This is a genomic window from Bradyrhizobium sp. A11 (genome assembly GCF_042077125.1).
Lineage (GTDB): Bacteria > Pseudomonadota > Alphaproteobacteria > Rhizobiales > Xanthobacteraceae > Bradyrhizobium > Bradyrhizobium japonicum_B.
This window is the reverse complement of sequence record NZ_CP149509.1, coordinates 3,805,464-3,862,137: the sequence shown is the minus strand read 5'-3', so window position 1 is coordinate 3,862,137 and position 56,674 is coordinate 3,805,464. Positions and strand designations below refer to the sequence as shown.

General features: G+C 65.5%; 55 protein-coding genes (2 of these 55 only partly in view). 34 read left to right on the top strand and 21 right to left on the bottom strand.

Annotated features, from left to right (window positions below; genetic code table 11):
* A protein-coding gene (locus WI560_RS18005) for a LacI family DNA-binding transcriptional regulator (RefSeq protein WP_375304256.1) crosses the window boundary here: on the top strand, positions 1–476 show its 3' portion. Its footprint begins 574 nt before the window's first position; only the last 476 of its 1,050 coding nucleotides appear in the window; the start codon falls outside the window, past its left edge; the stop codon is at positions 474–476.
* Between the two features lie 270 nt (positions 477–746).
* On the opposite strand, the gene WI560_RS18000 is transcribed toward WI560_RS18005, so the two are convergent.
* A complete protein-coding gene (locus tag WI560_RS18000) occupies positions 747–1,118 on the bottom strand; it encodes a tRNA-binding protein (RefSeq protein WP_028136888.1) in 372 nt (123 codons plus the stop codon).
* A 104-nt stretch (positions 1,119–1,222) separates the two neighbouring features.
* On the opposite strand from WI560_RS18000, the gene WI560_RS17995 reads away from it, so the two are divergent.
* Complete coding sequence (locus tag WI560_RS17995; RefSeq protein ID WP_375304255.1) at positions 1,223–1,582, top strand: ArsC family reductase; 360 nt, start codon at positions 1,223–1,225, stop codon at positions 1,580–1,582.
* 40 nt (positions 1,583–1,622) lie between these two features.
* On the opposite strand, the gene WI560_RS17990 is transcribed toward WI560_RS17995, so the two are convergent.
* Positions 1,623–2,288 (bottom strand): hypothetical protein, encoded by a 666-nt coding sequence (locus tag WI560_RS17990; protein ID WP_375304254.1) that lies wholly within the window; start codon positions 2,286–2,288, stop codon positions 1,623–1,625.
* Between the two features lie 340 nt (positions 2,289–2,628).
* Between WI560_RS17990 and WI560_RS17985 the strand changes: the two genes are divergently transcribed.
* The 7 genes from WI560_RS17985 (at position 2,629) to WI560_RS17955 (ending at position 9,111) form a co-directional block, all read left to right on the top strand.
* A complete protein-coding gene (locus WI560_RS17985; RefSeq protein WP_028136885.1) occupies positions 2,629–3,384 on the top strand; it encodes an ABC transporter ATP-binding protein in 756 nt (251 codons plus the stop codon).
* Complete coding sequence (locus WI560_RS17980) at positions 3,377–4,123, top strand: ABC transporter ATP-binding protein (protein WP_028136884.1); 747 nt, start codon at positions 3,377–3,379, stop codon at positions 4,121–4,123. The genes WI560_RS17985 and WI560_RS17980 overlap by 8 nt, the downstream gene beginning before the upstream one ends.
* Before the next feature lie 55 nt (positions 4,124–4,178).
* Positions 4,179–5,399 (top strand): ABC transporter substrate-binding protein, encoded by a 1,221-nt coding sequence (locus tag WI560_RS17975; RefSeq protein WP_028136883.1) that lies wholly within the window; start codon positions 4,179–4,181, stop codon positions 5,397–5,399.
* 65 nt (positions 5,400–5,464) lie between these two features.
* Positions 5,465–6,328: a branched-chain amino acid ABC transporter permease gene (locus WI560_RS17970; protein ID WP_008551982.1), complete on the top strand. Its 864-nt coding sequence runs from the start codon at positions 5,465–5,467 to the stop codon at positions 6,326–6,328.
* Between the two features lies 1 nt (position 6,329).
* Entirely contained in the window at positions 6,330–7,298 is a 969-nt protein-coding gene (locus WI560_RS17965) for a branched-chain amino acid ABC transporter permease (protein WP_257180424.1), read from the top strand.
* 156 nt (positions 7,299–7,454) lie between these two features.
* Positions 7,455–8,099 (top strand): DUF47 domain-containing protein, encoded by a 645-nt coding sequence (locus WI560_RS17960; RefSeq protein WP_028136881.1) that lies wholly within the window; start codon positions 7,455–7,457, stop codon positions 8,097–8,099.
* Between the two features lie 4 nt (positions 8,100–8,103).
* A complete protein-coding gene (locus tag WI560_RS17955) occupies positions 8,104–9,111 on the top strand; it encodes an anion permease (protein WP_375304253.1) in 1,008 nt (335 codons plus the stop codon).
* Here WI560_RS17955 and sugE read toward each other — a convergent pair.
* The gene (sugE, locus tag WI560_RS17950; RefSeq protein WP_257180423.1) at positions 9,104–9,418 is read right to left on the bottom strand and encodes a quaternary ammonium compound efflux SMR transporter SugE; all 315 of its coding nucleotides are present in this window, start codon (positions 9,416–9,418) and stop codon (positions 9,104–9,106) included. The two genes, WI560_RS17955 and sugE, sit on opposite strands and share 8 nt — an antisense overlap.
* Positions 9,419–9,573: 155 nt before the next feature.
* On the opposite strand from sugE, the gene WI560_RS17945 reads away from it, so the two are divergent.
* The 8 genes from WI560_RS17945 to WI560_RS17910 all read left to right on the top strand — a co-directional run bounded on the left by WI560_RS17945 (position 9,574) and on the right by WI560_RS17910 (position 18,601).
* Positions 9,574–11,196, top strand: coding sequence for a peptide chain release factor 3 (locus tag WI560_RS17945; protein WP_375304252.1), 1,623 nt, complete (start codon positions 9,574–9,576; stop codon positions 11,194–11,196).
* Between the two features lie 239 nt (positions 11,197–11,435).
* A complete protein-coding gene (locus WI560_RS17940) occupies positions 11,436–12,011 on the top strand; it encodes a hypothetical protein (protein ID WP_375304251.1) in 576 nt (191 codons plus the stop codon).
* A 223-nt stretch (positions 12,012–12,234) separates the two neighbouring features.
* Positions 12,235–12,819 carry an NnrU family protein gene (locus WI560_RS17935; RefSeq protein ID WP_375304250.1) on the top strand — a complete coding sequence of 195 codons (585 nt, stop codon included), beginning with the start codon at positions 12,235–12,237 and terminating at the stop codon, positions 12,817–12,819.
* 76 nt (positions 12,820–12,895) lie between these two features.
* On the top strand, positions 12,896–14,488 hold the full coding sequence (locus tag WI560_RS17930) for a class I adenylate-forming enzyme family protein (protein ID WP_375304249.1): 1,593 nt from the start codon (positions 12,896–12,898) through the stop codon (positions 14,486–14,488).
* 168 nt (positions 14,489–14,656) lie between these two features.
* On the top strand, positions 14,657–15,310 hold the full coding sequence (locus WI560_RS17925; protein WP_028136874.1) for a tetratricopeptide repeat protein: 654 nt from the start codon (positions 14,657–14,659) through the stop codon (positions 15,308–15,310).
* A 58-nt stretch (positions 15,311–15,368) separates the two neighbouring features.
* Positions 15,369–15,917: a hypothetical protein gene (locus WI560_RS17920; protein WP_375304248.1), complete on the top strand. Its 549-nt coding sequence runs from the start codon at positions 15,369–15,371 to the stop codon at positions 15,915–15,917.
* A gap of 48 nt (positions 15,918–15,965) precedes the next feature.
* On the top strand, positions 15,966–17,348 hold the full coding sequence (gene der, locus WI560_RS17915) for a ribosome biogenesis GTPase Der (protein ID WP_375304247.1): 1,383 nt from the start codon (positions 15,966–15,968) through the stop codon (positions 17,346–17,348).
* The gene (locus tag WI560_RS17910) at positions 17,345–18,601 is read left to right on the top strand and encodes a TCR/Tet family MFS transporter (protein ID WP_375304246.1); all 1,257 of its coding nucleotides are present in this window, start codon (positions 17,345–17,347) and stop codon (positions 18,599–18,601) included. Before der ends, WI560_RS17910 begins: the two co-directional genes overlap by 4 nt.
* Before the next feature lie 162 nt (positions 18,602–18,763).
* On the opposite strand, the gene WI560_RS17905 is transcribed toward WI560_RS17910, so the two are convergent.
* The 5 genes from WI560_RS17905 to radA form a co-directional block, all read right to left on the bottom strand.
* Positions 18,764–19,990, bottom strand: a complete 1,227-nt coding sequence (locus WI560_RS17905) for an ABC transporter substrate-binding protein (protein ID WP_375304245.1) — start codon at positions 19,988–19,990, stop codon at positions 18,764–18,766.
* 269 nt (positions 19,991–20,259) lie between these two features.
* Positions 20,260–21,000 carry an SDR family NAD(P)-dependent oxidoreductase gene (locus WI560_RS17900; RefSeq protein ID WP_375304244.1) on the bottom strand — a complete coding sequence of 247 codons (741 nt, stop codon included), beginning with the start codon at positions 20,998–21,000 and terminating at the stop codon, positions 20,260–20,262.
* Positions 21,001–21,140: 140 nt separating this feature from the next.
* A complete protein-coding gene (gene purF, locus WI560_RS17895; RefSeq protein ID WP_028136868.1) occupies positions 21,141–22,664 on the bottom strand; it encodes an amidophosphoribosyltransferase in 1,524 nt (507 codons plus the stop codon).
* 27 nt (positions 22,665–22,691) lie between these two features.
* Complete coding sequence (locus WI560_RS17890) at positions 22,692–23,321, bottom strand: CvpA family protein (protein WP_028136867.1); 630 nt, start codon at positions 23,319–23,321, stop codon at positions 22,692–22,694.
* A 167-nt stretch (positions 23,322–23,488) separates the two neighbouring features.
* Positions 23,489–24,934, bottom strand: a complete 1,446-nt coding sequence (radA, locus tag WI560_RS17885; RefSeq protein WP_257194305.1) for a DNA repair protein RadA — start codon at positions 24,932–24,934, stop codon at positions 23,489–23,491.
* Positions 24,935–25,127: 193 nt separating this feature from the next.
* On the opposite strand from radA, the gene WI560_RS17880 reads away from it, so the two are divergent.
* Positions 25,128–26,276 (top strand): ABC transporter substrate-binding protein, encoded by a 1,149-nt coding sequence (locus WI560_RS17880; RefSeq protein WP_375304243.1) that lies wholly within the window; start codon positions 25,128–25,130, stop codon positions 26,274–26,276.
* A 17-nt stretch (positions 26,277–26,293) separates the two neighbouring features.
* Positions 26,294–28,345: a putative bifunctional diguanylate cyclase/phosphodiesterase gene (locus WI560_RS17875; protein WP_375304242.1), complete on the top strand. Its 2,052-nt coding sequence runs from the start codon at positions 26,294–26,296 to the stop codon at positions 28,343–28,345.
* A 10-nt stretch (positions 28,346–28,355) separates the two neighbouring features.
* On the opposite strand, the gene WI560_RS17870 is transcribed toward WI560_RS17875, so the two are convergent.
* The 3 genes from WI560_RS17870 to WI560_RS17860 form a co-directional block, all read right to left on the bottom strand.
* Complete coding sequence (locus tag WI560_RS17870; protein WP_375304241.1) at positions 28,356–29,081, bottom strand: sulfite exporter TauE/SafE family protein; 726 nt, start codon at positions 29,079–29,081, stop codon at positions 28,356–28,358.
* Positions 29,082–29,276: 195 nt separating this feature from the next.
* Positions 29,277–31,514, bottom strand: coding sequence for a glycogen debranching protein GlgX (glgX, locus tag WI560_RS17865; protein ID WP_375304240.1), 2,238 nt, complete (start codon positions 31,512–31,514; stop codon positions 29,277–29,279).
* Positions 31,515–31,538: 24 nt separating this feature from the next.
* Positions 31,539–31,820, bottom strand: coding sequence for a hypothetical protein (locus tag WI560_RS17860; protein ID WP_375304239.1), 282 nt, complete (start codon positions 31,818–31,820; stop codon positions 31,539–31,541).
* A 249-nt stretch (positions 31,821–32,069) separates the two neighbouring features.
* Between WI560_RS17860 and treZ the strand changes: the two genes are divergently transcribed.
* The gene (gene treZ / locus WI560_RS17855) at positions 32,070–33,896 is read left to right on the top strand and encodes a malto-oligosyltrehalose trehalohydrolase (RefSeq protein WP_375304238.1); all 1,827 of its coding nucleotides are present in this window, start codon (positions 32,070–32,072) and stop codon (positions 33,894–33,896) included.
* An 87-nt stretch (positions 33,897–33,983) separates the two neighbouring features.
* A complete protein-coding gene (locus WI560_RS17850) occupies positions 33,984–34,760 on the top strand; it encodes a potassium channel family protein (RefSeq protein WP_375304237.1) in 777 nt (258 codons plus the stop codon).
* Between the two features lie 126 nt (positions 34,761–34,886).
* Here the strand turns inward: WI560_RS17850 and WI560_RS17845 are convergent, their stop codons facing one another.
* On the bottom strand, positions 34,887–35,657 hold the full coding sequence (locus WI560_RS17845; protein WP_375304236.1) for an exodeoxyribonuclease III: 771 nt from the start codon (positions 35,655–35,657) through the stop codon (positions 34,887–34,889).
* Positions 35,658–35,697: 40 nt separating this feature from the next.
* Between WI560_RS17845 and WI560_RS17840 the strand changes: the two genes are divergently transcribed.
* Positions 35,698–35,919 carry a cysteine rich repeat-containing protein gene (locus WI560_RS17840; RefSeq protein ID WP_028136857.1) on the top strand — a complete coding sequence of 74 codons (222 nt, stop codon included), beginning with the start codon at positions 35,698–35,700 and terminating at the stop codon, positions 35,917–35,919.
* A 131-nt stretch (positions 35,920–36,050) separates the two neighbouring features.
* Here the strand turns inward: WI560_RS17840 and alr are convergent, their stop codons facing one another.
* From alr to WI560_RS17825, 3 genes are all read right to left on the bottom strand, one after another.
* A complete protein-coding gene (gene alr / locus WI560_RS17835) occupies positions 36,051–37,322 on the bottom strand; it encodes an alanine racemase (RefSeq protein WP_375308865.1) in 1,272 nt (423 codons plus the stop codon).
* A 51-nt stretch (positions 37,323–37,373) separates the two neighbouring features.
* Positions 37,374–38,879: a replicative DNA helicase gene (locus WI560_RS17830; RefSeq protein ID WP_028136855.1), complete on the bottom strand. Its 1,506-nt coding sequence runs from the start codon at positions 38,877–38,879 to the stop codon at positions 37,374–37,376.
* 792 nt (positions 38,880–39,671) lie between these two features.
* Positions 39,672–40,922: a class I SAM-dependent methyltransferase gene (locus WI560_RS17825; protein ID WP_375304235.1), complete on the bottom strand. Its 1,251-nt coding sequence runs from the start codon at positions 40,920–40,922 to the stop codon at positions 39,672–39,674.
* 279 nt (positions 40,923–41,201) lie between these two features.
* On the opposite strand from WI560_RS17825, the gene WI560_RS17820 reads away from it, so the two are divergent.
* From WI560_RS17820 to WI560_RS17810, 3 genes are all read left to right on the top strand, one after another.
* Complete coding sequence (locus WI560_RS17820; protein WP_375304234.1) at positions 41,202–42,131, top strand: hypothetical protein; 930 nt, start codon at positions 41,202–41,204, stop codon at positions 42,129–42,131.
* A gap of 109 nt (positions 42,132–42,240) precedes the next feature.
* Positions 42,241–42,837, top strand: a complete 597-nt coding sequence (locus tag WI560_RS17815; protein ID WP_375304233.1) for a TetR/AcrR family transcriptional regulator — start codon at positions 42,241–42,243, stop codon at positions 42,835–42,837.
* A gap of 11 nt (positions 42,838–42,848) precedes the next feature.
* Complete coding sequence (locus tag WI560_RS17810; protein WP_375304232.1) at positions 42,849–43,316, top strand: PaaI family thioesterase; 468 nt, start codon at positions 42,849–42,851, stop codon at positions 43,314–43,316.
* A gap of 130 nt (positions 43,317–43,446) precedes the next feature.
* Here the strand turns inward: WI560_RS17810 and rplI are convergent, their stop codons facing one another.
* From rplI to rpsF, 4 genes are all read right to left on the bottom strand, one after another.
* Positions 43,447–44,046 carry a 50S ribosomal protein L9 gene (gene rplI / locus WI560_RS17805; protein ID WP_028136849.1) on the bottom strand — a complete coding sequence of 200 codons (600 nt, stop codon included), beginning with the start codon at positions 44,044–44,046 and terminating at the stop codon, positions 43,447–43,449.
* A 52-nt stretch (positions 44,047–44,098) separates the two neighbouring features.
* Positions 44,099–45,079: a hypothetical protein gene (locus WI560_RS17800; RefSeq protein ID WP_375304231.1), complete on the bottom strand. Its 981-nt coding sequence runs from the start codon at positions 45,077–45,079 to the stop codon at positions 44,099–44,101.
* 132 nt (positions 45,080–45,211) lie between these two features.
* On the bottom strand, positions 45,212–45,451 hold the full coding sequence (gene rpsR / locus WI560_RS17795; protein WP_007592020.1) for a 30S ribosomal protein S18: 240 nt from the start codon (positions 45,449–45,451) through the stop codon (positions 45,212–45,214).
* Between the two features lie 5 nt (positions 45,452–45,456).
* A complete protein-coding gene (rpsF, locus tag WI560_RS17790) occupies positions 45,457–45,957 on the bottom strand; it encodes a 30S ribosomal protein S6 (protein ID WP_028136847.1) in 501 nt (166 codons plus the stop codon).
* Positions 45,958–46,294: 337 nt separating this feature from the next.
* On the opposite strand from rpsF, the gene WI560_RS17785 reads away from it, so the two are divergent.
* From WI560_RS17785 to gmk, 9 genes are all read left to right on the top strand, one after another.
* Positions 46,295–46,999, top strand: a complete 705-nt coding sequence (locus tag WI560_RS17785) for a TetR/AcrR family transcriptional regulator C-terminal domain-containing protein (protein ID WP_375304230.1) — start codon at positions 46,295–46,297, stop codon at positions 46,997–46,999.
* 3 nt (positions 47,000–47,002) lie between these two features.
* Positions 47,003–48,028: a fatty acid desaturase family protein gene (locus tag WI560_RS17780; protein WP_375304229.1), complete on the top strand. Its 1,026-nt coding sequence runs from the start codon at positions 47,003–47,005 to the stop codon at positions 48,026–48,028.
* A gap of 187 nt (positions 48,029–48,215) precedes the next feature.
* Positions 48,216–49,175 carry an ACP S-malonyltransferase gene (gene fabD / locus WI560_RS17775; protein ID WP_257180391.1) on the top strand — a complete coding sequence of 320 codons (960 nt, stop codon included), beginning with the start codon at positions 48,216–48,218 and terminating at the stop codon, positions 49,173–49,175.
* 14 nt (positions 49,176–49,189) lie between these two features.
* Positions 49,190–49,927, top strand: a complete 738-nt coding sequence (gene fabG / locus WI560_RS17770) for a 3-oxoacyl-[acyl-carrier-protein] reductase (RefSeq protein WP_028136843.1) — start codon at positions 49,190–49,192, stop codon at positions 49,925–49,927.
* A 314-nt stretch (positions 49,928–50,241) separates the two neighbouring features.
* A complete protein-coding gene (locus tag WI560_RS17765; protein WP_008551805.1) occupies positions 50,242–50,481 on the top strand; it encodes an acyl carrier protein in 240 nt (79 codons plus the stop codon).
* Between the two features lie 107 nt (positions 50,482–50,588).
* Positions 50,589–51,854: a beta-ketoacyl-ACP synthase II gene (gene fabF, locus WI560_RS17760; RefSeq protein WP_028136842.1), complete on the top strand. Its 1,266-nt coding sequence runs from the start codon at positions 50,589–50,591 to the stop codon at positions 51,852–51,854.
* A 123-nt stretch (positions 51,855–51,977) separates the two neighbouring features.
* Entirely contained in the window at positions 51,978–53,264 is a 1,287-nt protein-coding gene (mltG, locus tag WI560_RS17755) for an endolytic transglycosylase MltG (RefSeq protein WP_375304228.1), read from the top strand.
* 114 nt (positions 53,265–53,378) lie between these two features.
* Entirely contained in the window at positions 53,379–54,266 is an 888-nt protein-coding gene (locus tag WI560_RS17750; protein WP_257180387.1) for a YicC/YloC family endoribonuclease, read from the top strand.
* A 3-nt stretch (positions 54,267–54,269) separates the two neighbouring features.
* A complete protein-coding gene (gene gmk, locus WI560_RS17745; protein ID WP_257180386.1) occupies positions 54,270–54,929 on the top strand; it encodes a guanylate kinase in 660 nt (219 codons plus the stop codon).
* On the opposite strand, the gene WI560_RS17740 is transcribed toward gmk, so the two are convergent.
* Entirely contained in the window at positions 54,862–56,103 is a 1,242-nt protein-coding gene (locus WI560_RS17740; protein WP_375304227.1) for a hypothetical protein, read from the bottom strand. The two genes, gmk and WI560_RS17740, sit on opposite strands and share 68 nt — an antisense overlap.
* A gap of 129 nt (positions 56,104–56,232) precedes the next feature.
* Positions 56,233–56,674, bottom strand: the 3' portion of a protein-coding gene (locus WI560_RS17735) for a hypothetical protein (protein ID WP_375304226.1). It continues 53 nt past the right edge of the window; the window shows 442 of its 495 coding nt (coding positions 54–495); its start codon lies off the right edge, out of view; the stop codon is at positions 56,233–56,235.

The following is a 56,674-nucleotide window of genomic DNA, read 5'->3' as shown; positions in this document are numbered from 1 at the left end:
CCGGCCGCGAGGGGGCGGTCGCCGTGATCGCCGGATCGTTGTCGCTGCGCGATCACACCGAGCGGCAGTTCGGTTTTCACCAGATCCTCTCCAGCGAGTATCCGAACCTGCGCATGCTACCGGTCATCGAGGGCCGCGACGACAGCGCACGCACGCGAGAGCTCACCACCGCGCTGCTGGCGCGCCATGCCGATCTCCGCGGCATATATTGCTGCGGCGCCGGAAATCGTGGCATCGCCGATGCGCTCGAAGCCTCCGGTCGCGCGCGCGAGGTGGTCTGGATCACCCACGAGCTGACCCAGTACACACGGCGTTTCCTGGTGCGCGGCACGCTCGATGCCATCATCAACCAGGATCCCGGCCACGAGGCGCGGTCTGCGGCGCGGGTCCTGCTCGCGCATTGTTCGGGTGAGCCGATCAGCCCCGATCAGGAGCGCATCCGCATCGACATTTTTCTGCGGGACAATCTGCCGTAACGTTGCGCAGCGGTCGCAAGGCTAGCTCAGCGCCTTGTAGCTCGCTTTCTTGCAGCACGAACCTCTGGGAGATCGCGATCAGCATGCGCGCGATCGCGTCCGCATCGAGGTCGCGCCGGATGAGGCCATCATGCTGGCCGCGTTCGACTGCGCCACGAGCAAAGCGCGCGGTGTCTAGATACCTTCGACGGCGTCGGCGGGGACGCGGCGGTTGCGCAGGGCTTCGGCAGTGCGCCGGCGGCAGCGACGCGGTAGCCCCGGACCGCGTGGCTAGAACAGCCGTCCGCCGTTCGGCACCGGCTGGCTCGGCTGCACCAGCACGACCTTGCCGTCGGCGTCGGGGAAGCCGAGCGTCAGCACCTCCGAGATGACAGGTCCGATCTGGCGTGGCGGGAAATTGACGACGGCCGCGACCTGTTGTCCTACCAACGTCTCGATCGGATGGTTTTCGGTGATCTGGGCCGAGCTCTTGCGCACGCCGATGGCGGGCCCGAAGTCGATCCATAGCCGAAACGCCGGCTTGCGCGCCTCGGGAAACGGCTTGGCGTCGACGATGGTGCCGACGCGGATATCGACAGCGAGGAAGCTGTTGAAGTCGATGGTCGGCGTGGCGGCGGCTGCGGGATCGTGGGTGACGTGCATGGGATGTCCGTTCGGCAAGGTGGCGTCGTTCGCAATATTGTCGCGCGGAGCAGAGTTTCGTACAACGCCGCGTCCATCACGATGCGTCATGCGCGAGGAACGTCTTGCCCAACATCATCTACGGCATCAAGAACTGCGACACCATGAAGAAGGCGCGCGCCTGGCTCGACAGCCATGGCGTGCCTTACGCGTTCCATGACTACAAGGCGGCGGGCGTGGAGAAGGACAAGCTCAAGCAGTGGAGCGACAAGGTTGGCTGGGAGACACTGCTCAATCGCGCCGGGACGACGTTCAAGAAACTTCCCGAGTCCGACAAGGAAGGCCTCTCCGAGAAGAAGGCGCTGGCCTTGATGCTAGCGCAACCATCGATGATCAAGCGGCCGGTGCTGGAAATCGGCGGCAAGCTGCTGGTCGGCTTCAAGCCGGACATCTATGCCAGGGAAGTCGGCGCCAAGTCGCGCTGACGCCAAAGCGCGACGAGAATGTCATCGCGCGTTCCGCGTCTTAGTTCAGCTCGATGATCTCGTTGGCGACGCCGGGATCCGGCTGGTCCGCGAACTCGACCAATTCGGCCGTCGCGATGCGGCCGGGCGCACGATGGAAGAGCTCACGATCGATCAAGGCGCGCAGTTTCGGACGCGGCAGCGCGTCATTTCCGCGCATCAGATTCTTGATCTCGAAGCCGCCGTCCTCGCAGAAGGTCTTGACCGATGCGATGACGTGACAGACCTTGCCGTCGGTCTGGAAAGGCAGCAGCAGCCGTTCATAGGCGACGATGCGCCCGTAGATGTCGTCGACGTCGGCAACGGAGTAGACCGGCAGCCCGCGCGCCACGCATTCGAGATAGATCGGCATCACGAGCGGCGCGAGTCGTGGCCCGAGATACTCCTCGAGCAGAACGCCCTTGCCGGTATGTCCATAGGCGCGCGAGATGCGCGTGTTTTCGCTCTGGATGATCAGGCGCGGGACCGGCGTCGACGTATCCACCGTATAATAGATGAGATCGGACAGCTCCTCCTCGAGCCGCGCGGGCTGATACTCCCAGACCGCCGGCGCGATCTGCTCGCGCGCATAGAGTCGCAGCCACGTGTTCAGGAGATCACGCTGCCTGATCGACTTGACGACGGAAGGAGCGGCGCTGGCGAAATCCAAGACAATATTCCAGACCATCAAAAACCCGCGCACGATCCCATGTGCGGGAAAATTATTGATGAAGGCTGGCGCACGGAACGAAAGACCGTTAACGACGACTTGACGACCGGTGTCTTGCGAACCGGGAGGCCGGGCAGGCACGACATCACACACCTCCGACTAAGGGAGCATTTGTATCCCAGCCGGAGACCTGATCTGCTCAGCTTTCCGCCTTGCCTAACCCCCGTCACCTCCGGCATATTCCGCGCCCGGAGGCGGCGTTCCGGATGGGCTATCAAGGACAGGCTCCAAGGCCACCGGAAAGCCGAAGCAACAAGGATAGCCACGCAGCTAGCGCGCGTGGCAGGGGGAAATCTGTTTGGCCGATGAGTTCATTCTCGAAACGGAAGGCTTGACCAAGGAGTTCGCGGGCTTCTTCGCCGTCCGCGACGTTGCGCTCAAGGTTCGCCGTGGGAGCATTCACGCGTTGATCGGCCCGAATGGGGCCGGCAAGACGACCTGCTTCAATCTTCTGACCAAGTTCCTCAAACCGTCTGCCGGAAAAATCCTGTACAAGGGGCAGGACATCACCGCGATGGCGCCGGCCGACGTGGCCCGCCTGGGGCTTGTTCGTTCGTTCCAGATCTCGGCGGTATTTCCGCATCTCACCGCGCAGGAGAACGTCCGTGTCGCGCTTCAGCGCCAGCACGGCTCTTCGTTCGATTTCTGGCGCTCCAAATCGGTCCTCAACCGCTTCAACGACCGCGCCCGCGAGCTCCTCAACGATGTCGGTCTCAGCGAGTTTGCCAACACGCCCGCGGTCGAGATGCCCTATGGCCGCAAGCGTGCACTCGAAATTGCAACCACGCTCGCGCTCGACCCGGAGATGATGCTGCTGGACGAGCCGATGGCCGGCATGGGCCACGAGGACATCGACAAGATCGCGGCGCTGATCAAGCGCATCTCCGCGAAATATACCATCCTGATGGTCGAGCATAATTTGAGCGTCGTGGCCAACCTCTCCGACATCATCACCGTGCTGACGCGCGGGCAGGTGCTCGCGCAAGGTCATTACAGCGAGCTCACCAAGGACGAGCGCGTCAAGGAAGCATACTTGGGAGCCGGGCATGCCTGACACTGCGATGGCCGAGGCTCCGGCCAAGGTTGCGACCGGCGGAAACATCCTTCAAGTCCGCAACCTCGAAGCCTGGTACGGCGAGTCCCACATCCTGCACGGGATCAACTTCGACGTGAACGCGGGCGAGGTCGTCACCCTGCTCGGGCGCAACGGCGCCGGCAAGACGACCACGCTGAAATCGATCATGGGCATCATCGGCAAGCGTACCGGCTCGGTGAAGTTCAACAACCAGGAGATCATCCGCGCGAGCTCCGACAAGATCGCGCGCATGGGCATCGCGTTCTGCCCGGAAGAGCGGGGCATATTCGCCAGTCTCGACGTGCGCGAGAACTTGATGCTGCCGCCGGTGGTCCGTGAAGGCGGATTGCCGCTCGAACAGATATTCGAGCTGTTTCCGAACCTGAAGGAGCGGCTCAACAGCCAGGGCACCAAGCTGTCCGGCGGCGAGCAGCAGATGCTCGCGATCGCGCGCATCCTGCGCACCGGCGCGAGCTTCCTGATGCTGGACGAGCCGACCGAAGGCCTTGCGCCCGTCATCATCCAGCAGATCGGCCACACCATTGCGCGGCTCAAGAAGGAGGGCTTCACGATCCTCCTGGTCGAGCAGAATTTCCGCTTCGCCTCCACCGTCGCCGACCGCTACTACGTGGTCGAGCATGGCAAGATCATTGACGGATTTTCCAATGCCGAGCTTGCCGCCAACATGGACAAGCTCCACACCTATCTCGGCGTGTAGCTGTGCAGGCCGGACCATCGAGAGTAATCATCAAAGCCATACTGGGGAGCGGATCATGAAGCACGGCATTTCGGCAATGTTGCTCGGCACAGCCCTGGCCTTCGGTTCGGCAGGTGCCGCGGTCGCGCAGGACAAGAACATCAAGATCGGCGTGCTGACCGACAATTCGGGACTCTATGCCGACCTCGGCGGCCCCGGCTCGACCGTCGCCGCGCAGATGGCGATCGAGGATTCCGGTCTCGCGGCCAAGGGCTGGAAGCTCGACCTGATCTCCGCGGACCATCAGAACAAGCCCGACATCGGCTCTACGATCGCCCGGCAATGGATCGACGTCGAGAAGGTCGACATCTTCATGGATGTCCTGAACTCCGGCGTTGCGCTGGCGGTCAACAATGTCGTCAAGGAGAAGAATTCCATCCTGATCGACACCGGCGCAGCGACGTCGGATCTCACCAACGCGCAGTGCTCGCCGAACACGGTCCACTGGGTCTATGACACCTACATGCTGGCCAACAGCACGGGGCAGGCGCTGGTGAAGTCGGGCGGCGACACCTGGTACTTCCTGACCGCGGACTATGCCTTCGGCCATGCCCTCGAGCGCGACACTGCCGCGGTCGTGTTGAAATCGGGCGGCAAGGTGATCGGCAACGTCAAGCATCCCCTCAATACCGCCGACTTCTCGTCGTTCCTGCTTCAAGCGCAAGCTTCCAAGGCCAAGATCATCGGCATGGCGAATGCCGGCGGCGACACCACCAACACGATCAAGCAGGCGGCGGAGTTCGGCATCGTCTCGGGCGGCCAGAAACTTGCGGGCCTGCTGCTTTTCATCACCGACGTACACGCGCTCGGCCTGAAGGTGGCGCAGGGCCTGAACTTCACCGAGACCTTCTATTGGGACATGAACGACGGGACGCGCGCGTTCTCCAAGCGCTTCTCCGAGCGCATGAAGAACAAGGCGATGCCTTCGATGGTGCAGGCCGGCGTCTATTCGGGCCTGCTGCACTATTTCAAGGCGCTGGAGGCCATGGGTGGCAATCCGCATGACGGCGCCAAGGTCGTCGCCAAGATGAAGGAAATGCCGACGGACGACGCGCTGTTCGGCAAGGGCACGATCCGCGCCGATGGCCGCAAGCTGCATCCGGCCTATCTCTTCGAGGTGAAGAAGCCCGAGGAGTCCAAGGGACCCTGGGACTATTACAAGCTGATCGGCACGACCCCCGGCGAGCAGGCCTTCCGGCCGCTGTCGGAAAGCGCCTGTCCCCTGGTGAAGAAGTGAGTTGGCCGCGCCCGCGGGCGCGGCAGAATGAATTGGCATAACGCGACCGGGTACGAGATTGATCGATGCAGGCTCTTTACGCTCAGCTACTGGTGGGACTGATCAACGGCTCGTTCTACGCGCTGCTCAGTCTCGGGCTTGCCGTGATCTTCGGCATGCTCAACATCATCAATTTCGCCCATGGCGCGCTCTACATGATGGGCGCCTTCGTCGCCTATTTCCTGCTGAATCTCGGCGGCATCAATTATTGGTGGGCGCTGCTGCTTGCGCCCATCATCGTCGGCATCTTCGGCATGATCCTCGAGCGGACCATGCTGCAATGGCTGACCGGGCTCGATCATCTCTACGGCCTGCTCCTGACCTTCGGCATCGCGCTGATCGTGCAGGGCGTGTTCCAGAACTATTTCGGCTCGTCCGGCCTGCCTTACGCCATTCCGGACCAGCTCAAGGGCGGCATGAATCTCGGCTTCATGTTCCTGCCGATCTACCGTGGCTGGGTGGTCGTGTTCTCGCTGGTCGTGTGCCTTGCGACCTGGTTCCTGATCGAGAAGACCCAGCTCGGCGCATATTTGCGCGCCGCCACTGAAAATCCGACTCTGGTGCGCGCCTTCGGCATCAACGTGCCGCGCATGATCACGCTCACTTACGGTCTCGGCGTGGGCCTTGCCGCGCTCGCCGGCGTGCTCTCGGCGCCGATCAACCAGGTGCGGCCGCTGATGGGCGCCGACCTCATCATCGTCGTGTTCGCGGTGGTCGTGATCGGCGGCATGGGATCGATCATGGGCTCCATCATCACCGGCTTCGCGCTCGGGGTGATCGAGGGTCTGACCAAATATTTCTACCCCGAGGCCTCCAACACCGTCGTGTTCGTGCTGATGGTGCTGGTGCTCTTGGTGAAGCCAACGGGATTGACGGGAAGGGCGGCCTGATATGACAACCCTGACGGACGACACGCTGCCGGTGACCCCTCGCGCGATGCGCGACGAGATGATCGTTTTCGTGGTGATGGCGCTGCTGCTCGCGACGGTGCCGTTCACGGGCGTCTACCCGTTCTTCGTCATGCAGGCGCTGTGCTTTGCGCTGCTGGCCTGTGCCTTCAACCTCTTGATCGGCTATGGCGGCCTGCTGTCGTTCGGCCACGCGATGTTCCTGGGCACCGCCGGCTATTGCAGCGCGCATGCGCTGAAAGTGTGGGCCTTGCCGCCCGAACTCGGCATCCTCGTCGGCATCGCCGCGGCTTTCGTGCTCTCGCTCATCACCGGCTACATCTCGATCCGCCGCCAGGGCATCTACTTCTCGATGATCACGCTGGCGCTGTCGCAGCTCTTGTACTTCATCTACCTCCAGGCCCCGTTCACCCACGGTGAGGACGGCATCCAGGGCATCCCGCAGGGACACATGTTCGGCATCTTCGATCTGTCGAAGCCGACGGTGCTGTATTACGTCGTGCTGGCCGGGTTCCTCGCCGGCTTCCTCCTGATCTTCCGCATCATCAACTCGCCGTTCGGCGAGGTGCTGAAGGCGATCCGCGAGAACGAGCCGCGGGCGATCTCGCTCGGCTACCGGACCGACCAGTACAAGTTCCTGGCCTTCGTGCTTTCAGGCACGCTGGCCGGTTTTGCCGGCGCGCTGAAAGTGTTCGTGGCGCAGAACGCCTCGCTCACCGACGTCCATTGGTCGATGTCCGGCGAGGTCGTGCTGATGACGCTGGTCGGCGGCCTCGGCACCATCTTCGGCCCCGTGGTCGGCGCCTTCGTCATCATCGCCATGCAGCAATATCTGGCGGGTTTCGGCCAGTGGGTGACGGTGATCCAGGGCGCGATCTTCGTGGTCTGTGTGCTCACCTTCCGCCGCGGCGTCGTCGGTGAAATCGCGCATTACTTCCGGAGATCGCTCTAAGTAGTTGATTTAAGGTCAATTTACTTGTCGCGTGAAAGCGGTGGATGATCCGGCTCGGCGGGCGTGAGATGACACGCGCGCGGCGCGAAAATGGTCTATGACAGTTTGATGACGGCCCCTCGGGCCGGGCCATTTTCCAACCGGTAGCCTATCCCCATGATGCGATGGTTTCGTGCTTTCCTGCCCAAGGAAGAACGGTTCTTCGACCTGTTCGACCGACATGCCCAGACGGTGATCCAGGGCTCGATCGCGCTCCAGGGCATGCTCAACGGGGGCGAGGAGACACCGGTCTATTGCCAGCGCGTCAACCAGTTCGAGAACGACGCCGACAACATCACCCGCGAGGTGCTGACGGCGGTGCGCCGCACCTTCATCACCCCGTTCGACCGCGGCGACATCAAGAACCTGATCACCTCGCTGGACGACGCCATCGACCAGATGCAGCAGACCGCCAAGGCGGTGATGCTGTTCGAGGTCCGCACTTTCGAGCCGCCGATGCGTGAGATCGGCGGGCTTCTGATCGAATGCGCCAATCTGGTCGGCCGTGCACTGCCGCTGATGCAATCGATCGGCCCGAACGTGGCCATGCTCACCGCGATCACGGAAGAGCTGGGCAAGCTGGAGGGGCGCGTCGACGATCTCCACGACATCGGGCTGAAGGAGCTGTTCCTCAAGCACCGCGACGGCAATGCGATGGACTTCATCGTCGGCGTCGAGATCTACGACCACCTGGAGAAGGTGGCCGATCGTTTCGACGACGTCGCGAACGAGATCAACAGCATCGTCATCGAGCAGGTCTAGGGCCGTGGATGCCGCGTTGGGTCTTCCCATCCTGGTCGGCTTGATCGCCGTCGCGCTGCTGTTCGACTTCCTGAACGGCCTGCACGACGCCGCCAATTCGATCGCGACCATCGTCTCCACCCGCGTGCTGCGGCCGCAATATGCGGTGTTCTGGGCCGCGTTCTTCAATTTCATTGCCTTCATGGTCTTCGGCCTGCACGTCGCCCAGACCATCGGCACCGGCATCATCGATCCCGCGATCGTCGACGCCCAGGTGATCTTCGCCGCGCTGGTCGGCGCCATCGTCTGGAACCTGGTGACCTGGGCGCTCGGCATCCCGTCCTCGTCCTCGCACGCGCTGATCGGCGGGCTCGTCGGCGGCGGCATGGCCAAGGCCGGGATCTCGGCTGCGGTGTGGAGCGGATTGTCCAAGACGGTGCTGGCGATCGTGCTGTCGCCGCTGGTCGGCTTCCTGCTCGCGATGATGCTGGTGGCGATCGTGTCCTGGGCCTCGGTGCGCTCGACGCCATTCGCGGTCGATCGCGCCTTCCGCATCCTTCAGTTCGCCTCCGCCTCGCTTTATTCGCTCGGCCATGGCGGCAACGACGCGCAGAAGACCATGGGCATCATCGCCGTGCTGCTGTATTCGCAGGGCCATCTCGGCAGCGACTTCTCGGTGCCGTTCTGGGTGGTGCTGTCGTGCCAGGCGGCGATGGCGCTGGGCACCTTGATGGGCGGCTGGCGCATCGTCCGCACCATGGGCCTGCGCATCACCAAGCTGACGCCGATGCAGGGCTTCTGCGCCGAGACCGGAGGCGCGGCGACCCTGTTCATGGCGACCTTCCTCGGAGTCCCCGTCTCGACCACGCACACCATCACCGGCGCCATCGTCGGCGTCGGCGCGGCCCGCCGCGTCTCGGCGGTGCGCTGGAACGTGGCGAGCTCGATCGTCTATGCTTGGGTGATCACGATTCCGGCGTCGGGCATCGTCGCAGCGCTGACCTGGTGGGCGGTCCAGCTCTTCGTCAAGTGACGAGCTTCAGCCCGACGATCCCGGCGACGATCAGGCCGATGCTGGCAAGCCGGAGCGCCGTGGCTGGCTCTCCGAACAGGATGATGCCCAGCGTCGCGGTGCCGACCGCGCCGATCCCGGTCCACACCGCATAGGCGGTTCCCACCGGCAGCGATTTGAGCGCGAGGCCGAGCAGGACGACGCTGCCGGCCATGGCCACCAGCGTGACGACGGACGGAACAAGCCTGGTAAAACCCTCGGTGTATTTCAGGCCGATCGCCCAGGTGATCTCGAGAAGCCCGGCGACGAACAGGATGCTCCAGGCCATGACGACCCTCCATTCAGGCAGGGTCGTCCCCGCGGCTGAGGTGCTGAGAAACGGAAGGCCGTCCTTCCGAAAGGCGATATGGGGCTGGCCGAATGGCTCTGCAATCACCAAATGAGGCTTGATCAGGCCCGTTTTCCCTGCCACACGCTCCCGCCATGTCCGACATCGCCATCACCACAGCCGAATCGCCGGCCCGTTCCCCGCTTGCCGCTGAAGTGGCGCGGCGGCGGACCTTTGCGATCATCTCGCATCCCGACGCCGGCAAGACCACGCTGACCGAGAAGCTGCTGCTGTTCGGCGGCGCCATCAACCTGGCCGGCCAGGTCAAGGCCAAGGGCGAGCGGCGCAACACCCGCTCGGACTGGATGAAGATCGAGCGCGAGCGCGGCATCTCGGTCGTGACCTCGGTGATGACCTTCGAGTTCGAGGGCCTCGTCTTCAACCTGCTGGATACGCCGGGCCACGAGGACTTTTCGGAAGACACCTATCGCACGCTCACCGCGGTCGATTCCGCCGTCATGGTGATCGACGCCGCCAAGGGCATCGAGGCGCGCACCCGCAAGCTGTTCGAGGTGTGCCGCCTGCGCGACATCCCGATCATCACCTTCATCAACAAGATGGACCGCGAGAGCCGCGACGTGTTCGAGCTGCTCGACGAGATCGAGAAGACGCTGGCGCTCGACACCACGCCGATGACCTGGCCGGTCGGGCGCGGCCGTGACTTCCTCGGCACCTATGACGTCGTCAATGGCGGCGTGCGCCTGCTCGAAGGCGGCGGCGCCAAGACCGGTGCGGCCCAGCAGATCGCGATCGAGGAGCTCGCCAAGCTCAACGCCAATCTCGACGTCTCCGCGGTGAAGGACGAGCTCGAGCTGGTCACCGAGGCCTCGAAACCGTTCGAGCTCGAGGCGTTCCGCGAAGGCCATCTGACGCCGGTCTATTTCGGCAGCGCGCTGCGCAATTTCGGCGTCGGCGACCTCCTGGAAGGCCTCGGCAAGTTCGCGCCGGAGCCGCGCGCGCAGGACAGCGACCAGCGCAGGGTCGAGGCCACCGATCCGCGCATGAGCGCCTTCGTGTTCAAGATCCAGGCCAACATGGATCCGAACCACCGCGACCGCATCGCGTTCGCGCGCCTCTGCTCCGGCAAGCTCAGCCGCGGCATGAAGGCCAAGCTGGTGCGCACCGGCAAGAGCATGCCGCTGTCGAGCCCGCAATTCTTCTTCGCCCAGGACCGCTCGGTCGCGGACGAGGCTTTCGCCGGCGACGTCGTCGGCATTCCCAATCACGGCACGCTGCGCATCGGCGACACCCTGACCGAAGGCGAGGATTTCAACTTCGTCGGCGTGCCGAGCTTCGCGCCGGAAATCGTCCGCCGGGTGCGGCTCACCGACGCGATGAAGGCCAAGAAGCTGAAGGAAGCGCTGCAGCAGATGTCGGAAGAGGGCGTGGTGCAGGTGTTCCGCCCGCGCGACGGCGCCCCGGCATTGGTCGGCGTGGTCGGCGCGCTGCAGCTCGACGTGCTGAAGGCGCGGCTCGAGGCGGAATATTCATTGCCGGTCGAGTTCGAGGTCAGCGAATTCCAGCTGGCGCGCTGGGTCTCCTCGGAGGACCGCAAGAAGCTCGACAGCTTCATCGCCGCCAACACCTCCAGCATCGCCGACGACGTCGACGGCGATCCGGTATATCTCGCCCGGAACGAGTTCTATCTCGGCTACACCAAGGAGCGCGCCGAGGGCATCGAGTTCACCAACGTCAAAGACGTCAAGAAGAAGGGGTAGGGTGCGGCGGTTCTGTCCTCTGCAGAGCACCCGCATACTCCACTGTCATGCCCCGGTTTGACCGGGTCATCAAGCACGCCGCAGCTCATCGATTCCGTCACTGCCGTCACGGCGTGCTGGGGCGCCCGGTCAAGCCGGGCGACGACTGAGCGCCTGAACGCGAGCATGTGAATGCGGAACGGGCTTGACCTTGTCGGGGGCAATGCCACGTTCACCACGTCATCCCGCGAGTTGACTGCATGTGGCGCGGCATTCCCGTACTTCTCCTGCTGTCGGTATCGGCTGCCGCCGACGCGCGGCCGCGCCAGATCAATCCGATCCCGTTTGCGCATCAGCCATGCAGCGTGCTCGACAACAGGCCCTGCACGCCGTCTTATTGCAGCCCGCTGGAGCCGGGCCCCTGCATCCCCGAGATCGATTACCCCTACGGCCAGAATCTCCAGCTCACCATCCAGAGCGTTCCATCGGAGCCGGACCGCGCCAAATATCACAAGCCCGATCACGATCTCGATACGATCGGCGACCTCTTCGCCGCGTTGCGCAGCTGCTGGTCGCCGCCATCGGACAATGCGCGCGCGGGCATGCAGATGTCGGTGCGTTTCAGCTTCAACAGGGATGGCGGCCTGATCGGCCCGCCGCGCCTCACATATGCGACGCCCGGGGTGCCCGCACAGACCCGAACCACCTATCTCAACGCCATCAATTCATCGCTGAAAGCCTGCCTGCCGCTGAAATTCACCGGCGGGCTCGGCGGCGCGCTGGCAGGACGGCCGATCGCCATCCGTTACGTCGACAATCGCGAGCTCGCGAAGTAGCACCGCTCTATCTCCTCATCCCTGCGCAACGGGCGAAGCCGTTGTCGCTGGGAGCGCGCACCGCGCGCGTCTCGAACGATGAAAGGCCCCGCTGTCGCAACAGCCCGGCCTGCATGGTTCGAGACGGCGCTGACGCGCCTCCTCACCATGAGGAGGAAGAGTTGCGGCCCGCGGCCAATCGATGATACGCCATTGGCGGGGGCTGCTTTGCGGGGAGGATGTCGTGGGTCTGCTGGTCATGATCCTGGGGCTGGTGCTGTTCTTTGCGGCCCATGTTTTCACAACCAAACGAGACGCGCGCGCGCAGGCGATCGCAAGGCTGGGCGAGGGCACCTACAAGATCCTCTACACGCTGGTCTCGCTCGCGGGGCTCGCGCTGATCGTCTGGGGCTTTGCCCAATATCGCGCGACGGGCTGGATCGACGTCTGGTATCCGCCGAAGGCGATGAAGCACATCACGGTCGCGCTGATGCTGCCTGCGGTGATCCTGGTGGTCGCCTCTTATTTGCGCGGCCGCATCTATGCGACGCTGAAGCATCCGATGCTGGCCGGCGTCAAGCTGTGGGCTGCGGCGCATCTTTTGGCCAATGGCGATCTCGGCTCCATCATCCTGTTCGGCTCGTTCCTGGGCTGGGCCGTCTATGACCGCATTTCGCTTAAAGCTCGCACCGACGCCGGCGGCCCGCCCATACCGGTGGGCGGCGTCACCAACGATCTGATCGCGGTCGGGGTCGGCGTGGTCGCCTATGTGGCCCTGGCGTTCGCGTTCCATCCGGTCGTGATCGGCGTGCCGGTCGTGGGGGTGTAGCTAGCCGCTCAGCGCAAGACCCATCCCTTCAGCCGTGCACGGAAACGTGACAAAAGCAACAAGCCGAGGGCGTTCGATGGACTGGTCGCAATCTCAGATTCCGCCGATGCGACTCGAGGCGCGGTTCGGCGATCGGGTGGTGCCGGCGTTTTGCGACCGGCCGGCGAGCCTGTGGACGATGATCGCAGACGCCTGCGCCCGCAATCCGGATGGCGAGGCATTGATTGCCGGCAATGTCCGGCTCAGCTGGTGGCAGGCCGTGGAGCAGGCGACACGGATCGCGGCGGGCTTTCGCAAGCTGGGCTTGCAGCGCGGCGACCGCGTCGCGATTCTGCTCGGCAACCGCATCGAATTTCCGCTGCTGCTGTTTGCCGCCGCGCATGAGGGACTGGTCACGGTGCTGCTGAGCACGCGCCAGCAGAAGCCCGAAATCGCCTACGTGCTCGGCGATTGCGGCGCGAAGATCCTGATCCACGAGGCCTCGCTCGCCGAGCGGCTGCCCGACGCGCAGGACGTGCCCGATCTGATCCATCGCGTCGCCATCGACGAGGATCCGGCCCGATCGCGCTTCGCCGCGCTCGCCGACAACGCGCCGGCACCGGCGCCGGTCGAGGTGAGCGAAGAGGACGCCGCGATGATCCTCTACACCTCGGGCACTACGGGCAAGCCGAAGGGCGCGATGCTGGCGCATTGCAATATCGTGCATTCCTCGATGGTGTTCGTGTCCTGCCTGCAATTGACGGGCGCGGACCGCTCGATCGCGGCGGTGCCGCTCGGCCATGTCACCGGCGTCGTCGCCAACATCACCACCATGATCCGCTGCGGCGGCGCGCTGATCATCATGCCGGAGTTCAAGGCCGCCGATTATCTCAAGCTCGCCGCGCGCGAGCGCGTCACCTACACGGTGATGGTGCCGGCGATGTATAATCTCTGCCTGCTGCAGCCCGATTTCGACGGCTACGATCTGTCGAGCTGGCGCATCGGCGGTTTTGGCGGCGCGCCGATGCCGGTCGCGACCATCGAGAAGCTCAAGGCGAAGATTCCCGGCCTGAAGCTGATGAACTGCTATGGCGCGACCGAGACGACGTCGCCTTCGACGATCATGCCGGGCGAGCTGACCGAGAGCCATATCGATAGCGTCGGTCTGCCGTGCCCCGGCGCGCGCATCGTGGCGATGGATCCGGATGGGCGAGAACTGCCGCGTGGCGAGATCGGCGAGCTCTGGATCCAGAGCGCCTCCGTCATCAAGGGCTACTGGAACAATGCCAAGGCGACCGCCGAGAGCTTCACGGGTGGATTCTGGCACTCCGGCGATCTTGGCTCGGTCGATGCGGAGGGATTCGTCCGCGTGTTCGACCGGCAGAAGGACATGATCAATCGCGGCGGCCTGAAGATCTATTCGGCCGAGGTCGAATCCGTGCTGGCCGGCCATCCCGCCGTGGTCGAGAGCGCGATCATCGCCAAAGCCTGCCCGGTGCTGGGCGAGCGCGTCCATGCCGTGGTGGTGACGCGGGCGCCGGTGGCCGACAGCGACTTGCGGGCCTGGTGCGCGGAGCGGCTGTCCGACTACAAGGTTCCCGAAACCATGGCGATCACGGCCGACCCGTTGCCCCGTAACGCCAACGGCAAGGTCATGAAGCGGCAGCTGCGGGAGCTGCCCGGAGCTTGAGCCGGGCCAGGGCCCATCCGGGCTCTCCCGGGTGGTTAACGCCTTGATCGGGCTCGCTTTGCCTTGCCACCGCCATATCGTTAGGGTACCTCGCCGCCACACGGGGGACGGGATTCCTGACGCGGACGCTTCGGCGCGCGCACCCGGACGGGTATGGGATTAGCATAAGTGTCTGAATTATTTGACGAAGTCGACGAGGAAGTACGTCGCGAACAGTTCAAGAAGCTGTGGGACAAGTATTCGATCTACTTCATCGCCCTGATGGTGCTGGTCGTGGCCGCGGCCGCTGGCTGGCAGGGCTACAAGTACTTTGAGGCCAAGAAGGCCGCCGAGGCCGGTGCCGCCTTCGAGAAGGCGGCGGAGCTGTCCGAGCAGGACAAGCACGCCGAGGCTGAGGCTGCCTTCACCGAGCTCGCCGCCAAGGCGCCGTCGGGTTATCGCACCCTGGCGCGGCTGCGCGCCGCCGCCGAGGCTGCCGCGCGCGATCCCAAGGCCGCCGCGAAGATGTATGACGATCTTGCTGCCGACCGCAGCGTCGGCGGTGAGTGGCAGGATCTGGCGAAGATCCGCGCCGCCGGCCTCGTGCTCGACAGCGCCAGCTATGCCGACATGCTGCAGCGGCTGGAGCCCTCCGCGGCGCCCAAGGCGACCTTCCGCCACAGCGCCCGCGAGATGCTGGCGCTGTCGGCCTGGCGCAACAACGACATGACCGCGGCCCGCAAATGGCTCGACGCGATTGCCGAGGACAATGAAACGCCGCCCGGCCTGCGCTCGCGCGCCGAGGCGCTCCAGGCCCTGCTGCCGCCCGTCGCCAAAAGCTGACCCAAGAGCTGACAAGAGCTGACGACAGACGGGCCCTCTGACGTAGACGAGACACAAGATGCGCCGCACGCCACGCTTGATCGCAGCCGCCGTCCTGATCGCCTTCACCGGCGTCCTGGGCGGCTGCTCCAGCTTCGATCCAAGCGACTTGCTCGACTTCCTCGATACCAAGAAGAAGCTGCCGGGCGACCGCAAGCCGGTCTTCCCCGAAGGTGTGCCGGGCCTCGAGCAGGGCGTGCCGAAGGACTTGTACAAGGGCGCGCAGCAGCAGCCCGATCCGAACGCGCCCGCCGTGGCGGCTTTGCCGGCGGAGCCGCCGCCCGAGCCGGCCAAGCCGGGGAAGGGCGCCAAGGCGAAGCACACCAGGCAGCCGGCCGCTGCCGTCGCGCCGGCCGAGGCGCCTGCCGGCGAGGTCGACGGCGAGGCCCAGCCCGAGGCAGCGCCGCCCACGGCCGCTCCGCCGCCCAAGCACAAGATCGTCCGCAAGCGCACCACCGCGCCGCCGCCGGATCAGCCGGTCCAGCAGCCGCAGCCGACCCAGACCACGCAGCAGCAATCGCAGGGCGCTTTCCCGGCGCCGCTGCCGAGCGGCAGCTTCTCGCGCTGATCATTCATTTCATTGACACGCGCAGCCCCGGCAGCGCACGAATGACCGATGTCCTTCACAATCGCCATCATCGGCCGGCCCAATGTCGGCAAATCGACGCTGTTCAACCGCCTGGTCGGACAGAAGCTCGCGCTCGTCGATGATTTGCCGGGTGTCACCCGCGACCGCCGCGAGGGCGAGGCCAGGCTCGGCGATCTCCACTTCACCATCATCGACACTGCCGGGCTCGACGAGGGCGCCAAGGGCTCGCTGACCGCGCGCATGCAGGAGCAGACCGAGGCCGCGATCGCGCAAGCCGACGCGCTGTTCTTCGTCATCGATGCCCGCATCGGCCTCACGCCAACCGATCGCGCCTTCGCCGATTTCGCCCGCAAGGCCAACAAGCCGGTGCTGCTGATCGCCAACAAGAGCGAGGGCAAGCACGGCGATGCCGGCGCGATGGAAGCCTTCGCGCTCGGCCTTGGCGATCCCATCCAGATCTCGGCCGAGCACGGCGAGGGCATGGGCGAGCTCTACGATGCGCTTGCCAAGCTGATGCCGGAGCCCGTCGACGAAGACGAGATCGAGGACGACGCGCCGCTCTCCGAGGAAGAGGCCGCGACGCGCCCGATCCGCGTCGCCATCGTCGGCCGGCCCAATGCCGGCAAGTCGACGCTGATCAACCATCTGCTCGGCGAGGAGCGGCTGCTGACGAGCCCGGAGGCCGGCACCACGCGCGATTCCATCGCGGTCGAGATCAACTGGAAGGGCCGCGATTTTCGCGTGTTCGACACCGCCGGCCTGCGCCGGCGTTCGCGCATCGAGGAGAAGCTGGAAAAGCTCTCGGTCGCCGATGCACTGCGCGCGGTGCGCTTTGCCGAAGTCGTCGTGCTGATGATGGACACGCAGAACCGCTTCGAGGAGCAGGATCTGCGCATCGCCGATCTGATCGAACGCGAGGGCCGCGCCATCGTGCTCGCCGTCAACAAATGGGACCTGATGGAGACCAAGGGCGGCGGCGCCATCTCGACTTTGCGCCGTGATGCCGACCACTGGCTGCCGCAAGTCAAGGGCGTGCCTATTGTCGCCGTGTCGGGCCTGATGGGCGAAGGCATCGACCGCCTGATGCAGGCGATCCAGGACGCCTATGCGGTCTGGAACAGGCGCGTGCCGACCTCGGCGCTCAATCGCTGGTTCGAGCAGGCGGTCCAGGCCAACCCGCCGCCGGCGGTGTCCGGCCGCAGGCTGAAGCTGAACTACATCACGCAGAACAAGGCGCGTCCGCCGAGCTTCGTGCTGTTCTGCTCGCGCGCCGACGCGGTGCCGCAATCCTATCTGCGCTACCTCACCAATTCCATGCGCGAGAGCTTCGATCTGCCCGGCACGCCGGTGCGCATCACCCTGCGCGAGAAGGCCAATCCGTTCGCGCACAAACGCAAGCGCCCGTCGTGAGTGACGGCGCCGGAGAGGCGGCGGCGCAAGGCGCTGTGCCGGCGAGGGGCGGCGCGGTCGTTTTCATCTTCGTCACCATCCTGCTCGACATGCTCGCGCTCGGCGTGATCATGCCGATCCTGCCGAAGCTGATCGAGAGCTTCGTCGACAACGACACCGCCCACGCGGCCCGCATCTTCGGCCTGTTCGGCACCGCCTGGGCTCTGATGCAGTTCGTGTTCTCGCCGCTGCTCGGCGCGCTCTCCGATCGCTTCGGAAGGCGGCCGGTGGTGCTGCTGTCGAATTTCGGCCTGGCCGCCGACTACGTGCTGATGGCGCTGGCCCCGTCTCTGCTCTGGCTGTTCATCGGCCGCGTGATATCAGGCATTACCTCGGCGAGCATCTCGACCGCCTTTGCCTATATCGCCGACATCACGCCGCCGGAGCGGCGCGCGGCGGTCTTCGGCAGGATCGGCGCTGCCTTCGGGGCCGGCTTCATCTTGGGGCCGGCGCTCGGCGGCCTGCTTGGCGACATCGATCCGCGCCTGCCGTTCTGGGCTTCGGCAGCCCTGAGCTTCGCCAATGCGCTCTATGGGCTGTTCGTCCTGCCAGAATCGCTGGCGCCCGACAAGCGCGCGCCGTTCCGCTGGAGGAGTGCCAGTCCGGTCGGGGCACTGCGTCTGTTGCGATCCAACGCGGTGCTGGCCGCCTTGTCGGTCGTGAACTTCATCGCGCAGGTCGCGCATGTCGTGCTGCCGTCGACCTTCGTGCTCTATGCGACCTACCGCTACGGCTGGGATTCCAAGACCGTGGGATTGACGCTGGCGATGGTCGGCATCTGCGCCATGGTGGTGCAGGGGCTCGCGATCGGCCCCATCGTGCGCGTGCTGGGCGAGCGGAACGCGCTGCTGCTCGGCCTGTGCTGCGGCGCGCTCGGCTTCGCGGTCCTGGGCGCGGCGCCGACCGGGCCGCTGTCCTGGATCGGCATTCCCATTCTGGCGCTGTGGGGGATCTCCGGCGCCGCGTCGCAAGCCCTGATGACGCGGCTCGTGTCGCCCGATCAGCAGGGCCAGCTGCAGGGTGCGACCGCGAGCGTGCAGAGCGTCTCGCAGCTCGTCGGTCCGTTCCTGTTCACGCTGACCTTCTCCTATTTCATCGGCAGCAGCGCGCCGCTGCATCTGCCCGGCGCGCCATTCCTGCTCGCAGCGGTGCTGATGGTGGCGTGCGCGGCCATCGCCGTGCGGACGCTGGGTGCGACGAAGACGGTCTCGTAGGGTGGGCAAAGGCGCGCAAGCGCCGTGCCCACGATCTTTTCATGATCGAGACAGGTGGTGGGCACGCTTGCGCTTTGCCCACCCTACCACTGGCCTGAAACGTAGATGCCCGGGACAAGCCCGGGCATGACGTCGTTGAGGCTGTGCGGAGCCGCTACGCGCTCACTTCTTCAGCAGCGGGCAGTCGCTGTCCTTGAGCGGCTTCGCCGCGTCTTCCGCCGAGATCGTGGCGATCTGCTTGTAATAGTCCCACGGTCCCTTCGACTCCTCTGGCTTCTTCACCTCGAACAGATAGGCCGGGATGAGCCGGCGGCCGTCCTGGCGCAGCGGGCCGTTGCCGAACAGCGGATCGTCGGTCGGCAGCTCCTTCATCTTGGCGACGACCTTGGCGCCGTCATGCGGATTGCTGCCGAGCGCTTCCATCGCCTTGAGATAGTGCAGGACCATCGCGTAATTGCCGGCCTGCGTCATCGACGGCATCGCGTTCTTGCTGGCGAGCTTCGAGAAGCGCTTGGACCATTCGCGGGTCTTGTCGTTCAGGTCCCAGTAGAACGATTCGGTGAAGGTCAGACCCTGCGCGGTCTTCAGGCCGAGCGAGTGCACGTCGTTGATGAACAGCAGCAGCGCGGCGAGCTTCTGGCCGGCGGAGACGATGCCGAATTCGGCCGCCTGCTTGATCGAGTTCGTGGTGTCGCCGCCGGCATTGGCAAGGCCCACGACCTTGGCCTTGGACGATTGTGCCTGCAGCAGGAAGGACGAGAAGTCCGCGGTGTTGATCGGATGCTTGACGCTGCCGAGCACCTTGCCGCCGTTCGCGGTTACGACCGCGGTGGTGTCACGCTCGAGCGCGTGACCGAAGGCATAGTCCGCGGTCAGGAAGAACCAGCTGTCGCCGCCGGCCTTGGTCAGCGCCTTGCCGGTGCCGTTGGCCAGCATGTAGGTGTCGTAGGTGTAGGAGATCGTGTTCGGCGTGCACGCCTTGCCGGTCAGGTCGGCGGAGGCGGCGCCGGAGTTCAGCAGCACCGCATTCTTTTCCTTGACGAGGTTGCTGACTGCCAGAGCAACGCCGGAGTTCGGCGTGTCCGCGATGGCGTCGACCTTCTCGTTGTCGATCCACTGCCGGGCGATGTTGACGCCGACGTCGGGCTTGTTCTGATGGTCGCCGCTGATGACGTCGATCTTCCAGCCCTTCGCGAGCAGACCGGAATCCTCGACCGCCATCTTGATCGCGACCACGGAGTTCGGGCCGCCGATGTCGGCATAGAGGCTCGACATGTCGTTGAGCACGCCGATCTTGACGGTCTTGTCCTGCGCGTAGGCGGATGTGGCAAAACCGAAGGCGGCACAGGCCAGCAGGGCCGCGGAGCGGCGGGCGAACGTCGTCGTCATAAAAGTTTCCTCCATTGTCAAATATGCGGACGCTCTCTTGCGGAGTCTTGGTCCTTCTGATGGCTCTAGCGTGTCCGAAGCCCGGCGGCAATGCACCTAAAGCCGGATGACGCTGCGTCGTAGCGTCATCACTCGGTTAACTTTTGGGCAAAATGCGTTGAGACGCTATTTCAGCGTGTCCGATGTCAGCCTGAATTTCCGGATGCGCGTTCCGGTGTCGACCTCGGCGGTATAGACGTTACCCTTGGCGTCGACCGCCATGGCGTCAATCAGGCCGGCGCGCGGAAGCTCATCAGCGTGCGGGTCTTGTAGTCGTAGAACTTGCCGGTCTCGGTCCAGTCGGGCGCGCACATCGGCACGATGAATTCGGCGACCTGCTCGGGGGTGTCGAGCGTCGCGGGATCCTCGCCCGGCATTAGGGTTGCGCGCATGCGGGTGCGGACCGGGCCGGGGTTGAACAGGTTGACGCGCAGCTTGGTGTTCGCGGTCTCCTGTGCCCAGGCGCGCGCCAATGTTTCCAGCGCGGCCTTGGAGGCGGCGTAGGGGCTGACATAGGCGGTCGCCTTGTTGGCGGCGCCCGAGGTGATGAACACGGCGCGGCCGGCGTCGGACTGCCTCAGCAGCGGCTCCATGCAGCGGATTAGCTGGAAGTTGGCGGAGACGTTGACGGCCATCACGTCGGTGAAGCTCTTCAGCTCGATATGGCCGATCGGCGAGGAGGGGCCGAGCACGCCGGCATTGCCGACGAGGATGTCGAGCTTGCCGTAGCGCTCGTGCAGGCCGGCGCCGAGCCGGGCGATGCCGTCGAAATCGGTGAGGTTGAGCGGCACCAGGGTGGCGCTGCCGCCGAGCTTGCGGATCTCGTCGTCGAGCTCTTCCAGCCCGCCTTGCGTGCGCGCGGTGGCGACGATATGCGCGCCGGCCTTGGCCAAAGCGAGGGCCGTGGCATAGCCGATGCCGCGCGAGGCGCCGGTGACGAGAGCGATGCGGTCAGCGAGGGGTTTTGTCATCGTCGAATACTTCCGTCATGCTCGGGCTCGTCCCGGGCATCCACGTTCTTTGCGGCGGGTATTACAGACGTGGATGGCCGGGACAAGCCCGGCCATGACGAAAAGACAGCCTCTGACGGGCTCGCGCGAACGCCCCTTCGTCAGCTCGCCTCCGCCAGCAGCGACAGCTGCCGCGGCTGCTGCTCGGTCTGGGTCTGGTCGGTGAGGTGAGTCGGATACGCCCCGGTAAAGCAATGATCCGAGAATTTCGGATTGGCGGGATCGCGGCCGGGCTCGCCCATGGCGCGGTACATGCCGTCGATCGACAGGAAGGCGAGCGAGTCGGCGCCGATGATCTCGCGCATCTCCTCCAGCGAATGCGTCGCCGCCAGAAGGCCGCCGCGGTCGGGCAGGTCGATGCCGTAATAATCGGGATACAGGATCGGCGGCGAAGCGAGGCGGAAATGCACTTCCTTGGCGCCGGCATCGCGCATCATGCGCACGATCTTCTTCGAGGTGGTGCCGCGCACCAAGGAGTCGTCGATCAGGATGATGCGCTTGCCCTCGATCGCGGCACGGTTGGCCGAGTGCTTCATGCGCACGCCGGATTCGCGGATCGCCTGGGTCGGCTGGATGAAGGTGCGGCCGACATAATGGTTGCGGATGATGCCGAGCTCGAACGGCACGCCGGAATGCTGGCTGTAGCCGACCGCGGCGGGCACCCCGGAATCCGGCACCGGCACGACGACGTCGATCGGCACGTGGCTCTCGCGCGCGAGCTGGGCTCCGAAGGCCTTGCGGACCTCGTAGACCGAGCGGCCGTGCACGATGGAATCCGGCCGGGAGAAATAGATGTACTCGAAGATGCAGGGGCGCGGCGCCATCGGCGGGAACGGCTTGTGGATGTCCTGGCCGTTCTCGTCGAACACGATGACCTCGCCCGGCTCGATATCGCGAATGAAGCGCGCGCCGATGATGTCGAGCGCGCAGGTCTCCGAGGTCAGGATCGGGCAGCCGTCGAGCTCGCCGAGCACCAGCGGGCGGATGCCGCGCGGATCGCGCGCGCCGACCAGCTTCTTGTTGGTCAGCGAGACCAGCGCATAGGCGCCCTCGATCTCGCGCAGCGCGTCGATGTAGCGCTCGATGAAGCGGCTGCGGCGGGAGCGCGCGACCAGGTGCAGGATCACCTCGGTGTCGGTGGTCGACTGCATCATGGCGCCGCTTCGGACGAGCTCGCGGCGCAGCGTCAGGCCGTTGGTGAGGTTGCCGTTGTGGGCGACGGCGAGGCCGCCGGCATTGAGCTCGGCAAACAGCGGCTGCACGTTGCGCAGGATGGTGGCGCCGGTGGTGGAATAGCGGACATGGCCGACCGCCATGTTGCCGGGCAGGCGGTCGATCACCTCGCGGCGGGAGAAGGTGTCGCCGACGAGGCCGAGCCGGCGCTCACTGTGAAAACGGCCGCCGTCGTAGGAGACGATGCCGGCGGCCTCCTGGCCGCGGTGCTGAAGCGCATGCAGGCCGAGCGCGGTGATGGCGGCGGCGTCGGGGTGACCGTAGATGCCGAAGACGCCGCATTCCTCGCGCAGCGTGTCCCCCTCCAGATCGTCCTGAACCTCGAGCGCGGCCGGCCCGGGGCCGGCGTGTGGATCGAGATCGAATTGGGCGTCCTGGTCAGGGTGTCGCATCTCGTCCGCGCCTCTCTTTAAGGGCAATCAACGCGCCGCAGGTTTCTCGATCAGTTTCTTCAAACTGTCACGAGCAGGTTTACTGTATCCGTCGCCACTGCCCGAAGGCTGCTGCTCGGAATCAGCTTGATCATCATCTGGTTTGTTTTTCTTGAATCTCTTCAAGATGGTGTTCTCGGGGTCGTCAGGCAAGAGGGCCATCAGCCAATCGCCGGTTCCCTGCAGCACCACGCGGGACTTGGCGCCCGTGACCCAGTCCGGGCGCTGCTTGTCCGGCACCAGCCAGGTGAAGAACAGGAACGCGACCACGACGATCAAAAGCCCGCGAGCGAGGCCAAACAGGAAGCCGAGGGTGCGGTCCAGCGCGCCGATGCGCGAATCCAGGATCATGTCGGAGATCCGCACCGTGATCACGGAGACCACGACGAGGGTGCCGATGAACACGCCCGCGACCACGACCACGCTCGCGACCGTGTCGTTGTTGAAATAGGTCTTGGCGGTCGGCAGCAGCTTCGAGAACGAGTAGAGCGTCACGATCGCCGCCGCACCCCAGGCCGCGATCGACAGGATTTCGCGCATGAAACCGCGGACCATGGCGAGCAGGCCCGAAATCAGCATCACACCGAGCAGGATCAGGTCGAGGATGGTTACTGGCATCGGCTGGTCTGGTCCGCTCGTACTTCAAAGGTGCTCTGGCGAATCGGTGCTTGGCCGCTGCCTTAAAAGAGGGGCAGACGGCGTTCCCGGCAAGGCCGCAACCACGCAATCCCATGCTGCTTTTGTGACGGCTGTATAGCGGCGGAGGCCTTCGGCGTCACCTCCGCCTAGCCCTCTCCGCGGCGGAATCTTGCCGGTGTGGCATTTTTCTCGGCCGGCGCGCTCGATTCGCCGCGGCGGGAGCCGCGAGCCGCGATCTCGGCCACCAAAGTCGTCAGGCTGTTGATCGCGTTCAGCGACAATCCGGCATCGCCGCCGCTTTCGCCGCGTGCCGATTCGGGCAGCACGGCGCGCTGAAAGCCGAGTTTGGCGGCTTCCTTCAGCCGGGCCGGGGTCTGCGCCACCGGGCGCACCACGCCGGACAGCGAGATCTCGCCGAAATAGACCGCATCGCTCGGCAATTGCGCGTTAACCAGGGACGACACCAGCGCCGCCGCCGCGGCAAGGTCCGCTGCAGGCTCGTGGATGCGCAGGCCGCCGGCGACGTTCAGGTAGACGTCGTGGCCGGACAGCTTGACCCCGCAATGCGCCTCCAGCACCGCCAGCACCATCGAGAGCCGGCTCGGATCCCAGCCGACCACCGCGCGCCTGGGCGTGCCGAGCGAGGTCGGCGCCACCAGCGCCTGCAATTCCACCAGAACGGGCCGCGTGCCCTCGATACCCGCGAAGACTGCGGTGCCGGGCGTGCCGAGATCGCGCTCGGACAGGAACAGCTCCGAGGGGTTGGTGACCTCGCGCAGGCCGAGGCCCGTCATCTCGAACACGCCGATCTCGTCGGTCGGGCCGAAGCGGTTTTTCACCGCGCGCAGGATACGGAATTGCTGCGAGCCTTCGCCCTCGAACGACATCACGGCATCGACCATGTGCTCGACCACGCGGGGACCGGCGATCTGGCCGTCCTTGGTGACGTGGCCGACCAGGATGATGGCGGCGCCGGTTTTCTTGGCAAACCGGATCAGCGCCTGCGCCGAAGCGCGCACCTGGGTCACGGTGCCGGGCGCCGATTCCACCGTATCGGTCCACATGGTCTGGATCGAATCGATCACGATCAGCCGGGGCACCGCGCCCTCCGACAGCGTCGAGACGATGTCCTCGACCGAGGTCTCGGCCGCGAGCTGCACCGGCGCGTCCGACAGCCCGAGCCGTTCGGCGCGCAGGCGCACCTGCGCGACCGCCTCTTCGCCGGAGATGTAGACGACGCGGTGGCCGGCGCGCGCCAACAGGCTGGTCGCCTGCGTCAGCAGCGTCGATTTGCCGATGCCGGGATCGCCGCCGACGAGCAGCACCGAGCCGCGGACGAAGCCGCCGCCGGTGACGCGGTCGAGCTCGGCCATGCCTGAGGACAGGCGCGGCGCATCCGGGCTCTTGCCGGAAAGGCTCTCCAGCGCGAACGTCCGCCCCTTGCGCCTGGAGCGGATCGAGACCGGCACGCTGCCGCTGGTGTCCTCCTCGGCGAGCGTATTCCATTCGCCGCAGGACTCGCACTTGCCCTGCCAGCGGTTATAGGCCGCGCCGCAGTTCTGGCAGACGAAGGAGAGTGTGTTCTTGGCCATGGGACCGGTTGAGTCGAGGTTTCGGCTTGCTGATAGCACGGAATGGCGGGGTGATCGCCGGCGCTTCGATGATCTCGGCCCGGTACGCCAGTTATACTTTCATTAGCCCTGTACCGCTGTGACCGGGTGGATTTTGCGAAGTGTTAGCGGACGCGGGTCCAACTTCGGAACCATCGGGGGGCGGCGACGAGACATGACGAGATTCCTGCGAATAATGCTCGCTGCGGGCATGGCCTGCGGCGTTGTCGCGCCCGCCAGCCCCAGCCTTGCCAAGCAGCTCGAGATCGTCTTCGTCAATCCCGGCAAGTCCGGCGAGGTGTTCTGGGACATGGTTGGGCAGAGCATGCAGGCTGCGGGGCGCAAGCTCGACGCCCATGTCGAGGTGCTGACCAGCGAACGCAATTATCGCACCATGCAGGAGCTCGGACTCGGCGTGCTGGCACGTCGCGACAAGCCCGATTTCCTCATCCTGTCGAACGAGGAATCCGCCGCCGTTCCGATCCTGGAGGCGGCCGAGGCTGCCGGCGTCAAGACGCTGCTGCTCTCGAACACGCTGATCGGCGAGGATGCGGCGCGCCTTGGGCCGCCGCGGCAGAAGCTCAAGACCTGGCTCGGCGACATCACGACCGATCTCCAGACCGCAGGCGCGCGGATGGCCAACGCCCTGATCGCGGCGGCGCGTGCTGAGAAATGGCAGAGCGCGGACGGCAAGATCCATATTCTCGGCATCGGCGGCGACGAGATCACGCCCGCCTCGATCGCGCGCAACACAGGTCTCAAGCTGGCGGTGGATGCCGCGCCCGACGTCGTGGTGGACCGGCTGCTGTTCGCCAACTGGACGCAGTCGGAGGCCGAGCGGGTCACCGCGAATTATCTGGGCTGGGCCGCGCGCAAGGACATCCGCCCCGCCGGCATCTGGGCCGGAAACGATCCGATGGCGCTCGGCGCGCTGCGCGCGGTGGTCGCCGCCGGCCTCGTGCCCGGCCGCGACATCCAGCTGGTCGGCCTCAACTGGTCGGAGGATGCGCTGCGGGAGATCAGGGCAGGCCGCCTGCTGCTGAGCGACGGCGGGCATTTCCTGCTCGGCGGCTGGTCGATCGTCCTGCTGCGCGATTATGCCGACGGCTGCGATTTCGCAGGCGTCTCGCCCCGGGTCGAGGTCAAGACGTCGGCGATCACCCGGCAAAATCTCGGCTCGGTCGGTGACCTCATCAAGACACGTGCGTTCGACCGGATCGACTTCGCGCGCCTCCGGGCGAAGCCGGGACGATGCGGTCATTACGACTTCTCACTCGATGCACTGATTTCGTCCCTGCCGCTTCCCGAAGGCGCCGCCGACTGATGCGCAAGGATGAGGCGATGACCGGTCCCGAACGCAACGACCAGGCCGCACCGCCGCGCTTGCGCTCGGTCGTTCGCGCCATGATCTGGGCCACGGTGCCCGTCCTGCTGCTGGTGCAATTGCTCGCCTCCGCCGGCGTCGAGGTTTCGAGCTTCTGGTCGCAGGTCAGGCAGCTCGACGCCCGCATGGCCCGCCTCGCCGAGAGCCGGGCCGAGCTCATCGCCGAGCCGCTCTGGAAGATGCGCTACGATCAGGTCACGGGCGTGCTCAACGAGATCATGCTCGACGAGACCATCGCGGCGGCGGCCGTCTATGACGATACGGGCGCGGCGATTGCCCGCGTGGCGGCGCGCCCCGAACGCCAGGCGGTCGCGGAGGTCTCGCGTCCGATCCATTACAGCAACGGCAACATGGCCGCCGAGGCCGGCCGCATCGCGATCGCCTATTCCAATGCGGCGCTCTACGCGGACGCCGGCAGCCGGCTGGTGCTGCTGCTTATCGTAGGCTTGCTCGCGACCTTTGCGACGCTGATCGCCATGCGGATCTCCGCCAACATCTTCATCGGCAGGCCGCTCGCCGCCATGATGTCGGCGATCCAGCGCAGCAAGCAGGATGGCCGGGCCTATCCGGCGGACGTCACATCCTCGAACGAATTCGGCCAGCTCGCGCGCGCCTTCAACGCCATGCAACATACGACGTCAGGCGCGCTCGACCGGCTTGGACACATGGCCGCGCACGATCCGCTCACCGGGCTGCCCAACCGGCGCTCCCTGACCGAGCGCCTGGCGGTCGCGAGCCGCCATCCCGGCAGGGCGGACGCGCTGGTCGCGTTCTGCTTCATCGATCTCGACGACTTCAAGGGCATCAACGACACTTTCGGCCATGAGGCCGGCGACAGGCTCCTGGTTCAGATTTCCGAGCGTCTTCGGAGCGCGGTCGAAGCGGAGGATTGGGTCGCCCGGCTCGGCGGCGACGAATTCGTCGTCATCCGCCCCGAGGTGAGCGACGAGGCATCGGCGCACGCATTCGCACAGCAGGTGCTGGCCGCCATTTCCGAGCCGATCCGGCTCCACGACAAGCAGGTGGTGCCGCGCGCCAGCATCGGCCTCGCCGTGCGCCGCGCCGACGATCCGGAGCTGTCGCATCTGCCGACGCTGGCCGACATCGCGCTCTATCATGCCAAGGGCAAGGCGCCGGGCACGGTCGCCGTGCTGGATGAAGCGCTTCAGCGCGACTACCGCCGCCGCAGGGATCTCGAGCTCGCCATTCCCGCCGGCTTTGCCGAGGGACAGTTCGAGGTCTGGTACCAGAGCCAAGTCGACCTCGAAAGCCATGACGTCGTCGGCCTGGAAGCCCTGATCCGCTGGCGTCATCCCGACCATGGCGTGATCGGTCCGGCCGAATTCCTGCCGCTGATCGAGCGCAGCGGCAACAATGGGCGGCTGACCCGCTACGTGCTGACCGATGCCTGCTGGACGCTGCAACGCCTGGCCGCCGCCGGCCGGCCCCAGATCCGGATCGCGATCAATCTGCCGCCGTCCGAGCTCGCCGACCATTCGCTCGCCACCGCGCTGCGCGCGACCTGCGCACGCTTCGATGTTGAGGCCTCGCTGCTGGAGCTCGAGATCACCGAGGGCTCGCTGATCAACAACATCGCCAGCGCCGCCGAAACGCTGCATCGGCTGCGCCGCTTGGGTGCCACCATCGCGCTCGACGATTTCGGCACCGGCTACAGCTCGCTCGCGCATCTCAGGCGCTTCCCGCTCGACAAGGTCAAGATCGACAAGGCCTTCATCAGCGAGATTCCAGATAGCGCCGAAGACAAGGCCATCGTCGGCGTGATCGCATCGCTGGCCGGCACCCTGGGGCTCACGCTGGTCGCCGAGGGCATCGAGCACGCCGAGCAGGCCGCGGCCATGCGCGAGATGGGGGTGAGGTTCGGGCAGGGTTATTTCTATCAGCGGCCGCAGCCGCTCGACGCCGTGCTGCGATGGCTCCAGACGCAGCCGGCGGTCGAGAGCCGCGTCCTCGCCGGCAGCCCCTCGATCGCGCCCGAATTCGCCGCCTGAGCGCAGCTGGTTAGGTCTGCGTCGCGTTCCACAGCATGGAGAGCCCGGCCGCGATCATGATCGCGTCCATCAGCAGGCGGAACATGTCCGGCTTCAAGTGCAGCACGAAGCGCTTGGCGAGGAAGGCGCCCGACATCAGCGAGGCCCCCGCGATCAGGCCCTTCATGAAGACCTCGCCGGTCAGCGCGCCGAAACGTTCGAAGGTCACGGATTTCGCGAAATAGAGGCCGAGCGAGGCGGCGGCTTCGGTGGCGAGGAAGGCGCCCTTCGAGAGGCCATAGAACAGGAACAGCGGCACGCTGAGCGGGCCGGTCGAGACCACGATGCCGGTGAGATAGCCGATGATCGCGCCGCCGATCGCCAGATGCCAGAGATTGGCCTTCAAATCGTGCCGCGCCAGAAAGTGCCGCACCGGCACCATCGCGATCAGGAACACGCCGATGGCGAGATCGACGGCATGCGATGGCAGCGCCAGCAGCGTCCGCGCGCCGAGCGCCGCGGCCGGAATGCCCGTGACCGAATAGGCCGCGCAGGCCCGCCAATCGACCTCGCGCCACCAGGCCAGGATGCGCGAGAAGTTCGCCATCACGGACGCCACCGCCATGATCGGTACGGCCTCCTTCGGCCCATAGGCATAGACCAGCACCGGCATCAGCATGATCGACGAGCCGGTGCCGACGATGCCTGAGATGGTGCCGGCGACGAGCCCGACGGCGAGGACGAAGAGAAAGGCCAAAGGGAGCGCTCCGGGAATCGGAGCAGTCTAGCCGGACGGGCCGGCAGGGGCGATGCCGGGCGCGGCTTGGTGTGCTTCCGGCGAAGACGGAACCCTAAAGCGCGATGCGATCAGGATGGATCGTCATCGCGCTTCAGGTTGTTGTTTAAGCATGATCTTTTCGGAAGACCGCTGCGCACTTTTCCGGATCATGCTTTAGCCGGGCAGCGGCGCTTCCACGACGTCGAGCAGGGCTCCGAGACCTTGCCGCAGGCGCCGCGTTGCCGCGCTCTCGGTGGCGAGGCCGAAGACGACGAGCGATCGTCCCGTCACGGCGTAAGCGTGGCCGAACTCGAACGCGGGCATCTGGGCCTCGGGCTGATTGGTGTCGATCAACCCCAGCCAGCGGCTTCCGTCGGTGACCGGCGGAAGTGTGAAGTTCACGACGTCGTAGTGAGCGTTGTAGACCAGAAGCATGGTCGCGTCCGAGCCGCGGCGCTTGACGCCGGTCTCCTGGGCGCGTCCATCGAGCAGCATGCCGAAGCACTTGGCGTTGCCGTCCTCCCATTGCTCGCTGGTCATCTCGTCGCCGGAGGGCGACAGCCAGGTCACGTCCTTGACGTCGAGCTCTTCATTGTGGGAGCCGACCAGGAACCGGCTGCGATAGAGGATCGGGAAGGCCTTGCGCGTCGCGATCAGCTTGCGGGCGAATTCACGCAGGCTGCGGCCGTTTGCCGTGATGCCCATCCAGTCGAGCCAGGAGGTCTCGTTGTCCTGGGCATAGGCATTGTTGTTGCCGTTCTGAGTGTGCCCGAATTCGTCACCCGCCAGCAGCATCGGCGTGCCGTGGGACAGCAGCATGGTCGCAAGCAGATTCCGCTTCTGGCGTTCGCGCAGCGCGATGATCTCGGCATCGTCGGTCGGCCCCTCGGCGCCGCAATTCCAGGAATGGTTGTTGCTGTGACCGTCGCGATTGTCCTCGCCATTCGCCTCGTTGTGCTTGTCGTTGTACGAGACGAGATCGTTGAGGTTGAAGCCGTCATGGGCCGTGACGAAGTTGACGCTGGCCCAGGGCCGGCGGCCGCGCTTGTTGAAGAGATCGCCGGATCCCGACACGCGCTTGGCGAAGTCCGCGATCGATCCCTCGTCGCCCTTCCAGAAGGCGCGCACGGTGTCCCTGAACTTGTCGTTCCACTCGGCCCATCCCGGCGGGAACTGGCCGACCTGATAACCGCCCGGGCCGATGTCCCATGGCTCCGCGATCAGCTTGACGCTGGAGAGCACCGGATCCTGGCGGCAGGCGTCGAGGAAGCCGCCGCCTTCGTCGAAGCCATAGGGCTCGCGCGCCAGAATGGTGGCGAGGTCGAAGCGGAAGCCGTCGACCCGCATCTCATTTGCCCAATAGCGCAAGGAATCCGCAACCAGCTGAAGCACGCGCGGATGCGATAGATTCACCGTGTTGCCGGTGCCGGTATCGTTGATGTAGTAGCGCTTCTGGTCCGGCAGCAGGCGGTAATAGCTGGCATTGTCGATGCCCTTGAACGACAGCGTCGGACCGAGCTCGTTGCCTTCCGCGGTGTGATTGTAGACGACGTCCAGGATGATCTCGATGCCATGGGCGTGGAACTGGTTGACCATTTCCTTGAACTCGTTCGCGAACGGCGTCTTCAGATAACGCGGTTCCGGCGCGAAGAAGGCGATGGAATTGTAGCCCCAGTAATTGCGCAGGCCCTTGTCGACCAGGTAGCTGTCGTCGACGAAGGCGTGGATCGGCAGCAACTCCGCGCTGGTGATGCCGAGCGAGCGCAGATAGGCGGGGATCTCCCAATGCGCGAGTCCCGAGAACGTGCCGCGGTCTGCTTCGGGCACCAGCGGATGCCGCTGCGTGAAGCCCTTGACGTGCATCTCGTAGACGATCGTCCGCTCCCAGGGCACTTCGGGCTTGCGCGCCGCGCCCCAGGTGAAGGCGGGGTCGATGACGCGGCACTTCTGCATCAACGGTGCGCTGTCGCGCTCGTCGAACGAGAGGTCCTTGTCGGCGTGATCGAGCCGGTAGCCGAATAGCTCGGGTCCCCAGCGCAATTGTCCGATCAGCTGCTTGGCGTAGGGATCGAGCAGGAGCTTGTTGGGATTGAAGCGGTGGCCCGCATCAGGCTCGTACGGCCCGTGGACGCGATAGCCGTACACGGTGCCGGGACGGGCCGAGGGCAGATAACCGTGCCAGACTTCGTCGGTGTATTCGGGAAGCTCGACCCGCTCCAGCTCGGTTTCACCGTCGTCGTCGAACAGGCAGAGCTCGACCTTGGTGGCATGGGCCGAGAACAGCGCGAAGTTGACGCCGAGGCCGTCCCAGGTGGCGCCGAGCGGAAACGGTTTGCCCTCGGTGACCCGCGATCGGCGCAGGCTCGACGCCGCCCGCGTCAGGGCGTCGTCTGATTGCGTTTTTTGGTCCATGTCTGCCCCCCGATGACGATCCGGTCAGGACGTCGGCTTTGTTGCTGGTAGTTCAGTCGCCGCCTGTTCGGCAACCGTTGCCGAGGCGATCACGGCCGCCGGCGGCACGTCGGCAGGCTTGGGCAGGACGCTGGCGCGCTGCTGGGCGGCCTCCTTGCTGATCGCGGTGATTGAATTGCCGATCCTCCCGACGATCGCGGTCAACTCGGCATCGGACAGGCCCAACCGTTTTCGCACGAGGCGCATCTGTGCGCGGTCGGTCAGGTCGAGCTTGTTGCGGATCGGCCTTGATGTCGGGCGGCGCATGGCGGGCAACTCCTGTGTGTGATCGTAACCGTCGCCCGATGATTCCGTTCCAGTTGCCCGGCGAACGGCGCGTTGACCGAGGGATCGAGAGGCAAGGCCGCCTCATGGCGGGCTCACGTCCATGGCGAGGAACGAATGAGTGCACGCCCGCTTTTCATTCGCGGGCATCCTTGAAGCGATCGGAACGTCTCGCTCAAACCGCATTCGCCAATGCATACCTGCGAGCATGTGCGTGAAAGGCGGACAGATTTGATTCAGACACTGGGAATAGCCGGGCAGGCCCGGCGCCACGGCGCTCAGATCGTCGATGATGGCGTCAGCTTCAACCTCTGGGCGCCGACGGCCCGATCGGTGGAGTTGCTGCAGACCGGCCGGCCGCCGCGGCGGATGTCGCGCGATGACGACGGCTGGTATCAGATGCTCAGCCCGACAGCGCATGCCGGCTCGCGCTATCAGTTCAGGATCAACGAGGAGCTGATCGTCCCGGACCCTGCCTCCTTCTTCCAGCCGGATGATGTCGGCGCGGAAAGCGAGGTCGTCGATACGGCGGCGCTGCGGGATCCCATCCCTTATCCGGGGCGTCCATGGGTGGAGGCCGTCATCTACGAGCTGCACGTCGGCACCTTCAGCGAGGAGGGGACCTATGCGGGCGTCGAGAAGCGGCTGCCTTATTTGCGCGATCTCGGCATCACCGCCATCGAGCTGATGCCGGTCAACGATGTCCCCGGCCGGCACAATTGGGGCTATGACGGCGTGCTGCTGAACGCGCCCAATGCCCGCTACGGCAGTCCGCACGATCTCAAGCGGCTGTTGCGGGCAGCCCACGCGCTCGACATCATGGTCTATCTCGACGTGGTCTATAACCACTTCGGTCCGCAGTTGAACTACCTGCACAGCTACGCGGAGAACTTCTTCAACAAGCGTCACACCACCGGTTGGGGACCTGCGGTCAACCTGGAGGGCCGCGACGGCGCGTTCGTGCGGGAGTTCCTGGTCGAGAATGCCTTGATGTGGTTGCGCGACTACGGCTTCGACGGGCTGCGCTTCGATGCCGTCCACGCCCTGAAGGACGATTCCGAGCGGCATTTCCTCATTGAGCTTGCCGAGAGCGTCAGGCACGAATTGCCGGGCCGGCGCGTGCATCTGATGCTGGAGAATGAAGCCAATCAGGCGCACCTGCTCGATCGCGTGGCAGGACGCCCGAAATATTACGACGCCCAATGGGGCGACGATTTCCACAATGCGCTTCATGTCCTGCTGACGGGAGAAGACGAGGGGTATTACCGCGCATTTGCGGACAAGCCGCTCGAGCACCTGGCGCGATCGCTCACCGAGGGTTTTGCCTATCAGGGGGAAGTCTTCGCCCTTAACAACGAGCGACGCGGCGAGCCAAGTGCGCATCTGCCGCCGGAAGCCACGATCTTCTTCGCGCAGAACCATGACCAGATCGGCAACCGGGCTCTGGGTGAACGACTGTCACGATTGGTCGGCCCGGACAAGCTCGGCCAGGCGATGGCGCTGGTCCTGCTCAATCCGCACATTCCCATGCTGTTCATGGGTGAGGAAGCCGCCGTCGAAACGCCGTTCCTGTTCTTCGCAGACTGGACCGGAGAAGCTGCCGAGTTGACGCGGGAAGGGCGGCGCAAGGAGTTTTCGCACTTCAAGGCGTTTTCGACCCCCGAGATGCGCGCCAGGATTCCGGACCCCTGCGATGAGGGGACCTTTCAGGCCTCGAAGCTTGACTGGAGCAGCATCGATCATTCTCTCGGCTGCACCGGCTTTCGGGCTTTGACCACGCGATTGCTGACGATCCGGCGCGAGAGGATCGTGCCGCTGATCGCGCAAGGTTTCGTTTCGGCGCAGCGCGAGCTGATCGGCGGCAATCCTCGTCAGGGCGCGATTGATGTGCGCTGGCAGACGAGGAGGGGAGAGACCTTGCAGATCGTCGCCAACTTCGCCGACCATCCGCTGCCGATGCCGGCTTTGGTCGCAGGCGAATGCCTGTGGCGCGGCGAGCCGGCGGACGAACGAGCGCTGCGGCCTGGCGACATCATCGTACGACTTGGTCAGGCATGACCGGCGGAATCCCGGCCTGATGGCGGTACGATCTCGCAGCGCCCGCTTTCGGTTGCAATCATCCGTGCAAACCGCGATCATGAGAGAGTGACCGTCTCGTCTCTCAGAAGTACCGTCCGCCGCCTGTACGAGGGCGCAACGCCGAGCGGCGTGCGCTTCCGCTATACACTGCTCGCGTTCGATATCGTGACGGTGTTGTTCATCATTGCCACCTCGTTCCTGCATCCCAGCGAGATCATCGAAACGCTCGACGTTCTGTTCGGCCTGCTGCTGCTGGCCGACTTCTCGGCGCGGCTCCTGGTCGGCCGGCATCCGTTGCGGAGGTTCCGTCAGCTCGCGACCTGGGCCGACATGGTTGCGATCGTATCCTTCCTGGCACCGCTTGCCGGCGAGGCCGGCGGCTTTCTCCGGATCCTGCGAACGTTGGGGCTGCTTCGCGACTATCAGATGCTGGTGCGACTGCGCATCGATTCCCCGTTCTTCCGCCGCAACGAAGACGTGATCTTCGCCATCACCAACCTCGCCGTTTTCATCTTCGTCATGACAGGCATCGTTTACGAGACCCAGAAGTTTCGCAACGATCAGATCCACAATTATGCCGATGCGCTGTATTTCACGGTCACGGCGCTGACGACGACCGGCTTCGGAGACATCACCCTGCCGGGTACGGTCGGTCGTCTGATCACCGTCGTGATCATGATCTTCGGGGTGACCCTGTTCTTCAATCTTGCCCGCGCGCTGCTCAGTCCCAACAAGGTGCGGTTTTCGTGTCCGGCTTGCGGGCTCCAGCGGCACGATGCCGACGCCGTGCATTGCAAGGCTTGTGGCAAGCTTCTCAATATTCCGGACGAGGGCGCGGTGTGAGGCGCGTCTCTGGGAATGATGCCGTTGGACCCCATGATGAGCCGAAATCGGGGGCGCTAACCCATTGAATCGACTGGGGCTGGCTACTGTGCATGGGGTTGTTTTTCATATTTTGGGCATGGGCCGTCACCGCAGCACCAGCCATGCCGGCGCGTGATCGCTGGCCCCTTCCTCGCCGCGGACCTTCTTGTCGACGCCAGCCTTCGCCAGCCGTGAGGCCAGGGCAGGGCTGAGCAGGAGATGATCGAGCCGCAGGCCCGCATCGCGCGGCCACCGGTTCCGCTTGTAGTCCCAGAACGTGTAGATGCGTTTGTCCGGATGCAATTTGCGGATCGCATCGCACCAGCCCTGCGAAACCAGCGAGGCATAGGCCGCGCGGCTCTTGGGCTGGACCAGCGCATCCTTGTCCCATGAGCGCGTCGGATAGATGTCGATCTCCGTCGGTGCGACGTTGTAATCGCCGGCGAGCACGACCGGCAGGTCCTGCTGGATGAAAGTGTTTGCGTGACGCTTGAGGCGCGCGAACCAGTCGAGCTTGTAGTCGAATTTCGGTCCCGGCTGCGGATTGCCGTTGGGCAGATAGATGCTGGTGACGATGATGCCGCGCACGGCGGCCTCGATGTAGCGGGATTCGTGATCCCCGGGTCTTCCGGGCAAGCGGTCGCGGGTCAGGATGGGCGCGGCGTTGCGGGCAAGGATGGCGACGCCGTTCCAGGTCTTCTGTCCGCGCCACACCGCGCCATAACCGGCTTTTTCGATCGCGGCCGCCGGAAATTCGCCATCACTTGCCTTCAATTCCTGAAGCGCGACGACATCGGGCTTCGCCGCGCGCAGCCATGCCAACAGATTGGGCAGGCGGCGGTTGATGTTGTTGATGTTGAATGTCGCGATCTTCATGTAGAGCTGCCGGCTCCTGCCTTCCGTACCCGGAGACACAATGTCCAAGTTGAACTTTGCCGCTATCGTCGCAGCTGTCGCGCTCTCCGGGCTCGCGTCGGCACAATCGTCCGACCCGCGCGGTGCATGCAAGGCAGATTACGATAAATTCTGCGCCGGCATCGCGCCCGGTGGCGGCCGCGTCGTCGCCTGCCTCACCGACAAGCGCGATCAGCTCAGCGCGACCTGCAAAGAGGCGCTGGACAACAGGAAGAAGAAGTAAGCGTTCCGTGTCCCGGACGCGCGTAGCGCGAGCCGGGATCCAGAAGGCCACACGCTCACGGTCGAGAGATGGGCCCCGGCTCTGCAGCGCACCGCTGAAGGAGCGCTGCGCTGCGTCCGGGGCACGAGAACTTAGCCCGGCAGCCCCGGCGGGGGCTGCTCGATTGGCGGCGGGGCGGACGGTGGCTCGGCTGCGGTCACGGCAGCCGGCTTCACCAGCGGCTCCTCCGCATTGCCGCCTTTGTAGATGCGGGCATAGCGGTGGCCGAGGCTGGTCAGCACCTCATAGCCGATGGTGCCGAAATGATGCGCGAGCTCGTCGACGGTGATGCCCTCGCCGAGCAGCGTCACCATATGGCCGCGCCGCGCCGCGTTCGGCGGCAGATCGGTGATGTCGATCGCGATGAGGTCCATGGAGATGCGCCCCGCGACCGGGCAGCGCTTGCCGGCGACGATGACCTCGGCGCCGCGGGTGCCATCGTTCGAGCTGGCAGCGCGGAAATAGCCGTCGGCATAGCCGACTGCGATGATCGCGAGCTTGGTCGGCCGCCGCGCGGTCCAGGTGCCGCCATAGCCGACGGTCTCGCCGCGCTCGATGCTGCGGGTCTGCACGATGCGCGCCTTGAGGTCGACCACCTGCTGCATCGGATTGTCGGCCTCCGGCGTCGGGTTGACGCCGTAGAGCGCAGCCCCCGGCCGCACCAGGTCGAACTGGAAGGGCGCGCCCAGGAAGATGCCGGAGGAATTGGCGAGCGCGGCCGGCACGCCGGCGAATTCGCTGGCGATGCTGCGGAAGGCGGCGAGCTGCCGTGCGTTCACCGGGCTGTTGAGCTGCTCGGCCGAGACCAGATGGCTCATCACCAGCGTGATGCCGTGATCGCCGGCGTTGATGCGGGGAATGATGGCCTGCGCTTCGGTCAACGTCAGGCCGAGCCGGTTCATGCCGGTGTCGATGTGGATTGCAGCCCCTCCGTTCCAGCCGGTGCGGCGGCAGAACACGTCCCACTCGGCGAGCTCGTTGAGGTCGCCGATCACCGGACGGCAATTGATCTTGGCGTAGTGCTCGCCGGTGTTCTGGAAATAGCCGCCGAGCACGTAGATGGTGGGCTCGGGAACGGCGGCGCGGACCTTGCGCGCTTCCTCGATGGTGGCGACGAAGAAGGTCTTGCAGCCGGCCTTGCTCAGCGCACGCGCGACCTCGGCGGCGCCGCAGCCATAGGCGTCGGCCTTGATCACCGCCGAGCACTCGGCCGGCACCGCCGTCTTCTCGAGCTTGCGCCAATTGGCGATGATGGCGTCGAGATCGACGGTCAGGACGCCGCCATAGGCGGCGAGCGCGGCCGCCTGGTTGGCCTCGGCAGAGAGAAGGCCGGATTGCGAGAGGGTTTTCGGGTCGGACGCCATTGTCATGGCGCCGTTTTACGCAAGAGACCCGCGCGGTTCAACCCAAGGAGCCTAGTAGTCGCTACTGCGGTCCGGCAGCTGGCCGTCATGCGCGAGGTCGCCGAAGCGGGTGACCGAGGCGTCGAAGTGCAGCTCGACCGTGCCGGTCGGACCGTGACGCTGCTTGCCGATGATGACCTCGGCCCGGCCCACCGTGCGCTCCATGTCGGCCTGCCATTTGGCGTGCTCCTCGGTGCCGGGGCGGGGCTCCTTCATGGCGAGGTAATATTCCTCGCGGAACACGAACAGAACGACGTCGGCGTCCTGCTCGATCGAGCCGGATTCACGCAGGTCCGACAGCTGCGGCCGCTTGTCGTCGCGCGATTCGACCTGACGCGACAGCTGCGACAGCGCGATCACGGGGACGTTGAGCTCCTTGGCCAGCGCCTTCAGGCTGGTCGTGATCTCCGTGATCTCCTGCACGCGATTATCGCTTCGCTTGCCTGAACCCGAGAGCAGCTGGATGTAGTCGATCACGAGCAGATCGAGGCCCTTCTGGCGCTTCAGCCGCCGCGCGCGCGCCATCAGCTGCGCGATCGACAGGCCGCCGGTGGCGTCGACGTAGAAGGGCAGCGACTGCAGCTCGATCGAGACCTGGCGGATCTTCTCGAAATCGGCTTCCGTGATGCCGCCGCGGCGGATGTGGGACGAGGGGATGCCTGTGCGCTCGGCCACGATACGCGTGGCAAGCTGGTCGGCGGACATTTCGCACGAGAAGAACCCGATCACGCCGCCGTTGGCGGCCTTCATGGTGCCGTCGGCCTGAAGCTCCGGCACATAGGCCTTGGCGACGTTGTAGGCGATGTTGGTGGCCAGCGACGTCTTGCCCATGCCGGGACGTCCCGCCACGATGATGAGGTCGGAATGCTGCAGGCCGCCCATCTTGGTGTCGAGGTCGCGCAGGCCCGTGGAGATGCCCGACAGCTTGCCGTCGCGCTGGAACGCCTTGGCGGCGAGATCGACCGCGACCGTCAGCGCCTGCGAGAATTTCTGGAAGCCACCGTCATAGCGGCCGGATTCGGCAAGTTCGTAAAGCTTGCGCTCGGCGTCCTCGATCTGCGCCCGCGGCTGGAAGTCGACCGGCGCGTCATAGGCGACGTTGACCATGTCTTCGCCGATGCCGATCAGGTCGCGCCGGAGCGACAGGTCGTAGACGGTGCGGCCGTAATCCTGGGCGTTGATGATGGTGGTTGCTTCGGCGGCAAGCCGCGCCAGATATTGCCCGATGGTCATGCCGCCGACATCGGTATCGGCGGGCAGGAAGGTCTTCAGCGTGACCGGGGTTGCGATCTTGCCCATCCGGATCAGGCTGCCGGCGGTCTCGAAGATGGTCTGGTGCAGCGGCTCGAAGAAATGCTTCGCCTCGAGGAAGTCGGAGACGCGGTAGAAGGCATCGTTGTTGACCAGGATCGCGCCCAGAAGGCTCTGCTCCGCCTCGATATTGTGCGGTGCGCTCCGATAGGCGGGAGTTCCGGCATCGGGCGCGAGTTTGAGAACGTTCGAATCAGTCAGGGCCATGGTCGGACGTGCTTAGCAATTTTCTTGGGCGGATGCGGGGCCGGGATAAAGCGCCGCCGGAGGTCAAAGCGGAAGCGAAAGCTCGCCGCTATCAACCGCTCAGTGAAAGTGGTGGATGACTGGCAGCCGCAGCACGCGCCGCGCTTGACGGATTTTTGCGGAACCGGCCTCCGGCCTGAAGTGGCCGCGACCGCGCCATGGAAAAATCCTGAAACCGTGAACTTTATGGATTGGCGCGCAGACGTAACCAAGAGGCGTGCGACATGCGCACGCTGGCCGCTTTCGGCTCGGCTTCAGACCAGCAGGAGGTAGACCAGCGCGACCAGAGCCGCCCCGACGCCGGTGGCGATCAGGGCGTAATCGGTGCGGAGGTCGTCCTGCACGTCGAGCGAGGTTTGGGTCTCTTTGCTCATGGCGACGATCTAGGCCAAGGCCGACCAGACTTATGTGAAGTGGATCACATCTGCCCGGATATTTTCGGGGGTAGGACCGGAACAGGCGGACGGGACGGGAATTGTCTCCCGCGGTCCGTCACAGGGAACGAGGCAAGCGATGCGGCCAGAACGGCAGCTCCAGACTTGGCAGCCCGAGACTCGGCAGCCCCAGACCTGGCGGAGCGAGGCGGGTAGCCGGCTTTGGCTGTCGGGGCTGATTGCGGCCATGGAGCACGCTGAACGGCCCGACGTGCGTCGCCAGCCGGTCGCACCCGAAATCCTCTTGGAACTGCGGGCGCAACTGGCGTTAACGGCCCTTGTCCGGTTTCCCCAGATTTCGACCCTGCATCACTAGGATCTATTCACCAGCCAGCTTGAGCCTCGGCTCAGCCACGCCTTCGCGAGCGCGCAGCCGGGCTTCTTCGCGCGGCAAGTAGTCACGGGTCATCGGCACCACCCCCTGGCGGCGCGTGAGCTGGATCTGGAAATTCATCATGGCTTGCTTGCGGAACGTCATCTCGCAGGCTGCCAGATAGAATTCCCACATCAGCGCGAAGCGCTCGTCGTAGAGCTGCACGGCCTCCTCACGCCGCGCCATGAAACGTTCCCGCCAGGCTTTCAGCGTTTCCGCGTAGTGCAGACGCAGGATCTCGATATCGCAGACCAAGAGGCCGGCGCGCTCGATCGCCGGCAGCACTTCCGACAAGGCCGGGATGTAGCCGCCGGGGAAGATGTATTTGGCGATCCAGGGGTTGGTCGAATCCGGGCCCTGCGAGCGGCCGATCGAATGCAGCAGCATGATGCCGTTCTCGCTCAGCAGCTCGGCGCAGCGCTGGAAATAGGTGTCGTAGAAGCCGGCGCCGACATGCTCGAACATGCCGACCGAGACGATGCGGTCGAACGGGCCTTCGGCGTCGCGATAGTCCTGGAGCAGGAATCGGGCCGAGCCGGACAGGCCCTTTTCCGCCGCCCGCGCATTGGCGATCTGCAATTGTTCGGTCGACAGCGTCACGCCGGTGACATCGGCGCCGGTGGTCTCGGCGAGATAAAGCCCGAGCCCGCCCCAGCCGGAGCCGATGTCGAGCACGCGCTGTCCGGGCCTCACGAGCAGCTTGGCGGCGATGTGCCGCTTCTTGGCGAGCTGCGCGTCGTCGAGCGTCGTCTCCGGCGTCTCGAAATAGGCGCAGCTGTATTGCTTGTCGGCGTCAAGGAAGAGCGAATACAGCCGGGCGTCGAGATCATAATGATGCGCGACGTTGCGGCGGGAGCGCGAGCGCGGATTGAACTGCTTCAGGTGCCGCGCCAGGTAGCGCAGGTGCCACCACGGTTTTGCCCACTGCGGCAATAGGTCGGGTTGATCGAGCAGGATCGCGAGGGCATCAGCTATGGTGCCGCGTTCGACGACGAACTCGCCGTCCATATAGGCCTCGCCCAGCCCGAGCTCGGGATTGACGAGGATCTTCCGCTCCGCTTCCGCAGTGACGAAGCGCACCGCCACCGGCTCGCCGGTGCCGTCGCCGACGGTGAATGTCGATCCACTGGAGCCGGTCACCGTCATCGACCCGCGGCGGATGAATTGAGACAGGAATTTACGCAACAATCGGTCCATCGCCACCTTCCTCTCGAGCGAACCCCAAGAGATGCGACTAACCCGGCCTTCACATCGGACGCTCAGGTCCCGCTCTGGTTCCTATGCGTTTGCATCCAAATCTAGGGAGGGCGGCCCGGCTGCGCTATTGCGCTGTGTTCACAGCCGATATTCCAAAAGGGCTTAATCACATCCTTGCGCGCGGAGGCTGCTTCCATTCGCGGCTCAATCGGATAAAAGGTGACCCGCCGCCGCGCCGGAGGCCGGCTGCACCTCTCGGAATCAATGGAGATGTTGGGAATGTCGAGCCGAGCGCTCAGCCTCGCGACGGTGCTGCTTCTGATCGGCTTCGGCGCGACCGATACCGTCTTTGCGCAGCCGACGAATCTCGAGGCCGGCAAAACCCCGTCCCAGCTTTTCGCCCAGACCTGCAATGCCTGCCACAAGAGCCCACGCGGGCTTCTGAAGACCGTCGCGCCGGGTTCGCTGCCGGGCTTTCTGCGCCAGCATTACACCACCAGCTCGGACATGGCGGGCGTTCTTGCCTCCTATCTCGTCTCCAACGGTGCCACCGACACCCGCTACCAGGCCAAGGACGGCAAGAAGGACGGCGCCAAGGACAAGGACGCGAGCAGCAATCCCGAGCCTCAGGGCCGTCGCCCGCGCGCCCAGGATGCCAGGCCGGACGGCGAGGCTGCCGCGCCCGCGGCCGAGGGCGCCCGCCAGAAGCGTGCGACACGACCGGCCGAGGATGGCTCCAAGCCCGAGTCACAGGCTGCGCCCGAGGGGCGCAAAGGCAAGCGCCGCGACAAGCCCGGCACCGAGGAGGCGCCGAAGGCCGACGCCACCACGCCAGCCACTGAAGACAAGAAGAGCGCGCCGGAGCCGAAGCCGGCGGCCAAGCCGGACGCGGCCAAGGTCGAGCCCGGCCGCGACGAGGCCAAGCCAGACAGCGCCAAGGTCGAACCCCGCGGCAGCGAGACCCCGGCGGTACGGCCCGATCCTGTCCCGCCGGTAACGCCCGCTGCACCGGCGGCCGCGAAGCCTGCCGAGCCGGCTGCGTCCAAGTCGGCGGAAGAGGCAGCTCCCAAGCCTGCTGCGCCGGCCGCCAGCTCTGAACCCGCGGCCAAGCCGCAGGAACCGGCATCGGCCGCGCCCGCGCCCGCCGCGACCCCGCCTGCCGCGCCCGCCGGGTCCTCCGGCCCGCCAGCGCCGCCGATCTCGCGCTAAGCCAGCTCGTTTTCGCTCAACATGCGGAGGCCGCGTTCGTCGCGGCCTTCGCATCGTATTGACTGCATTAGAGTGTCACTCTAGAGTAATGCTCTAGGAGGAGGCGCCGATGACGGCGAGCGTGCGAGACGATCTGTTGGCAGCAGGACTGGCCGTGTTCGACCGCGTCGGTTTCGAAGCTGCGACGGTGGCCACGATCCGCGCCCGGGCGCGGGCCTCCAATGGCAGCTTCTTTCACGCCTTCGGCTCAAAGAAGGAGCTTGCCGGTGCGCTGTTCCTGGAGGTCTTGCGGCACTATCACGCCGCGGTGCTGGCCGCGCTCGATCCTGTGCCCGCGGCGGAGCAGGGCATCGATCGGCTGATCCGGGCACATCTTGACTGGGTCGTGACCAGCCGGCGCGAGGCGCGCTACCTGTTCGAGATCTCGCGCAGCGAATGGGGCGAGGACATCCGCGACGCCCAGCGCGCGCAGAATGCACGCCTTGCCGACGGCATCGAGCGCTGGCGCGCGCCACTCGTTGCCAACGGCGAGCTCTTGCCGATGACGCCGGCGATGTTCGTCAGCCAGCTCATCGGTCCGGCGCAGATTTTCTGCCGCGCCTTCCTGTCGGGACGCGACCGCGCCGATCCGCGCGCCGAGGCCGACACGCTGATCGCCTGCGCCATCCGTGCGCTGCGGCCACACGATCGCATCGACAAGCACTAAGGAGAGACTGTATGCGCGCCGAAGCAGATCCGGAATTCGCGGCCGTTGCCGAGCACATCCATGCCAATGTCGGCCGGCAGGGCTTCATGAACCTGGTCGGCGCCGAGCTGTCGGAATTGACGCGCGGCACCTGCACGATTGCCGTGGATCGCCGGCCGGAGCTGCTGCAGCAGCACGGCTTCTTCCACGGCGGCGTCACCGCCTTCCTGGTCGACAACGCCACGACGATCGCAGCCGCCACCTCGCGCGGCCAGCCGGCGCTGACCGCGGAATACAAGCTCAACCTGTTGTCGCCCGCGGTCGGAGAGAAGCTGATCTGCCGTGCCCGGGTGATTAAGCCGGGCCGTCAGGTCTCGGTCGTTGCCGCCGACGTGTTCTGCGTCAGCGGCGGCGTCGAGAAGCACACGGCAACGGCGCTGGCCTCGATCGCGATGTTGAGCGAGGACACTGCCGCCAAAACGAAAAGCCCGGCCGCGTAAACGGCCGGGCTGATAGACCTCGTCATTCCGGGGCTCGCGAAGCGAAAACCCGGAATCTCGAGATTCTCAGGTGCGCAATTGCGCACCATAGTTCGATGCTTCGCACCGCCCCGGAACGACGAGCAGGGCCTTACTTCTCTTCCGCGGCCGGCGCCGGCGCGACCTCGTCGTGCTCGGCTTCCGGATCGAAGAACTCGCCGGCGGCTGCGATCGCCTCGGCGGCCGCATCGCGGTCCTCGTTGCGGGTCGAGATGTCCTCGCCGCGGTTGATGCGCTCGGCCTCGTCCTGGCTGCGCGCAACCGTGACGGTGATCTCGACCTCGACCTCGGGGTGCACGGCAACGATGACCGTGTGCTTGCCGATGGTCTTGATCGGCGCGTCGAGCTGCACCTGCGGACGGTCGAGGTGGACGCCGTCGGCCTCGAACGCCATGACGATGTCGCGCACCGTGACCGAGCCGAACAGCTGGCCGGCTTCGGAAGCCTGGCGGATAACGATGATGTTCTTGTCCTTGATCTTCTCGGCGACCTTGGACGCTTCGCCCTTGGCCTGGAGGTTGCGGGCCTCGAGCTCGGCCTTCATGCCGTCATACTTGGCACGGTTGTCGGCGGTGGCACGCAGCGCCTTGCCGCGCTTGAGCAGGAAATTGCGGGCGTAGCCGTCGCGAACCTTCACGACTTCGCCCATCTGGCCGAGCTTGTTGACGCGTTCCAGCAAAATGACTTCCATATTCGTTCTCCTATTGAAGTGCTCTGTGGGTTTTCGGTTTTCGGGGTTGAACTCAGGGGGTCGGCAGCGGCGGCGGCTGCTGCCGGCTGCGCAGGAAGCGTTCGCGGAAGCCGAACATGGCGTCCGCAAGGCCGAGGATCACCATTGCGATCACGGGCCATCCGAACACGACCACGACGGCATAGGTCGAGCCGAGCCAGAACGTGCGGCTCTTCAGCGCCAGCGTGAGGGTGTGCAGCACGGCGAAGCCGGTCAGCGCATAGCCAATCATCAGCGCCGCCGCGGTGATCTGAGCGACGATCGCGACGAGCCCGCCGGTGAAGCAGAAGGCGAGCGCGACGCAGAGCGCCACCAGCGTCATCGGCGGCAGCTCCGCCGTCTTCAAGTCCGGCCACGGGCGCCGCAGCCGGCCCGACGTGGCGGTGATCTTGGCGCTGAGCCAGAGGTTCAGGGTCAGCGTCATCATCGCGATGACGGTGGCCCCGGCCGGTGCCATGCGCACCAGCGCGTCGACGAACTGACCGGCTTCGCCGGAGGTTTGCGGGTCGGTGGCGCGGAGGAGGCGCATCAGGCCGCGCCGCAGCGTGCCGAGGATGGTCTCGGCGTCGGTCCCGAGCGTGAGCAGGGCAGCCATCGTGGTCAGCGCGGCAAAGCCGGCGAGCCACAGCAGGATGCGGCCGACCGGATACCATTCGAGTTCAGGTGCGGCGGCGGGTTCCGCGGCAGCCTCCGGCGCGACAGCTCCCACCGGACGGCTGAGCAGGGCGAGATGGCCGAGCCACCAGGCCGGCAGCGCGACGGTGAGTGCGAATGCGATGCCATAGGGCAGGCCGAACAGGGCGCCGAGGCTGATTGCAGCAGCGATGCCGCCGAGGCTGGCGCAAAGCGGTCCCCAGCCGATCGCGGCGACCATCAGCGGCAGTGGAGCGAGATAGAACAGGACGAGCGAGATCAGCGCGCCCGAAATGATCGAGGCGAACATCAGGGCCGACGCAGCGCCGGCGATCAGGCCAATCAGTGCAAAAGCCATCATCAGCTGTCCCGCTCCCTTCGAGCGGTTAGAGGCTTGTCTGCCCCAACCATCGGCGACCGGACGACCCGGAAGCCTTATGAGATCGAAAAAGTTGCGGCCGGCGGCTCAAGGCCGCCGGCCGGATTGGTCGTGTTAGCGAATGACGTAGGGCAAGAGGCCCAGGAACCGCGCGCGCTTGATGGCGCGGGCGAGCTCACGCTGCTTCTTCGCGGACACCGCCGTGATGCGGCTCGGCACGATCTTGCCGCGCTCGGAGACGTAACGCATCAGCAGCTTGGAGTCCTTGTAGTCGATCTTCGGAGCATTGGCGCCCGTGAACGGGCAGCTCTTGCGACGACGGAAAAACGGGCGACGTGCACCAGCTTCAGCCATTGTTCTTACTCCCCATCCGTCGTGGTTTCAGCTTCTTCGCGCGGACGGCGCGGGCCGCGGTCGCCGCGGAAGCCACCACCGTCGCGATCGCCACCACGGAAACCGCCCTCGCGGTCGCCACGGAAGCCGCCTTCACGCTCGCCGCGGAAGCCGCCGCCACGGTCGTCACGCTCGCGGTCACGGTCGGCCTTGCGCATCATCGCGGACGGGCCTTCCTCGAGCTCATCGACGCGGACGCTGAGATAGCGGATCACGTCTTCGCTGATGCGCTCCTGGCGCTCGATCTCGGCGATCGCCGCGGACGGCGCGTCGATGTTGAGCAGCACGAAGTGCGCCTTGCGGTTCTTGTTCATGCGGTAGGTGAGGGAGCGCACGCCCCAATTCTCGGTCTTGGTGACCTTGCCGCCGAGACCCTCGACGATCCCGGTCATCTGCGCAGTCAGCTCTTCGACCTGCTGCGTGCTCGCGTCCTGACGCGCGAGAAAAACATGCTCATAAAGAGCCATGGTGGTCCTTTCCTCATGTTGGCGCATCGCCCGGCGTCAAGCCCTTAAGAGGCCTTCGGAAAGGACTCTGGGATTAAGCTCAGAAGGCGGAAACACGGGACGACGGGCCGACTGGCCCTGCCACACCAAAATCACGAAGGATTTGCTGAGACCGTCCGTTCAGCTCCCGGCCGGGGTCTGCGGATGCGCGCCTTATACGGATTTTGGCCGACTTGGCAAGGTTTGAGCGTCGAGCTTTCGGCCGACACGGGGGCGGCCGGCGCAGCCAATCCACCCTCCCATACCAGCTTGACCTATTTGTTTGTATGTCATACAAAGAACGGATCGGGAGGACTTGATGGCGAGTGAATCGATCGAGGCTCCGTTCGAGGCGTCGGCGGGCGATCCGAAGCACGCCGCGCGCGCGACACGGTCGGCCGGCCGCAAGATGCGCTCGCTGCTGCTGGATGCGGCCAGTCCGCTGTTCCGGGAGCGGGGGCTGTCGGGCACGGCGATCATCGACATCGCGGCCGCGGCAAACGCATTTCCCAGCCAGATCACCTATTACTTCCGCACCAAGGAGGCGCTGTTCGTCGAATGCGCCTGCCGCGAGCTTTTGTATCTGGCGCGTGCGACCGAGCAGGCGGCGCTGACGGCGCGGACGCCGCGGGACTACACGCACGCGCTGGCGCAGAGCGTGACGGCGAGCGATTCCGTCGCCTTCTTCGCCGAAGCGTTGACATTGACGCGGCGCCGCCAGGATCTTGCCCCGCTCGTCGAGCGCACCATCGAGCGCCTGCACGGCGAAGGCGCGCGCGCCTATGCGAGCCAGGTGGCACGGCACGGCTGGCGTTCGCTGCGTGCGCCCGACGAAAGCTCGCGGCGGTTCTGGGCCGTCGCCATCGGCGTCATTCTCGAAGGCTATGCGATGGGCCGCTCGCCCGAGGAGCTCTGCGCCGAGATGCTGCGGGTGCTCGGCGAGCAGGCGAAATCCACCGACGAGGCGCGCCTGCGCCTTGTCGAGGCGCGTGACGCAACGACCACGCCGGACGAGGAGAGCTAGGCCATGACCGCGCTTCGCATGCGTGCCCGCGATTTCCTGACCGACGACCAACTTGCCGACGTGCGCCGGCGAGTGACCTGGAAAGGCGTTGCGCTGATCGCGCACGCCTGGGCGCTGATCATTGGCGCGATTGCCTTGGTCGCGTGGTGGCCCAATCCGGTCACCTATGTCCTCGCCGTCGCGATCATCGGCTCGCGCCAGCTGGGCCTCGCGATCCTGATGCATGACGGCGCCCATGGCTGCCTGTCCGCCGACGAGAAGACCAATCTGGCCCTGAGCCAATGGTCGTGTGCCTATCCGCTGTTTGCGGAGACGCGCAGCTACCGGCGTTACCACCTGCAGCACCATGCGCGCACGCAGCAGGAGGATGATCCCGATCTCGTGCTGTCGGCGCCGTTTCCGATCACGAAGCTGAGCTATCGCCGCAAATTCATTCGCGACATCACCGGACAGACCGGCTACCAGCAGCGCAAGGCGCAGCTGCTCAACGCGCTCGGCGCCAAGGACTGGCCGTGGCGCCAGCGCCTCACTCATTTCTGGGACAAGCTCGGTCCGCAATGCATCGTCAATGCACTGATGTTCGCCGCGTGCGCGGCGGCCGGCGTGTGGTGGGCCTACCCTCTGTTATGGCTGGTGCCGCTCCTGACCTGGATGATGGTCATCACCCGCATCCGCAACATCGCCGAGCACGCCGTCGTCCCCGACAGCAGCGATCCCTTGCGCAACACCCGCACCACGCATGCCGGTTTTCTCGAGCGGCTGTTCATCGCGCCGTACTACGTGAACTATCACCTCGAGCATCATCTGCTGTTCTACGTGCCCTGCTACAATCTGCCGAAGGTGCATCGGCTGCTGAGCGCGAGCCGCTATGCCGACCGCATGGAGGTGCAGCCGGGCTATGCCGCGGTGCTGCGGCTGGCGACGGCGAGGCCCGATCGGGATGACCGGCGAGGTGAGTTGGTGAACAGCGCGCGCCGTGCGCAGGCGGGGGCGAAGGTCGACGCCAACCAGACTGCCGGCGGGTTTTGAGCCTGCGTATCCCCAGTTGAATGCCGGCCGGGGTTCCCATCGCGGCTTGACAGTCCGGCCTCTGACAGTGTCTACGGCCCCCTTTGGAGCGTGATCCGGAACCATGGCCCAAGGAACCACCACCCAAGGCCGCGCGTAATCGGCTGCCGGTTCTCGAGGGATCGTGCCCGACAAGCAGGGAGCGCCGATGACGGCAGCATTCACATTTCCGGGGCAGGGGTCCCAGGCGGTCGGCATGGGCAAGGCCCTGGCCGACGCCTTTCCGGTGGCGCGCGCCGTGTTCGACGAGGTCGATGCCGCGCTGTCCGAGAAGCTGACGGCCATCATCTGGGATGGTCCGGCCGAAACGCTCCAGCTCACCGAAAACGCCCAGCCGGCGCTGATGGCGGTGTCCATCGCCACCCTGCGCGTGCTGGAGGCCGAGGCCGGATTTTCCGTGGGACGAGACGCGGCCTTCGTCGCCGGCCATTCGCTCGGTGAATACTCGGCGCTCGCTGCGGCCGGCAGCCTGACGGTGTCGGATACCGCCCGTCTGCTTCGCACCCGCGGTCTCGCAATGCAAAAGGCTGTCCCGGTCGGGGCCGGCGCAATGGCCGCGCTGCTCGGCCTCGACTACGAGGCCGCCATGGAGGTGGCCAACGAGGCGGCGCAGGGGCAGGTCTGCCAGGCCGCCAACGACAATGGCGGCGGGCAGGTGGTGGTCTCGGGCGACAAGGCTGCGGTCGATCGCGCCGTCGAGATCGCAAAGGCCAAGGGCGCCAAGCGCGCGATGCTGCTGCCGGTGTCCGCCCCGTTCCATTGCAGGCTGATGCAGCCCGCCGCCGACGCCATGGCGGAGGCGCTGTCGAAGGTCACGATCAAGGCGCCGGCCGCGCCGCTGGTGTCGAACGTGCTGGCGAGCGCCATCACCGACCCCGACGAGATCCGCCGCCGCCTGGTCGAGCAGGTCACCGGAACGGTGCGCTGGCGCGAGTCGGTCGCCTATATGGCAGGGCAGGGCGTCACTCGATTCTTCGAAATCGGCGCCGGCAAGGTGCTGACCGGTCTCGTCAAGCGCATCGCGGACGGTGCCGTCGGCGTTGCGGTCGGCGGTCCCAATGACATCGCCGCCGCCAAGGATGCACTGGCCGCTGCGAAGCAGGCCTAGAGGAGTTGTCTTCGATGTTCGATCTGACTGGCAAGAAGGCGCTCGTCACCGGCGCCACCGGCGGCATCGGCGGCGCGATCGCGCAGGCGCTGCACGCGCAGGGCGCGACCGTCGCGATATCAGGAACGCGCAAGGAAGTGCTGGATGAGCTTGCCGGCAAGCTCGGCGAGCGCGTCTTTGTATTGCCCTGCAATCTCTCCAAGGCCGACGAGGTCGAGGCGCTGGTACCCGCCGCGGAAGCCGCGATGGGCCAGGTCGACATCCTCATCGCCAATGCCGGCATCACCCGCGACAATCTCTTCGTGCAGCTCCGTGACGAGGATTGGGAGGAGGTCATCAACGTCAATCTGACCGCGACCTTCCGCCTCGCGCGTGCCGCCACCAAGCTGATGATGCGCAAGCGCTTCGGCCGCATCATCGCCATCACCTCGGTGGTCGGCGTCACCGGCAATCCCGGGCAGGGCAACTACACCGCCTCGAAGGCGGGCCTGATCGGCATGATCAAGACGCTGGGCGCCGAATACGCCAAGCGCGGCGTGACCGCGAACTGCATCGCGCCGGGCTTCATCAAGACGCCGATGACCGACGCGCTCAACGACAAGCAGCGCGAAATGATTCTGACCAAGGTTCCGGCTGCCCGTCTGGGGACGCCCGAGGACATCGCCGCGGCGGCCGTGTACCTAAGCTCGAACGAAGCAGCCTACGTCACCGGCCAGACCATCCACGTCAACGGCGGCATGGCCATGATCTGAGGTCTTCGTTCCGCGCTGCCCACATGGTCGGCGTGGAATGCGGCAAACGGCCGTTTCCGGAGTGAAATGAGGCTTGTAGTCAAGGCAATTGAAGTGTGATAACCGGACCTTCAACGGATGGGCAAAGAACGCCATTGCAGGTTTTTGAAACCCTGTATATTGGCGATGCGGAGCCTTGGCCGTCGTTCGCCGGGCCCTGTATCGGTTAGGATGGGGCCAAATCAAAGTTCGTAAGCGAAGGCAAGTAACACGACCACGACGGCTCGTATCGTCCCGGGGGGTCGGGTCTACAGGGAACAACACGAGGTTAAGCAATGAGTGACATTGGCGAGCGGGTTAAGAAGATCGTGGTCGAACACCTTGGTGTTGAACCCGAGAAGGTTGTCGACAACGCGAGCTTCATCGACGACCTCGGCGCCGACAGTCTGGACACCGTCGAGCTGGTGATGGCGTTCGAAGAGGAATTCGGTTGCGAGATTCCGGACGACGCCGCGGAGACGATTCTCACCGTCGGCGATGCCACGAAGTTTCTCGAGAAGAACGCGAAGAGCTGACGCTCTTCATTTCGCGGGGACAACATTGAAACCGGACGGGCCGCTTCGCAGCGGTCAGCCGGTTTCTTGTTATTGGCCGTGAATCTTTCGATGCGGAGTTTTCGGACATGAGGCGGGTTGTCGTCACTGGTCTCGGCATGGTGTCGCCGCTCGGCTGCGGCGTCGAACCGACCTGGAAACGCATCCTCAACGGCGAAAGCGGCGCGCGCGCGATCGAGAGCTTCGATGTCTCCGATCTTCAGACGAAATACGCCTGCACCGTCGTGCGCGGCGACGGCAGCAACGGCACTTTCAATCCCGACAAGTGGATGGAGCCGAAGGACCAGCGCAAGGTCGACGACTTCATCATCTTCGGCATGGCCGCGGCCGGCCAGGCGCTCGACGACGCCAACTGGCACCCCGAGTCCGAAGAGGACAAGTGCGCGACCGGAACCATGATCGGATCCGGCATCGGCGGCCTCAGCGGCATCGCCGAAACCGCGATCCTGTTGAAGGAGCGCGGACCGCGCCGGGTGTCGCCGTTCTTCATTCCGGGCCGCCTGATCAATCTCGCCTCCGGCTACGTCTCGATCGCGCACGGGCTGAAAGGGCCGAACCATGCCGTCGTCACGGCCTGCTCGACCGGCGCGCACGCGGTCGGCGATGCCGCCCGCCTGATCGCGCTGGGTGATGCCGACGTGATGGTCGCAGGCGGCGCCGAGTCGCCGATCAGCCGCATCGGTATCGCCGGCTTCAATGCCGCGCGCGCGCTTTCGACCGGCTTCAATGAGACTCCCGAGAAGGCCTCGCGTCCCTACGACAAGGACCGCGACGGCTTCGTGATGGGCGAGGGCGCCGGCGTACTGGTGCTGGAGGAGCTCGAGCACGCGAGGCGCCGCGGTGCGAAGATTTATGCCGAGGTGATCGGCTACGGTCTGTCGGGTGATGCCTATCACATTACCTCGCCGTCGCCCGACGGCGATGGCGGCTTCCGCAGCATGTCGGCCGCGCTCAAGCGCGCCGGCCTGACCGCATCCGATCTCGATTACATCAACGCGCACGGCACCTCGACACCGCTCGGCGACGAGATCGAGCTCGGTGCCGTCGAGCGTCTGCTCGGCAATGCCGCCTCCAAGGTCGCGATGTCCTCGACCAAATCGTCGACCGGTCATCTGCTCGGCGCGGCCGGTGCGATCGAGGCGATCTTCGCCATCCTCGCGATTCGCGATAATGTCGTGCCGCCGACGATCAACCTCGACAATCCGTCGGTGGAGACCGCGATCGACCTCGTGCCGCACGTTGCGAAGAAGCGTGAGGTCAATGTTGCCTTGTCGAACTCGTTTGGTTTTGGCGGTACCAATGCGTCGGTGATCGTCCGACGTTTGGCCGATTAGCTTGCGTTTGAAACGAATCCACCGTTTTGCCGTATTCGGCGATAGTCATGGAAGTGGGCGTGCATTTGGCTCGGCAAGCGATGGTCGGGCCGCTATGGAACCGGCAGGATTCAGGTTGCTTCTATGAGTGAAAGGCCGCCCATCTCGCCCCGGAGTCCGCGGGCAGCGCTCGAGCCCGAGCAGCTCCCGCCGCCGCCGAAGCGTTCGGACCGTGCGCGCAATCCTTTCGTGGTCGTCGGCAACGCCATCATCACCCTTCTGCTGATCGCCATGCTCGGCGCCGGCGGCGTCTATTATTACGGCCGCCAGGTGCTCGAGGCGCCCGGGCCGCTGAAGGACGACAAGATCGTCAACATCCCGCAGCGCGCCGGCAAGCGCGACATCGCCGAGACGCTGAACCGGGAAGGCGTCACCGACATCAATCCCTGGGTGTTCATCGCCAGCGTTGCCGCGTTGAAGGCGAGCTCGGACCTCAAGCCGGGTGAATATTCGTTCCAGAAGAACGCCTCGCTCCGCGACGTCATCGCCACCATCGTCGAGGGCAAGGTGGTGCAGCATGCCGTCACGATTCCGGAGGGGCTGACCTCCGAGCAGATCGTGGCGCGCCTGTCCGACAACGACATCTTCACCGGCAGCGTGCGCGAGCTGCCGCGCGAGGGCACGTTGTTGCCGGAGACCTACAAGTTCCCGCGCGGCACGCCGCGCGAGCAGGTGGTCCAGCGCATGCAGCAGGCGCACAAGCGTGTGCTCGCCGAGATCTGGGAGCGCCGCAATCAGGACATTCCGGTCAAGACGCCGGAGCAACTGGTGACGCTGGCCTCGATCGTCGAGAAGGAGACCGGCAGGGCCGACGAGCGCAGTCGCGTCGCCGCGGTGTTCGTCAATCGCCTGAAGCAGCGGATCAAGCTGCAGTCAGATCCGACCATCATCTATGGGCTGGTCGGCGGCAAGGGCACGCTGGGCCGCCCGATCAAGCGCAGCGAGATCACGCAGCCTTCGCCCTACAACACCTATGTGATCGAAGGCCTGCCGCCGGGCCCGATCTCCAATCCCGGCCGCGCCTCGCTGGAGGCCGCCGCCAATCCGGCCCGCACCCGCGACCTCTATTTCGTCGCCGACGGCAGCGGCGGGCACGCCTTTACCGAGACCTACGACGCGCACCAGAAGAACGTGGCCAAGCTGCGCGCGATGGAAAAGCAGATCCAGAACGACACGGTCGAGCCGCCCGAGGATGCGCCGCCGCCCGCCGCCGCTGCGCCCGGAGCCGCCGATACGCCGACGGCGACCACGCCGGCCCGGCCCAATCAGCAGAAGAAGCCGCCGGCGGCACGCCCGGCAGCTCCGGCTCCGGCACCGGCACCGGCGCGGCAGGGCGCGGTGCAGCCGTCGCCGCCGGTGGTCCAGCGCTAGATCCGTCGCAATCGCTGCTGCAAACTTTGCGGATTCCACTTTCCTGCAAAATAGTCTTAAGATTCGCGTGGCTTGATGCCTCGCGAATCCCGTGTTTCTGGAGAATTTGACCTGATGGCGCTGTCGTCCATGACCGGCTTTGCGAGATGCCACGGCGCAAGCGGGCCGTACACGTTCGAGTGGGAATTGAAGTCCGTCAACGCCAAGGGCTTCGACCTCAGGGTGCGGTTGCCGCAGGGCTTCGACGAGCTCGAGGCCTACGCCAAGAAGCGCGCCGGCGAGCTTTTGTCGCGCGGCACCGTCTACGCCAATCTCAACGTCAAGCGCGCCAACTCCGCCGCGACGGTTCGCGTCAACGAGGACGTACTCAACGCCGTCCTGAAGGCGGCCGCCATGATCGCCGGCAAGGTCGACGCGGTAGCGCCGAGCATCGACGGCCTGCTCGCCATCAAGGGCGTCGTCGAGGTCGCCGAGCCCGAGGGCGACGAGGAGGAGGACAAGGCCGCGCGTGCCGCTGCCGCCGAGGCCTTCGACAAGGCGCTCGCCGAGCTCGTCGCGATGCGCAAGCGCGAGGGCACTTCGCTCGGCCAGATCCTGACCCAGCGCGTGGACGAGATCGAGCAATTGGCGAAGAAGGCGGAAGCTTCGCCCGGTCGCAGGCCGGAGGCGATCAAGGCGAGGCTCACCGAGCAGATCGCAGCGCTGCTCGACACCTCCGACCGGTTCGATTCCGACCGTCTGATGCAGGAGGCGATCCTGATCGCCACCAAGGCCGACATCCGCGAGGAGCTCGACCGCATCGCATCCCACATCGCGCAGGCGCGCGAGCTGATCGGCAAGGGCGGCCCGATCGGCCGCAAGCTCGACTTCCTGGCGCAGGAGTTTCACCGCGAGGTCAACACCTGCTGCTCGAAGTCGAACGACATCGAGCTGACCAATACGGGGCTGGCCATGAAGAACGTGGTCGAGCAGTTCCGCGAGCAGGTCCAGAATCTGGAGTGATCGATGACGACGGGCGATCACGGAACTGACGGTGTCGAGCGGCGTGGCTTGATGTTCGTGCTGTCCTCGCCCTCGGGCGCGGGCAAGACCACGCTGTCGCGGATGTTGCTCGACCGAGAGCCCGGCCTGAAGATGTCGGTGTCGGCGACCACGCGTGCGAAGCGACCCGGGGAGGTCGAGGGTCGTGACTACTTTTTCGTCGACAAGCCGCGCTTCGAAGCGATGGTGAAGGGCGACGAGTTGCTCGAATGGGCCACCGTGTTCGACAATCTCTACGGCACGCCGCGTGCTCCGGTGGAGGCGGCACTGTCTGCCGGAAAGGACGTGCTGTTCGACATCGACTGGCAGGGCACGCAGCAACTGCATCAGAAAGCCAGCGTCGACGTCGTCCGCGTCTTCATCCTGCCGCCCTCGGCGGCCGACCTCGAAAAGCGCCTGCATTCGCGCGCGCAGGATTCCGACGAGGTGATCCGCAAGCGCATGAGCCGCGCCAGCCACGAGATGAGCCACTGGGCCGAGTACGACTACATCGTCATCAACCACGACGTCGATGAGGCCTTCGCCGAGGTGCAGTCGATCCTGAAGGCCGAGCGCCTCAAGCGCGAGCGGCGGATTGGCCTCGTTGGTTTCGTGCGAGGTTTGCAAGGGCAGCTGCAGGGCTAGGCTCTGGCAGCCGCGGCCCCTGCTTCGCCAGCCGTTCCAGCATCGCGGTGATCACGTCGACGTCGACGGCATCCTCGCTCTTCACATCGTCATTGCGATCGGCCTCGTCGCGGGCAGCGGGCTTCTTGTCGTCGGTCGCCTTGGCCGGGAGCCGGGGCGCGGCTTCGATCGCGAACGCTCCGCGGAAGATGTCGGCCTTGTCGAGCTCGCCAGCCTTGCTGCGGATGGAGGCGGATTGGGCCGCGATCACGGAGATCTCCCTGGTGAATGCTGCGAGCTGCGCGGTCTGCGGTCGTACTTCATCGAAGTCGACCGGGCCGCCTTGCGCGTGCGGCTGGGCCGCTGAATTCGCACCGAGCCATGGCGCGCGGCTTCCGGCGTGATCCTGCGGCGCCCAATCGTCCCAATGCCCGCGGCGGTCGGAAGCAGCTTGAACGCGCACGCGCCTGCGGGCGAAACGGTAGATCACGCTGGCGAGGATGCCCGCGAGTGCCAGCGCGCCGCCGATCACCAGCAGCAGCATCTGCACCGAGCCGCCGGGTTTGTCGGTCATGCCGTCTGCTGCGGCAGGCGGGGGCGGGGCAGGCGATTTTGACGGCTTTGTCTTCGGCTGCGCAGTTGCTGTGATCACGGTCGTTGCCGGCTGCGGCTCTGGAGCGGTGGACGCTGCCGGGACATCAGGCCATGGCGAGGCGGGCGCTTGCTGCGCGCTGCCCTCAGCCGCTTGGTTCGCGGATTGTTGAGCCGGTGGCGGGCTGGCCGGTGCGACCTGCGTCACCGCGTTCGGCGCCTTGGGAGGCGCGCCATTCCGCGGAGTCACATATTCGGCGCGCGCGTCCTGCACTGTCTGCTGCGGCGATGCTGATGATTCCGATGGTGTATCGGCCGCGGCCTGCGCGGTCTGCACAGCTTTCGCACCGTCCTTGTCGCCGGCCGCGCGTAGATACCAGCATTTCTGCTTGGTTGTTCGATCGAGGCGGTAGTACCAGTGCTGGCCCTGCGATGCTGCGCCCTTGGGCGAAGCGAGGCAGTCGGCGGCCGGGTTGGCCGTGCTCGGTGGGGTCGGCGCGTTCTGCGACACGGCGGCCAGTGGCAGGCCGGCAATCATGCTGCCGACCAGCGCGGATACGAATTTTGCGGTGCGGTTGCCCATCCTGGTCTCCCGGTTACGCATGACGCAACTCTTGACCTGCCCTTTGTCATCAAAGACTTGGGTGGCAATGAGCCGCAAATCCGGAGAGGATGTGGCTTGAATCGGGCCTGCGGGGCGTTCGTTCCGCAGGAAATAGCGTCTTCCCAGGCGTTACTGTTTCGCAGAGCTCCAGGTTCCGCCGCAGCCGTCGGAGCGGCGCCAGCTTCCGGAACCGCTGCGCGCGCCGAGACGCCCCGAGCTGGTGAAGGTCACGCCGTCGCCTTGACCGACCGTGCTGACGGCGCCGCTCGAGCTGACGGTGCCAGTAACACCCTGGCCGATGACCTTGCCCGAGGAGACCACGACCGCGCCGGACGTGGTGCCGCCACACCCGACGCTGGTCACCACCCAGGCGCCGTCAAAGCTGCCGCCACCTCCGCCGCCGCTTCGCCGCGACGACGAGCGCGGCTCCTCGGCCGCCGGCTTGCTCCGGCGCGCCGATGGCGCCGGCTCGGTGGAGCGGTCCGAACGCGAGCCGGAGAGCGACTTCTCGTCATTGCCGATCGATCCCCCGGCGCTGCCGGATTGCGCGAGCGCGGAAGGCGAGGTGAGG

Bases quoted from the DNA above. Each gene is read 5' to 3' on its own strand.
- WI560_RS18000 (WP_028136888.1), bottom strand. From the start codon at position 1,118: ATGCACGTCACCCACGATCCCGCAGCCGCCGCCACGCCGACCATCGAC.
- WI560_RS17990 (WP_375304254.1), bottom strand. From the start codon at position 2,288: ATGGTCTGGAATATTGTCTTGGATTTCGCCAGCGCCGCTCCTTCCGTC.
- WI560_RS17980 (WP_028136884.1), top strand. From the start codon at position 3,377: ATGCCTGACACTGCGATGGCCGAGGCTCCGGCCAAGGTTGCGACCGGC.
- WI560_RS17975 (WP_028136883.1), top strand. From the start codon at position 4,179: ATGAAGCACGGCATTTCGGCAATGTTGCTCGGCACAGCCCTGGCCTTC.
- WI560_RS17970 (WP_008551982.1), top strand. From the start codon at position 5,465: ATGCAGGCTCTTTACGCTCAGCTACTGGTGGGACTGATCAACGGCTCG.
- WI560_RS17965 (WP_257180424.1), top strand. From the start codon at position 6,330: ATGACAACCCTGACGGACGACACGCTGCCGGTGACCCCTCGCGCGATG.
- WI560_RS17960 (WP_028136881.1), top strand. From the start codon at position 7,455: ATGATGCGATGGTTTCGTGCTTTCCTGCCCAAGGAAGAACGGTTCTTC.
- sugE (WP_257180423.1), bottom strand. From the start codon at position 9,418: ATGGCCTGGAGCATCCTGTTCGTCGCCGGGCTTCTCGAGATCACCTGG.
- WI560_RS17945 (WP_375304252.1), top strand. From the start codon at position 9,574: ATGTCCGACATCGCCATCACCACAGCCGAATCGCCGGCCCGTTCCCCG.
- WI560_RS17940 (WP_375304251.1), top strand. From the start codon at position 11,436: ATGTGGCGCGGCATTCCCGTACTTCTCCTGCTGTCGGTATCGGCTGCC.
- WI560_RS17930 (WP_375304249.1), top strand. From the start codon at position 12,896: ATGGACTGGTCGCAATCTCAGATTCCGCCGATGCGACTCGAGGCGCGG.
- WI560_RS17920 (WP_375304248.1), top strand. From the start codon at position 15,369: ATGCGCCGCACGCCACGCTTGATCGCAGCCGCCGTCCTGATCGCCTTC.
- der (WP_375304247.1), top strand. From the start codon at position 15,966: ATGTCCTTCACAATCGCCATCATCGGCCGGCCCAATGTCGGCAAATCG.
- WI560_RS17905 (WP_375304245.1), bottom strand. From the start codon at position 19,990: ATGACGACGACGTTCGCCCGCCGCTCCGCGGCCCTGCTGGCCTGTGCC.
- WI560_RS17900 (WP_375304244.1), bottom strand. From the start codon at position 21,000: ATGACAAAACCCCTCGCTGACCGCATCGCTCTCGTCACCGGCGCCTCG.
- purF (WP_028136868.1), bottom strand. From the start codon at position 22,664: ATGCGACACCCTGACCAGGACGCCCAATTCGATCTCGATCCACACGCC.
- WI560_RS17890 (WP_028136867.1), bottom strand. From the start codon at position 23,321: ATGCCAGTAACCATCCTCGACCTGATCCTGCTCGGTGTGATGCTGATT.
- radA (WP_257194305.1), bottom strand. From the start codon at position 24,934: ATGGCCAAGAACACACTCTCCTTCGTCTGCCAGAACTGCGGCGCGGCC.
- WI560_RS17880 (WP_375304243.1), top strand. From the start codon at position 25,128: ATGACGAGATTCCTGCGAATAATGCTCGCTGCGGGCATGGCCTGCGGC.
- WI560_RS17875 (WP_375304242.1), top strand. From the start codon at position 26,294: ATGACCGGTCCCGAACGCAACGACCAGGCCGCACCGCCGCGCTTGCGC.
- glgX (WP_375304240.1), bottom strand. From the start codon at position 31,514: ATGGACCAAAAAACGCAATCAGACGACGCCCTGACGCGGGCGGCGTCG.
- WI560_RS17860 (WP_375304239.1), bottom strand. From the start codon at position 31,820: ATGCGCCGCCCGACATCAAGGCCGATCCGCAACAAGCTCGACCTGACC.
- WI560_RS17845 (WP_375304236.1), bottom strand. From the start codon at position 35,657: ATGAAGATCGCGACATTCAACATCAACAACATCAACCGCCGCCTGCCC.
- WI560_RS17840 (WP_028136857.1), top strand. From the start codon at position 35,698: ATGTCCAAGTTGAACTTTGCCGCTATCGTCGCAGCTGTCGCGCTCTCC.
- alr (WP_375308865.1), bottom strand. From the start codon at position 37,322: ATGGCGTCCGACCCGAAAACCCTCTCGCAATCCGGCCTTCTCTCTGCC.
- WI560_RS17830 (WP_028136855.1), bottom strand. From the start codon at position 38,879: ATGGCCCTGACTGATTCGAACGTTCTCAAACTCGCGCCCGATGCCGGA.
- WI560_RS17825 (WP_375304235.1), bottom strand. From the start codon at position 40,922: ATGGACCGATTGTTGCGTAAATTCCTGTCTCAATTCATCCGCCGCGGG.
- WI560_RS17820 (WP_375304234.1), top strand. From the start codon at position 41,202: ATGTCGAGCCGAGCGCTCAGCCTCGCGACGGTGCTGCTTCTGATCGGC.
- WI560_RS17815 (WP_375304233.1), top strand. From the start codon at position 42,241: ATGACGGCGAGCGTGCGAGACGATCTGTTGGCAGCAGGACTGGCCGTG.
- WI560_RS17810 (WP_375304232.1), top strand. From the start codon at position 42,849: ATGCGCGCCGAAGCAGATCCGGAATTCGCGGCCGTTGCCGAGCACATC.
- rplI (WP_028136849.1), bottom strand. From the start codon at position 44,046: ATGGAAGTCATTTTGCTGGAACGCGTCAACAAGCTCGGCCAGATGGGC.
- WI560_RS17800 (WP_375304231.1), bottom strand. From the start codon at position 45,079: ATGATGGCTTTTGCACTGATTGGCCTGATCGCCGGCGCTGCGTCGGCC.
- rpsR (WP_007592020.1), bottom strand. From the start codon at position 45,451: ATGGCTGAAGCTGGTGCACGTCGCCCGTTTTTCCGTCGTCGCAAGAGC.
- rpsF (WP_028136847.1), bottom strand. From the start codon at position 45,957: ATGGCTCTTTATGAGCATGTTTTTCTCGCGCGTCAGGACGCGAGCACG.
- WI560_RS17785 (WP_375304230.1), top strand. From the start codon at position 46,295: ATGGCGAGTGAATCGATCGAGGCTCCGTTCGAGGCGTCGGCGGGCGAT.
- WI560_RS17780 (WP_375304229.1), top strand. From the start codon at position 47,003: ATGACCGCGCTTCGCATGCGTGCCCGCGATTTCCTGACCGACGACCAA.
- fabD (WP_257180391.1), top strand. From the start codon at position 48,216: ATGACGGCAGCATTCACATTTCCGGGGCAGGGGTCCCAGGCGGTCGGC.
- fabG (WP_028136843.1), top strand. From the start codon at position 49,190: ATGTTCGATCTGACTGGCAAGAAGGCGCTCGTCACCGGCGCCACCGGC.
- WI560_RS17765 (WP_008551805.1), top strand. From the start codon at position 50,242: ATGAGTGACATTGGCGAGCGGGTTAAGAAGATCGTGGTCGAACACCTT.
- fabF (WP_028136842.1), top strand. From the start codon at position 50,589: ATGAGGCGGGTTGTCGTCACTGGTCTCGGCATGGTGTCGCCGCTCGGC.
- mltG (WP_375304228.1), top strand. From the start codon at position 51,978: ATGAGTGAAAGGCCGCCCATCTCGCCCCGGAGTCCGCGGGCAGCGCTC.
- WI560_RS17750 (WP_257180387.1), top strand. From the start codon at position 53,379: ATGGCGCTGTCGTCCATGACCGGCTTTGCGAGATGCCACGGCGCAAGC.
- gmk (WP_257180386.1), top strand. From the start codon at position 54,270: ATGACGACGGGCGATCACGGAACTGACGGTGTCGAGCGGCGTGGCTTG.
- WI560_RS17740 (WP_375304227.1), bottom strand. From the start codon at position 56,103: ATGCGTAACCGGGAGACCAGGATGGGCAACCGCACCGCAAAATTCGTA.